53 protein-coding genes and 6 pseudogenes (2 of these 59 running past the window's edge) are annotated in these 55,425 nt (G+C 70.3%); 36 read left to right on the top strand and 23 right to left on the bottom strand.

All coding sequences use genetic code 11. The features are described from left to right. The 3 genes and pseudogenes from AB0E67_RS12175 to AB0E67_RS12165 all read left to right on the top strand — a co-directional run. Positions 1-536 carry the end of a hypothetical protein gene (locus AB0E67_RS12175; RefSeq protein WP_362024497.1) on the top strand. 748 nt of this gene lie to the left of the window's left edge, so 536 of the gene's 1,284 nt are visible here — the last part of the coding sequence; the start codon falls outside the window, past its left edge; the stop codon is at positions 534-536. Positions 537-653: 117 nt separating this feature from the next. Beyond that, a pseudogene (locus tag AB0E67_RS12170) lies at positions 654-853 on the top strand (site-specific integrase); the annotation flags it as partial. A gap of 41 nt (positions 854-894) precedes the next feature. Further along, positions 895-1,692: a methyltransferase domain-containing protein gene (locus AB0E67_RS12165; RefSeq protein ID WP_362024494.1), complete on the top strand. Its 798-nt coding sequence runs from the start codon at positions 895-897 to the stop codon at positions 1,690-1,692. A 39-nt stretch (positions 1,693-1,731) separates the two neighbouring features. Here the strand turns inward: AB0E67_RS12165 and AB0E67_RS12160 are convergent, their stop codons facing one another. Further along, positions 1,732-1,872 carry a hypothetical protein gene (locus AB0E67_RS12160; RefSeq protein WP_362024491.1) on the bottom strand — a complete coding sequence of 47 codons (141 nt, stop codon included), beginning with the start codon at positions 1,870-1,872 and terminating at the stop codon, positions 1,732-1,734. Between the two features lie 596 nt (positions 1,873-2,468). Further along, complete coding sequence (locus AB0E67_RS12155) at positions 2,469-2,828, bottom strand: hypothetical protein (RefSeq protein WP_362024669.1); 360 nt, start codon at positions 2,826-2,828, stop codon at positions 2,469-2,471. Positions 2,829-3,208: 380 nt separating this feature from the next. On the opposite strand from AB0E67_RS12155, the gene cpt reads away from it, so the two are divergent. Then, positions 3,209-3,742, top strand: a complete 534-nt coding sequence (gene cpt, locus AB0E67_RS12150; RefSeq protein ID WP_362024488.1) for a chloramphenicol phosphotransferase CPT — start codon at positions 3,209-3,211, stop codon at positions 3,740-3,742. A gap of 162 nt (positions 3,743-3,904) precedes the next feature. On the opposite strand, the pseudogene AB0E67_RS12145 reads toward cpt, so the two are convergent. The 6 genes and pseudogenes from AB0E67_RS12145 to AB0E67_RS12120 all read right to left on the bottom strand — a co-directional run. Continuing rightward, positions 3,905-4,363: pseudogene (locus AB0E67_RS12145) on the bottom strand (GNAT family protein); the annotation flags it as partial. Between the two features lie 150 nt (positions 4,364-4,513). After that, positions 4,514-4,756 (bottom strand): helix-turn-helix transcriptional regulator, encoded by a 243-nt coding sequence (locus AB0E67_RS12140; protein WP_362024485.1) that lies wholly within the window; start codon positions 4,754-4,756, stop codon positions 4,514-4,516. Beyond that, entirely contained in the window at positions 4,756-5,253 is a 498-nt protein-coding gene (locus AB0E67_RS12135; RefSeq protein ID WP_362024482.1) for a DUF2975 domain-containing protein, read from the bottom strand. Before AB0E67_RS12135 ends, AB0E67_RS12140 begins: the two co-directional genes overlap by 1 nt. A gap of 104 nt (positions 5,254-5,357) precedes the next feature. Continuing rightward, entirely contained in the window at positions 5,358-6,635 is a 1,278-nt protein-coding gene (locus tag AB0E67_RS12130; RefSeq protein WP_362024479.1) for an APC family permease, read from the bottom strand. Between the two features lie 399 nt (positions 6,636-7,034). Then, a complete protein-coding gene (locus AB0E67_RS12125; RefSeq protein WP_362024476.1) occupies positions 7,035-7,661 on the bottom strand; it encodes a sigma-70 family RNA polymerase sigma factor in 627 nt (208 codons plus the stop codon). A gap of 128 nt (positions 7,662-7,789) precedes the next feature. Then, positions 7,790-8,656 carry a hypothetical protein gene (locus AB0E67_RS12120; protein ID WP_362024473.1) on the bottom strand — a complete coding sequence of 289 codons (867 nt, stop codon included), beginning with the start codon at positions 8,654-8,656 and terminating at the stop codon, positions 7,790-7,792. 563 nt (positions 8,657-9,219) lie between these two features. On the opposite strand from AB0E67_RS12120, the gene AB0E67_RS12115 reads away from it, so the two are divergent. The 3 genes from AB0E67_RS12115 to AB0E67_RS12105 all read left to right on the top strand — a co-directional run bounded on the left by AB0E67_RS12115 (position 9,220) and on the right by AB0E67_RS12105 (position 11,805). Continuing rightward, the gene (locus AB0E67_RS12115) at positions 9,220-9,984 is read left to right on the top strand and encodes a DJ-1/PfpI family protein (RefSeq protein WP_362024470.1); all 765 of its coding nucleotides are present in this window, start codon (positions 9,220-9,222) and stop codon (positions 9,982-9,984) included. Between the two features lie 480 nt (positions 9,985-10,464). Then, a complete protein-coding gene (locus tag AB0E67_RS12110; RefSeq protein ID WP_362024467.1) occupies positions 10,465-10,971 on the top strand; it encodes a VOC family protein in 507 nt (168 codons plus the stop codon). A gap of 9 nt (positions 10,972-10,980) precedes the next feature. Then, positions 10,981-11,805 (top strand): GntR family transcriptional regulator, encoded by an 825-nt coding sequence (locus tag AB0E67_RS12105; RefSeq protein ID WP_362024465.1) that lies wholly within the window; start codon positions 10,981-10,983, stop codon positions 11,803-11,805. A gap of 260 nt (positions 11,806-12,065) precedes the next feature. Here the strand turns inward: AB0E67_RS12105 and AB0E67_RS12100 are convergent, their stop codons facing one another. Further along, positions 12,066-13,172 (bottom strand): NAD(P)-dependent oxidoreductase, encoded by a 1,107-nt coding sequence (locus tag AB0E67_RS12100; RefSeq protein ID WP_362024667.1) that lies wholly within the window; start codon positions 13,170-13,172, stop codon positions 12,066-12,068. Between AB0E67_RS12100 and AB0E67_RS12095 the strand changes: the two genes are divergently transcribed. From AB0E67_RS12095 to AB0E67_RS12085, 3 genes are all read left to right on the top strand, one after another. Continuing rightward, positions 13,171-13,509: a substrate-binding domain-containing protein gene (locus AB0E67_RS12095; protein WP_362024462.1), complete on the top strand. Its 339-nt coding sequence runs from the start codon at positions 13,171-13,173 to the stop codon at positions 13,507-13,509. The genes AB0E67_RS12100 and AB0E67_RS12095 overlap by 2 nt on opposite strands. Then, positions 13,502-14,074, top strand: coding sequence for a transcriptional regulator (locus tag AB0E67_RS12090; protein ID WP_362024460.1), 573 nt, complete (start codon positions 13,502-13,504; stop codon positions 14,072-14,074). The genes AB0E67_RS12095 and AB0E67_RS12090 overlap by 8 nt, the downstream gene beginning before the upstream one ends. A gap of 386 nt (positions 14,075-14,460) precedes the next feature. Next, positions 14,461-14,697, top strand: coding sequence for a chaplin (locus AB0E67_RS12085; RefSeq protein ID WP_362024458.1), 237 nt, complete (start codon positions 14,461-14,463; stop codon positions 14,695-14,697). A gap of 253 nt (positions 14,698-14,950) precedes the next feature. On the opposite strand, the gene AB0E67_RS12080 is transcribed toward AB0E67_RS12085, so the two are convergent. After that, positions 14,951-15,535: a hypothetical protein gene (locus AB0E67_RS12080; RefSeq protein ID WP_362024455.1), complete on the bottom strand. Its 585-nt coding sequence runs from the start codon at positions 15,533-15,535 to the stop codon at positions 14,951-14,953. A 51-nt stretch (positions 15,536-15,586) separates the two neighbouring features. Further along, positions 15,587-16,690, bottom strand: a complete 1,104-nt coding sequence (locus AB0E67_RS12075; RefSeq protein WP_362024452.1) for a UDP-N-acetylglucosamine 2-epimerase — start codon at positions 16,688-16,690, stop codon at positions 15,587-15,589. A gap of 210 nt (positions 16,691-16,900) precedes the next feature. Here AB0E67_RS12075 and AB0E67_RS12070 point away from each other — a divergent pair, with 210 nt between their 5' ends. After that, positions 16,901-17,689 (top strand): choice-of-anchor P family protein, encoded by a 789-nt coding sequence (locus AB0E67_RS12070; RefSeq protein ID WP_362024450.1) that lies wholly within the window; start codon positions 16,901-16,903, stop codon positions 17,687-17,689. Positions 17,690-17,813: 124 nt separating this feature from the next. On the opposite strand, the gene AB0E67_RS12065 is transcribed toward AB0E67_RS12070, so the two are convergent. Next, positions 17,814-17,954: a hypothetical protein gene (locus tag AB0E67_RS12065; protein ID WP_362024448.1), complete on the bottom strand. Its 141-nt coding sequence runs from the start codon at positions 17,952-17,954 to the stop codon at positions 17,814-17,816. On the opposite strand from AB0E67_RS12065, the pseudogene AB0E67_RS12060 reads away from it, so the two are divergent. Next, positions 17,947-18,108, top strand: a pseudogene (locus AB0E67_RS12060) (aldo/keto reductase); the annotation flags it as partial. The gene AB0E67_RS12065 and the pseudogene AB0E67_RS12060 sit on opposite strands and share 8 nt — an antisense overlap. Positions 18,109-18,377: 269 nt before the next feature. Here the strand turns inward: AB0E67_RS12060 and AB0E67_RS12055 are convergent. From AB0E67_RS12055 to AB0E67_RS12045, 3 genes are all read right to left on the bottom strand, one after another. After that, complete coding sequence (locus AB0E67_RS12055; protein ID WP_362024446.1) at positions 18,378-19,175, bottom strand: DUF5707 domain-containing protein; 798 nt, start codon at positions 19,173-19,175, stop codon at positions 18,378-18,380. A gap of 288 nt (positions 19,176-19,463) precedes the next feature. After that, positions 19,464-19,679: a DUF397 domain-containing protein gene (locus AB0E67_RS12050; RefSeq protein WP_362024443.1), complete on the bottom strand. Its 216-nt coding sequence runs from the start codon at positions 19,677-19,679 to the stop codon at positions 19,464-19,466. Continuing rightward, positions 19,676-20,512: a helix-turn-helix transcriptional regulator gene (locus AB0E67_RS12045; protein WP_362024440.1), complete on the bottom strand. Its 837-nt coding sequence runs from the start codon at positions 20,510-20,512 to the stop codon at positions 19,676-19,678. The genes AB0E67_RS12050 and AB0E67_RS12045 overlap by 4 nt, the downstream gene beginning before the upstream one ends. Positions 20,513-20,709: 197 nt before the next feature. Here AB0E67_RS12045 and AB0E67_RS12040 point away from each other — a divergent pair, with 197 nt between their 5' ends. The 5 genes and pseudogenes from AB0E67_RS12040 to AB0E67_RS12020 all read left to right on the top strand — a co-directional run bounded on the left by AB0E67_RS12040 (position 20,710) and on the right by AB0E67_RS12020 (position 23,259). Next, positions 20,710-20,901, top strand: coding sequence for a hypothetical protein (locus AB0E67_RS12040; RefSeq protein ID WP_362024664.1), 192 nt, complete (start codon positions 20,710-20,712; stop codon positions 20,899-20,901). A 344-nt stretch (positions 20,902-21,245) separates the two neighbouring features. Continuing rightward, on the top strand, positions 21,246-21,851 hold the full coding sequence (locus tag AB0E67_RS12035; RefSeq protein WP_362024437.1) for a hypothetical protein: 606 nt from the start codon (positions 21,246-21,248) through the stop codon (positions 21,849-21,851). A gap of 174 nt (positions 21,852-22,025) precedes the next feature. Then, entirely contained in the window at positions 22,026-22,376 is a 351-nt protein-coding gene (locus AB0E67_RS12030; protein WP_362024434.1) for a hypothetical protein, read from the top strand. 289 nt (positions 22,377-22,665) lie between these two features. Further along, positions 22,666-22,839: pseudogene (locus AB0E67_RS12025) on the top strand (IS5/IS1182 family transposase); the annotation flags it as partial. A 75-nt stretch (positions 22,840-22,914) separates the two neighbouring features. Then, entirely contained in the window at positions 22,915-23,259 is a 345-nt protein-coding gene (locus AB0E67_RS12020; RefSeq protein WP_362024673.1) for a hypothetical protein, read from the top strand. A 170-nt stretch (positions 23,260-23,429) separates the two neighbouring features. On the opposite strand, the gene AB0E67_RS12015 is transcribed toward AB0E67_RS12020, so the two are convergent. Both AB0E67_RS12015 and AB0E67_RS12010 read right to left on the bottom strand, forming a co-directional pair. After that, complete coding sequence (locus AB0E67_RS12015) at positions 23,430-24,047, bottom strand: hypothetical protein (protein ID WP_362024432.1); 618 nt, start codon at positions 24,045-24,047, stop codon at positions 23,430-23,432. Between the two features lie 567 nt (positions 24,048-24,614). Next, positions 24,615-24,779, bottom strand: a pseudogene (locus tag AB0E67_RS12010) (IS5/IS1182 family transposase); the annotation flags it as partial. Between the two features lie 99 nt (positions 24,780-24,878). On the opposite strand from AB0E67_RS12010, the gene AB0E67_RS12005 reads away from it, so the two are divergent. From AB0E67_RS12005 to AB0E67_RS11995, 3 genes and pseudogenes are all read left to right on the top strand, one after another. Beyond that, positions 24,879-25,865, top strand: coding sequence for a LysR family transcriptional regulator (locus tag AB0E67_RS12005; protein WP_362024430.1), 987 nt, complete (start codon positions 24,879-24,881; stop codon positions 25,863-25,865). A gap of 201 nt (positions 25,866-26,066) precedes the next feature. Next, positions 26,067-26,525, top strand: coding sequence for a universal stress protein (locus AB0E67_RS12000; protein WP_362024427.1), 459 nt, complete (start codon positions 26,067-26,069; stop codon positions 26,523-26,525). A 285-nt stretch (positions 26,526-26,810) separates the two neighbouring features. Next, positions 26,811-26,987 (top strand): annotated as a pseudogene (locus tag AB0E67_RS11995) (alcohol dehydrogenase catalytic domain-containing protein); the annotation flags it as partial. 46 nt (positions 26,988-27,033) lie between these two features. Here AB0E67_RS11995 and AB0E67_RS11990 read toward each other — a convergent pair. Continuing rightward, entirely contained in the window at positions 27,034-27,900 is an 867-nt protein-coding gene (locus tag AB0E67_RS11990; protein ID WP_362024424.1) for a TIGR03557 family F420-dependent LLM class oxidoreductase, read from the bottom strand. A gap of 268 nt (positions 27,901-28,168) precedes the next feature. On the opposite strand from AB0E67_RS11990, the gene AB0E67_RS11985 reads away from it, so the two are divergent. The 3 genes from AB0E67_RS11985 (at position 28,169) to AB0E67_RS11975 (ending at position 30,154) form a co-directional block, all read left to right on the top strand. Further along, complete coding sequence (locus AB0E67_RS11985) at positions 28,169-29,131, top strand: iron-containing redox enzyme family protein (protein ID WP_362024422.1); 963 nt, start codon at positions 28,169-28,171, stop codon at positions 29,129-29,131. A 125-nt stretch (positions 29,132-29,256) separates the two neighbouring features. Next, the gene (locus AB0E67_RS11980) at positions 29,257-29,937 is read left to right on the top strand and encodes a HemK2/MTQ2 family protein methyltransferase (protein WP_362024419.1); all 681 of its coding nucleotides are present in this window, start codon (positions 29,257-29,259) and stop codon (positions 29,935-29,937) included. After that, positions 29,921-30,154, top strand: coding sequence for a CDGSH iron-sulfur domain-containing protein (locus AB0E67_RS11975; protein ID WP_362024417.1), 234 nt, complete (start codon positions 29,921-29,923; stop codon positions 30,152-30,154). Before AB0E67_RS11980 ends, AB0E67_RS11975 begins: the two co-directional genes overlap by 17 nt. A gap of 86 nt (positions 30,155-30,240) precedes the next feature. Here AB0E67_RS11975 and AB0E67_RS11970 read toward each other — a convergent pair whose 3' ends face one another. Both AB0E67_RS11970 and AB0E67_RS11965 read right to left on the bottom strand, forming a co-directional pair. After that, positions 30,241-30,483, bottom strand: a complete 243-nt coding sequence (locus AB0E67_RS11970; RefSeq protein ID WP_362024415.1) for a hypothetical protein — start codon at positions 30,481-30,483, stop codon at positions 30,241-30,243. A 503-nt stretch (positions 30,484-30,986) separates the two neighbouring features. Next, positions 30,987-32,219: a neprosin family prolyl endopeptidase gene (locus tag AB0E67_RS11965; RefSeq protein ID WP_362024412.1), complete on the bottom strand. Its 1,233-nt coding sequence runs from the start codon at positions 32,217-32,219 to the stop codon at positions 30,987-30,989. Between the two features lie 524 nt (positions 32,220-32,743). Here AB0E67_RS11965 and AB0E67_RS11960 point away from each other — a divergent pair. From AB0E67_RS11960 to AB0E67_RS11925, 8 genes are all read left to right on the top strand, one after another. After that, the gene (locus AB0E67_RS11960) at positions 32,744-33,499 is read left to right on the top strand and encodes a peptidoglycan recognition family protein (RefSeq protein ID WP_362024410.1); all 756 of its coding nucleotides are present in this window, start codon (positions 32,744-32,746) and stop codon (positions 33,497-33,499) included. Positions 33,500-33,527: 28 nt separating this feature from the next. After that, entirely contained in the window at positions 33,528-37,100 is a 3,573-nt protein-coding gene (locus AB0E67_RS11955; protein ID WP_362024407.1) for a hypothetical protein, read from the top strand. Between the two features lie 10 nt (positions 37,101-37,110). Next, on the top strand, positions 37,111-40,872 hold the full coding sequence (locus AB0E67_RS11950; protein ID WP_362024404.1) for a hypothetical protein: 3,762 nt from the start codon (positions 37,111-37,113) through the stop codon (positions 40,870-40,872). A gap of 2 nt (positions 40,873-40,874) precedes the next feature. Further along, complete coding sequence (locus tag AB0E67_RS11945) at positions 40,875-41,861, top strand: hypothetical protein (protein WP_362024401.1); 987 nt, start codon at positions 40,875-40,877, stop codon at positions 41,859-41,861. Between the two features lie 17 nt (positions 41,862-41,878). Beyond that, positions 41,879-42,607, top strand: coding sequence for a hypothetical protein (locus AB0E67_RS11940; RefSeq protein ID WP_362024398.1), 729 nt, complete (start codon positions 41,879-41,881; stop codon positions 42,605-42,607). Further along, positions 42,601-43,629, top strand: a complete 1,029-nt coding sequence (locus AB0E67_RS11935; RefSeq protein WP_362024395.1) for an ATP-grasp domain-containing protein — start codon at positions 42,601-42,603, stop codon at positions 43,627-43,629. Before AB0E67_RS11940 ends, AB0E67_RS11935 begins: the two co-directional genes overlap by 7 nt. After that, a complete protein-coding gene (locus AB0E67_RS11930; protein ID WP_362024392.1) occupies positions 43,559-44,635 on the top strand; it encodes a ferritin-like protein in 1,077 nt (358 codons plus the stop codon). The genes AB0E67_RS11935 and AB0E67_RS11930 overlap by 71 nt, the downstream gene beginning before the upstream one ends. A 154-nt stretch (positions 44,636-44,789) precedes the next feature. Beyond that, positions 44,790-45,353, top strand: coding sequence for a GNAT family N-acetyltransferase (locus tag AB0E67_RS11925; protein ID WP_362024389.1), 564 nt, complete (start codon positions 44,790-44,792; stop codon positions 45,351-45,353). 89 nt (positions 45,354-45,442) lie between these two features. Here the strand turns inward: AB0E67_RS11925 and AB0E67_RS11920 are convergent, their stop codons facing one another. Next, positions 45,443-46,897, bottom strand: a complete 1,455-nt coding sequence (locus tag AB0E67_RS11920) for an amidase (protein WP_362024387.1) — start codon at positions 46,895-46,897, stop codon at positions 45,443-45,445. Between the two features lie 121 nt (positions 46,898-47,018). On the opposite strand from AB0E67_RS11920, the gene AB0E67_RS11915 reads away from it, so the two are divergent. After that, complete coding sequence (locus AB0E67_RS11915; RefSeq protein ID WP_362024384.1) at positions 47,019-47,735, top strand: TetR family transcriptional regulator C-terminal domain-containing protein; 717 nt, start codon at positions 47,019-47,021, stop codon at positions 47,733-47,735. 94 nt (positions 47,736-47,829) lie between these two features. Here the strand turns inward: AB0E67_RS11915 and AB0E67_RS11910 are convergent, their stop codons facing one another. Together AB0E67_RS11910 and AB0E67_RS11905 are read right to left on the bottom strand one after the other, a co-directional pair. Next, positions 47,830-49,467 (bottom strand): ABC-F family ATP-binding cassette domain-containing protein, encoded by a 1,638-nt coding sequence (locus AB0E67_RS11910; RefSeq protein ID WP_362024382.1) that lies wholly within the window; start codon positions 49,465-49,467, stop codon positions 47,830-47,832. 80 nt (positions 49,468-49,547) lie between these two features. Continuing rightward, the gene (locus AB0E67_RS11905; RefSeq protein ID WP_362024379.1) at positions 49,548-51,266 is read right to left on the bottom strand and encodes an ABC-F family ATP-binding cassette domain-containing protein; all 1,719 of its coding nucleotides are present in this window, start codon (positions 51,264-51,266) and stop codon (positions 49,548-49,550) included. Positions 51,267-51,695: 429 nt separating this feature from the next. On the opposite strand from AB0E67_RS11905, the gene AB0E67_RS11900 reads away from it, so the two are divergent. The 4 genes from AB0E67_RS11900 to AB0E67_RS11885 form a co-directional block, all read left to right on the top strand. Continuing rightward, entirely contained in the window at positions 51,696-52,322 is a 627-nt protein-coding gene (locus tag AB0E67_RS11900; RefSeq protein WP_362024377.1) for a DUF2975 domain-containing protein, read from the top strand. Next, complete coding sequence (locus AB0E67_RS11895; RefSeq protein ID WP_073783974.1) at positions 52,319-52,546, top strand: helix-turn-helix transcriptional regulator; 228 nt, start codon at positions 52,319-52,321, stop codon at positions 52,544-52,546. Before AB0E67_RS11900 ends, AB0E67_RS11895 begins: the two co-directional genes overlap by 4 nt. 302 nt (positions 52,547-52,848) lie before the next feature. Further along, the gene (locus AB0E67_RS11890; RefSeq protein WP_362024374.1) at positions 52,849-54,066 is read left to right on the top strand and encodes a PQQ-binding-like beta-propeller repeat protein; all 1,218 of its coding nucleotides are present in this window, start codon (positions 52,849-52,851) and stop codon (positions 54,064-54,066) included. A gap of 256 nt (positions 54,067-54,322) precedes the next feature. Continuing rightward, positions 54,323-55,425: the 5' portion of a hypothetical protein gene (locus AB0E67_RS11885; protein ID WP_362024371.1), read on the top strand. The gene runs 235 nt beyond the window's last position; the window shows 1,103 of its 1,338 coding nt (coding positions 1-1,103); the start codon lies at positions 54,323-54,325; its stop codon lies beyond the right edge, outside the window.

Genomic DNA, 55,425 nt, shown 5'->3' with positions numbered 1-55,425 from the left:
CGTCCGCCGTACCCGCCGTGCCGCGACAGCCGGGCCCGGGAGACCTCCCGCCCGTCGAAGAGAAGTCATTCGCCTACTACGCCCTGGCCCAGCTCGGCCGCATCGACGAGCGGCTCGCGCTTTCCGACACCGACTGCACAGCCCTGGTACCGCTCGCCGCCGAGTGGTTCAACCGGGGCGTGACCGTCGACTACCTCGTCCACGCCCTCACCAGCGGCCTTCCCTCTTGCATCCACTCGCCCATCGCCTTCACGCGCAAACGTCTCGAAACGAAGATCCCGCCCGCCCTGCCCTCCTCTCCGCTCAAGGACCCCAAAGCGCCCGGGGGTCCCAACGCCCCCACCCGCCACGCCCTGGTCGAATGCACGGAATGCGCAGTGCCCGGCCCGCCCGAGGCGCTCCCCGACGGCCTCTGTCGCACCTGCCGCCCCCACCACTCACCCATCACCGGGAACGACAGCACCACCACCGCCGACCCCGACGTCCAGGCCCACGTCGGCCGGATCCGGGCCGTTCTCAGGGACCGTGCGCGTTGAATCACGACGTCGTCGTGCGCCGGAGAGAGGGGAGCAGGATGGCAAAGAACGGGCGCTTCAAAGCGTCAACACGGCCTCTACGCTGCAGCTTCTGGTTCTTGCAGAGGAAACGCGCTTCTGATCAAAGGCCGTACGCGCGGACCGGTATTCGTCACCCACCGCAGGCCTGGCCCCGAGAAGGTCGTCAGTCGCGGGATGTTTGCCCGGACACTGGCCTGGTCCGGCTCTCCTACGGACAAGCCCGCGCCCCGCTGGACGCGCGCACGGCCATCGGAGGGGTATCAGGCACGGGCTGGGACCTGCACGAATACCCCCACGGCGCACCCCCGGAACCCAGGCCACCCGCTATCGTCACCGGATGCCTGAAGCTGCCGAGAAGTTCGAGACCGCCATGTCTGTCTGGAAGGATTGGCAGGAGGCTCCTTGGGGCCGCCTGCGCTACGCGATCGCCGAGGCGAACCTGGCCCGCCATTGCAGAGAACTGGCCGACGGACCGCTGCGCGTACTCGACTTGGCCGGTGGGGACGGCGGCGACGCCGTGCGCCTGGCTGCTCGCGGACACCACGTCACAATCGTCGACTACGCCCCGGCGATGCTCGCCGCGGCGGCCGAGCGGGCTGCTGCCGGTGGCCTGACGGATCTGATCACCTGCGTCGATGCCGACGTGAACGCACTGCCCGCCGACCTCGCCTGGGGGGAGTTCGACGTGGTGCTGTGCCACAACCTCCTCCAGTACGCGGACGATGTCCGCCATACGATTGCTGCGTCCCTGGCCCCGCTGCGGCCGGGCGGCCTGTTGTCGGTGATGGCGATCAACCGTCATTCGGCACCGTTGACCGTCGCCGTCCGCGAGATGGACCTCACCGCGGCGGTTGCCGCGCTGGACACCGACCAGGCTCGGACACGGATGTTCGACTCAGCGCTGACGCTACACACAGCCGAGGAGATCACCCGTCATCTGGCCGACCTGGGCTGCCAGGACGTGCACCATTACGGCATCCGCAACGTCTGCGACTACATCACCGACGACGCACGCAAGCACGACCCTGCGTTCTACAACGATCTCGAACGCCTCGAACTCGCCCTGACCGCCCGCCACCCCTACATGCACACCGCTCGTCTCTTCCAGCTGACCGCCCGGAAGGACGAGAAGTGACACCCGTGGCGGGCGCGACGGACCGCGCCCGCCACGGCACTACTCCTCGTCCCCGGCGTCCGGGGCACGCAGAGGCCGCAGTCCGCCGGGCACGTCGGCCAGGCGCAGGATGTGCAGGGGCTTCGTGATCCCGCCCGTAGTGGGCGATCGCGTCGCCGAGCGGGTTGGGGCGGCCAGCACGGAGACCCCGGCACCTCCACCGCGGCCAACCGAGCCGGATGGGCGGCAGCTCGGGCCGCGAGTGAGGGGGTGTCGAGTGCACCGGGCGCCCTGTGTCGGACACTGCTCGATCGTGGCGAACTCGCCTTGATGGATTGCCACTTCAACGGAGCCCCGGCAGCCCTGGGGCGATGGTCGGGCAGCCCCTCGAACTCTGACCCGAACCAGAGGGGACAGGGCCACCTCGATGTCAGATCGGATCAAAGCCTGGAATCGGTCATCAACTCATATGTATGACCAAATCGGACTCAAGCGTAGATCCAAATCTTCTGGAAAGCGTGGTTGCAAGCAGCGACACAAACGTTGACTCAAGCATCGGCGCAAGCATTGACGCAAACACCGATGCAACCATCGATGCAAACATGGATGCAAACATGGATACGAACTCTTCTGCAAACGCTGACGCGGACATCGACTCAAACATCGACTCAAACATTGGACTGACCGCGCGGATCACGCGGGCTGGGCGAGCTGACGGGGAGGAGGTGAGTGGGCGAGAAGACGGGCGAGCAGGCCGGTGCCAGGAAATGCCGCCCCACATCACGAAGTGGGCCGGTTCACGCCTGGCGTCCCTCGTCCACCGATTCCGTCGGCCTCACCGCCCGGTTGGGTCGGTTGCCCCACTGCCGGAACACCATCGAGGCCAGGATCGAGCCGATCACCAACGGCCCGGCGACCCAACGCATCACGGCCGACGGCCAGCTCCATGTCTCGCCGGTGAACCGGCCCACCGACGCGATGGCGAGTGACGCCCCCAGCAGCACGAATCCGAGTCCCCAAGTGCGGGTGGCCCAGACGGGCCCCCGAGCCAGTTCCGGGTACTGGTGGCGCCGATGCGTGGCGGAGCACCCCAGCCACACGCAGCCCAGGCCCATGGCCAGCATGAACACGTCCATGGCAGCCTCGAACAATTCCATCACGGTCGCAAGCCTCCGCCCCTCCACCACGTTGAGCAACTCCGAGTCGAGCAACTTCGAACACCGCAGCCGGAAGACCCGCCGCTGTGGTTCCCCCACCAGGATGGGCTTCCGGCCGGGCCCATGCGCCTGCCGGAACGGGCAGGGAATACGCCCCGCAGTATTCCGGGACCCGGCAACATGAGCGAGTGCGCGAATGCGCGAGTACGAGGCAGTGGGGCCGGCCCGTAGAACCCGTCTCCGGCCTGTGGGACCGGGGTGGGCCCCTCGCCGAACGCGGATCAGCCCTCCATGGAACACGGGTCGGCCCTCATGGACCTCGGTCCCGGCTTCCGGAAAACGGCTTCGACGCCGCGGGGGAGGGCTTCTAGTGTGACGTGGTGAGAACTCAGGTGATTATGTTGAACGGCGGGTCCAGTTCGGGTAAATCCGGGATCGCCCGGTGTCTGCAGTCCACCTTGCCGGATCCATGGCTCGCCCTCGGGGTGGACACCTTGATCGAGACGATGCCCGTCTCCATGCAGGCATCGCAGTCCGGCATCGACTTCGACACGGACGGCGGCGTGAGTACCGGAGCCGAGTTCCGGGCGCTGGAAGAGGCATGGATGGAAGGGGTCGCCGCGATGGCTCGTGCAGGCGCCCGGATCGTCGTCGACGATGTCTTTCTCGGCGGGGTGGAGTCCCAGCAGCGGTGGCGGAAGGCTCTCGGTGGACTGCACGTGCTGTGGGTCGGCGTCCGGTGCGAGAGCGCTGTCGCCGCAGCCCGCGAGATCGCCCGCGGAGACCGAATCTCCGGTATGGCCGAGTCGCAGGCGGGGAAGGTCCACCGGGACGTGTTCTACGACCTGGAGGTGGACACCACGCACACCGAGTCCCTGGAGTGCGCGCGGACCATCGCTGCCCAGGTCGTGTGATCACGGTCTCGGCGCCCCCGTCAGCGGCGAACAGCTCCCCGCGCACCACCGGGCCGTCGTCGGTGACCGTCAGCTTCGCGATCCGGCGGCCGAGCCCGTGCCGGCCTGTGGCGCGGAGGCGTCAGGAGTTCGTGTGTCTCCCACAGCCCCGGGCTTCGGCCCGCTGCCGTCGCTGAGCACGAGCATCGCGTGTTCGTGCTCGCCGTACCGCACGGTTCCGGTGTGCTGGAAGCCGTGCTTCTCCAGCAGCCGCACCGAGCCGGTGTTGTCGGCGAAGGGATCGGCATGGAGCGGGCGGGTCTTCTCCCGCTCCAGAAAGAGCGTCAGCGCCCGGGTGCCGATGCCTCGGCCCCAGTAACGCTGCCCGAACCAGTAGCCGATGAAGCGTCGGTGGTCATCCCACCAGGCGACGACGTTGCCCGCCGTCTCACCATCCACGGTGACGGTCTGCACGAAGACGCTCGGATCCCCGAGGACCTTCGTGGCCCAATGGGTCATGAACCTCTCCCGGCCCCGGGGCGCGAACCTCGAACGCCGGACAGCCTCCGCGTCGTGTTCGTACCGGAAGAACAACTCCAGATCGGCCTCTTCGACGTCCCTCAACCGCACATTTTTCGTCATGCTCGGTGAGTCTGGCACCCGGCGCTGACAACGGCGTCGGGTCCTTGATCGTCGATCGGTTCCCTCCGTTCTTCGTCGGCCGACCCCCGGTGCGTGCGGGAGCCGAGGACCCCGGCCACGGGGGCCCGCGACACCTCGCCCACGACGTGCTCAGTCGTTGTACTCGTCGCTGCCTTCGGTGCCCTCGTCGTCGGGAACCCAGCGCAGCACGTCGCCGGGTTGGCAGTCGAGTGTGCGGCAGATCGCGTCGAGCGTCGTGAACCGCACCGCCTTCGCGCGACCGTTCTTCAGCACGGCGATATTGGCCGGCGTGATGCCGACGGCGGCGGCGAACTCCCCGACCGACAGGTTGCGTTTGGCGAGTTGGACATCGAGGTCGACGATGATCGCCATCAGATCACCTCGGCGATCTCGGTCTGTAGATCCGTCGCCTTGCGCAGGAGGCCGCGCATGATGACGACCAGCATCGCGAACGCCGCTCCGACGCCGACCCCCGCGATCGCGGCGGCCAGGGCGCTGATGATGTCCATGTTGCCGTTGGGAGCGGGGATGTCGGCCAGGGCCAGGTGACCGGCCACCCCGATCGCCAGCAGTGTCGCCAGGGCCGAGGACCCGATGATGACGTCGACCCATCGGAAGGCCCGCGGTGTGAAGATCGCGTCCCGTCGGACCATGGCGAGCAGCATCCACACCGCGATGAGTGCGACCTGGACGCAGGCGATGCCGACGATCGCCACCGTCACGTAGGGCGCGGCGAATGGGGCGTAGGGCGGGAAGCGGTCCACTTCGTCGGCTGCCGTCGTCGGGACGACCACGATCTGGCCGAAGAGACCGAGCACGATCGCTGCGACGATACCGACCCGGAGCGCGACTATGAAGAGGCGATTCATGCATCGATTTTCGATAGATATCGATCGAAAGTCAATCGACTGCTTCTGGGCTTCCGTAGGTTCACGCCGCGCGTACGAGCGCTCACGACGATGACGGGTACGGCCTACGGTTGCGGCTTGCGCGCCGACATCGAGCGGCGCGCGGCGTAGACGAGCGCACCGGCCGCGAGCACCGCGGCGCCGGAGACGACCGAGGCCCACGGCAGTGCGAAGGCCAGGGCCAGGCAGCCGGCCAACCCGACGGCGGGGATCAGGAGGCGGGGGCGGCCTTCGTCGGGGGCGAGGGTCCAGGCGGAGGCGTTGGCGATGGCGTAGTAGACGAGCACGCCGAAGGAGGAGAACCCGATGGCCCCACGCACATCGGCGGTCGCGGCCACCACCGCCACCACGGCACCGACGAGGAGTTCGGCGCGGTGGGGCACCTTGAAGCGGGGATGGACGGCGGCCAGGGCGCGGGGCAGGTGACGGTCCCGGGCCATGGCCAGGGCCGTACGGGAGACGCCGAGGACGAGGGCGAGCAGGGAGCCGAGCGCGGCGACGGCGGCGCCGACGCGTACGACGGGCACGAGCCGGTCGGCGCCCGCGGCCCGCACGGCGTCCGACAGCGGAGCCGACGCCTCGGCCAGCCGCCCCGGGCCGAGCGTCGCCAGGACGGCGACGGCGACGACGGCGTACACCACCAGGGTGATGCCGAGCGCGAGCGGGATGGCCCGGGGGATGGTACGGGCGGGATCGCGGACCTCCTCCCCGAGTGTGGCGATACGGGCGTAGCCGGCGAATGCGAAGAAGAGCAGGCCCGCCGCCTGGAACACCCCGCCGACGGTTGCGTCCGAACCGATGTCCAGCCGGGCGGGGTCCGCGGTCCCGGAGGTGAGGGCGGCGACCACCACGGCCACGAGCACCGCCAGGACCAACGCGACGATCGCGCGGGTCAGGAGCGCGGATTTCCGTACCCCCGCGTAGTTCACGGCCGTCAGCGCCACCACGGCGGCCACCGCGACCGCGTGCGCCTGCCCGGGCCACACGTACGAGCCGGCCGTGAGCGCCATCGCCGCGCAGGAGGCGGTCTTGCCGACCACGAAGCCCCACCCTGCCAGGTAGCCCCAGAAGTCGCCGAGGCGCTCGCGACCGTAGACATAGGTGCCGCCCGAGGCCGGGTATCGGGCGGCCAGCCTCGCGGAGGACGTCGCGTTGCAGTAGGCGACCACGGCGGCCAGGGCCAGGCCGATCAGCAGCCCGGAGCCGGCCGCCCGTGCTGCCGGGGCGAGGGCGGCGAAGATCCCCGCACCGATCATCGACCCCAGGCCGATCACCACGGCGTCGGTCACGCCGAGCCGCCGCTGCAGTTCGTCCGGGACACCGGTGGTCGATGGCTTGTTCACGGGCGTACTCCTCGGCGGCAGGCCACACGGGGCATGGTTTCCGACACCGGCAGACGATAGAGGAGCTTCGGGCAGGCTCCCACGGCCGCGGGCCCTGCGCCGCCCGGCCTGTGCGGTGTGCGGTGTGCGGTGCGCCATGTGCCACATGGGTCAGGTGCCCGGACGGCTTTCCGGGCCTGCCTGACCGTCGGTTCGTCGCGCTCCGTCCGGCGCCCGTGGCCGGTTCGTTCGGCTTCGTCACGACGCTGACCCCCCGCCCCCACGCCTTTCGGCCCCGAGGTGTCCGTCGCCGTCGTGGCGCTACCGCTGATCGTCACCGGCGCGGGTATGGCGCTCACCGCGGGGCTCGTCGACGGACGGGCTCTCCAACTCGTCGACGTGCGCTCAGGGGTGTCGGTTTCAGTCCGTCTCGCGCGTCCCCTTCTGCGGTTCTCGTAAGAGGCCGACCAGGGTGGCGCGAGCGCGTGCCACCCTGGAGCGGACCGTGCCGATCGGGCAGCCGAGGGCCCGTGCCGCATCCGCGTACGGCAGGCCCAGCATCTGGGTCAGGACGAAGGCGTCCCGCCGCTCGGCAGGAACGGTGGCCAGGAGTTCGGCCAGCGCGACTCCGTCGTCGAAGCCGGGAGTGCGCGGCTGGCGGCGCTCCACCAGGCTCTGCCAGTCGTCCCGGTCGTAGAGCCGGGGTCGCGCGGCGGCGTGGCGGAAGCTGTCGACGACCGTGCGCCGGGCGATGGACAGCAGCCAGGTGCGCGCGGAGGAGCGGCCCTCGAAGCGGTGGAGGCTGCTCAACGCGCGCAGGAACGTCTCCTGAGTGAGGTCGTCGGCGCTCTGCGGTTCCGCACTGAGGTGGGCCACGTACCGCCAGACGTCTTGGTGCAGCATGCGGACGAACCGTTCCACCGCAGCGGTGTCGCCGTGAGCGGCGGCGATGGCGACACGGGTGATCTCCTCATCTGTTTCGGCGAGCGACCGGGCGGGCGTTCGTTCGGGTGCGGGCCGCACCCGGTGGGCGAGGGCAGGGGGCATCGTGACGTGTCCTTCGGGATGTCGGTTCCGGCGCGCGCGGGGCGCTGCCGGTAAGCGGTACGGCCTGCCGGGCGGCATGACCGATGCCCGAGGCGCGGCGTGAGACCCGCGCGTCGGGGTGCCGGCTGTCAGACGACAGCGATCCCGACAGGAGGTCCGCGCGTCTCGCGGGACGAGGCGAGGAGGAGGCGGCGAGGTCTGGTGGCGGTGTGCCGACGGTGTGGGCGCGGGGACGCCCCGCTGGGCGACGGCACCAGACAGAGGACGAGGCGCAGGGGCGCGGACAACCAGCCCGCGACGGCGCGCAGGGCGCGGAATGCGACGCGTTCGCCGTGCGCCAGCCACAGACCGCACAGCAGCGCGGCGAGGAGGTGGGCGGCCAGCATGCAGAGAGGTGCCGTGTCGGACATGTCGTGGACGGCGGACATCGCTTCCGACCCCGTGCCGTGTCCGTCCGGCATCATGCCGGCCGCCATGTGTCCGGTGTGCGGCGTGCCGTGCGGCATGCCGTGAGGCGTGGCGTGGCTGCCGGGCATCGCGTTGTGCGCCGCGTGCGTCATGGCCTCGGCAACACGGTGCTGGTGGTGGTGCTCAGGGACGGGGCCGTTCGTCGTCGACATCATCGAGGGGATCGACTGCGCCGAAGGCGTCGACTGCATCGAAGGCGTCGATGGCATGCGGCAGAGCAGATGGTCGGCCCATGTACGGAGCACGGAAACGCCCGGTGGCCGTGGCGCGGTCAGGGCCTGGCTCAGTGAGAAGGCCGCGTGGAGGCCGGCTTGGGCTGTCACCGTCGCCGCCGTCACCGTGGCCGTGCCACGCTCGCGTACGGCGAGGGCCCATGCCGCCGTACCGGTCACCGCGAACGCGACGACGAGCCCCGGCCCGGCGATCGGCGAGCCCGACATGAGGATGTGGCCCGTGGCAGCGAGCAGCACGCACGTGGCCGCGAAGATCGCGGCCCTGAGCGCTCGGCAGCACCGGCCCGTAGTCATGGCGGGGTCATCCTCGCACCTGCCGTCGGCCCTGTTGCGGGTCGGTGCGCGGATCGGAGGAGTGGCCCTCTTCGTCGCGTTGGTGTGGCGCGTGCCACAAAGAGGGGCGGGAACTGGTGCGGCGACGCGTACGACTTCTGACGGCAGGCCGAGACTTGCGGCGGGCCCACGCCCGCACCACGGCAATGGCGAGGAGGTGCGCATGGGCAGGGACGGGCCGGAGCGGCTCGGCTCGGGCGCGGGTGGTTCGAGGCCGAGCGGCCGGCCCAGTGACAGTGCGGTGGCCGGCTGCCGGGGAGCGGCCGTTCTCGAACACCACTGGCCGCCCCGGCCAGGGCGTTTCGGCTCGGGGTCGGCCGCGTCGTGCGCCCGCCCCGCCGTCCGCGACCACGCTCTCTTCGCGGCCACCGAAGTCAGCCCACCATGTCTCCGGACGACAACCACCATCTCCCTGGACCACAGACGTGCCGCGCCCCCGGATCACCTGCGTGCCGGGTCCCCGGATCACACAGGCGTGCCGCGCCCACACGGCGCGGCTCCCGCTTCTCTATGACAGGAGAGCCATGAACCGCAGAAACCTGCTCCGCGCCTCCACCGCCCTCGGTGCCGCCGGGGCCTCCGCAGCCGTGACGGGCATCGTCGCCACTGCGGCCTCGGCGGATCCGTCGACCGCTCGGACGGGCACCAGAACGCTCCGACCGGGCGCCGGGCCGCTGCGTGTGCACGTCGTCATGTTCGACGGTGTGGAGGAACTCGACTTCGCCGCCCCGTACGAGGTGTTCTCCGCCGCCGGGTTCTTCACCGACCGGGCGATCGACGTCCGTTACGTCAGCGCCACCGGCCCCGGCACGGTCCGGGCCTCGTACGGGACGGAGATCCGTGTCGAGCACGGCTGGTCGCCGCATCAGGCGGACATCCTGGTCGTGCCCGGTGGTGGCTACGCGCGCCGGGACAGCCCCGGGGTGTGGGCCGAGATCCGGCGCGGCACGCTGCCCAAGGCCTTGGTGGCGGCGGCACGGAGAGGGCTCACGATCAGTGCCGTGTGCACCGGCACGATGATCTTGGCGGCCACCGGCCTGACCCGCAACCGTCCCTGCACCACTCACCACAAGGCGCTGGCCGACCTGGAGAACCAGGGAGGCATGCTCAAGAACGCCCGTGTCGTGGACGACGGCGACCTGGTCACGGCAGGCGGCATCACCTCCGGGCTCGACCTCGCACTCTGGCTCGTACGCCGGGAACTCGGCGCGAATGTGGCGACCGAGGTCGAGGCGATGCTGGAGTACGAGGCACGGGGCACGGTCTGGGTGCCCGACAGGCGACGGTGAGCCACGTGGGATGTGCGGCGGGGCGCTGTGAGGCGCAGCGTTGTGAGGTGTGGGCTGTGTGAGGTGTGGGCTCTGAGGCAGGGTGCTGTGGCGGGTGCTCTGAGGTGGGGGCGGACTCCCTGTCCCCGCCTCCACTCCCCTCCCATGCGCCGCGACCGGGGCCGCGCCGGGGGCCGGGCCAGGGCCTCGGCGCGGCGGGTCCAAGCCGGTTCACCTGAGGCATGGCCACTCCGGCGATCGGATTGCAGTCCGCTCGCAGCGGCACAGGATTGGATCCACAATCCAGGTTTGGGATGACGCTGGACGGGATTCAATGGGCGTGCCTATGGTTTTGGGATCCAAAGACTTCAGAGGTTTCCATGTATCTCATGCTTTGCACGTGTTCCACATGCTCTGGAGGCTCTGCGTGCTTCGCGCGGCCACGTGCCCCACGTGCCCTGTGCGCGTCGCGTGTGCCATGTCTGCTTGGGGAGGAGTGAGATGAGCGGCGGACTGCCCGGCCTGGCCGGTGTCGATCACATCGGGTTCACGGTTCCCGACCTCGACGAGGCCAGGGCCTTTCTGGTCGACGTGCTCGGCTGCGAGTACATGTACTCGCTCGGCCCGTTCCGCGATGACGACGGGAACTGGATGGCGGACCACCTCGACGTCCACCCGCGCGCGGTCATGCGGCAGCTGCACTTCTTCCGGTGCGGTGGGCAGGCGATCTTCGAGGTCTTCGAGTACGCCGCGCCCGGACAGAACACGACCCTGCCGAGGAACAGCGACATCGGCGGCCACCATGTCGCCCTGTACGTCGACGATCTCGACGCCGCCGTCTCGTACCTCCGGAGCCGGGGGGTACGCGTCCTCGGCGAGCCGACGACCAGCAGTGGCCCCAGCGAGGGGCAGCGCTGGGTCTACTTCCTCGCCCCCTGGGGCATGCAGTTCGAGCTCGTCTCGTACCCGGGTGGCAAGGCCTTCGACCGGCAGCGAGCGGCCGGATAGGCTCCGGGCGTGCTGGGGGAGAACGTGCCGGGGAGGAAGACGAGCGCTCCGGAGCGGAAGGCCGCGCCGGAACGCGAGACCGCGTCGGCGCGCGAGATTGTTCCGATGCGCGGGATCGTGTCGGAACGCGATACCGCGTCGGGCGCACCGGACCGTGCCGGAGCAGTCGGACAAGGCGGTCGGGGCCCCTCGGCCGGGGCGACCAGTCAGCGGATCGCACACCATCTGCGCGAGGCGATCCTGAACGGCGAGATCGCGCCGGGGGAGCCGATCCGGCAGGAGAAGGTCGCCGAGCGCTTCGGCACCAGTCGGCCGCCGGTACGCGAGGCCCTGCGCATCCTGGAGGCCGAGGGCCTGACCGAGCACCGGCCGAACCGGGGCGCCAGGGTGCCCCGGCTGGGCAGCCACGAGGTGGGCGTGGTCTACCACATGCGCGAGCGACTGGAACCTCTCGCGCTGGCCGAAAGCCTTCCGCACCTGACGGAGGACGACTTCCGGGCCCTCGACGAGATCCAGCGGCGGATCGAGGCGGCCGACGATCTCCTCGAATTCCTCGCCCTGGACCGGGAGTTCCACCTCCGCAGTTATTCCGGCTGCCGTACCGACCACCTTTCCTCGGTCGTCGTCCGCCTGTGGAACTCCACCCAGCACCATCGCCGGATGTTCATGCGCCTCGGCGGCTCCGGCAGGCGATGGGTCGTCAACGCCGAGCACCGACTGCTGCTGGAGGCCATCGAGCGGCGCGCCCCGGTCGACGCCGGATGCGTCCTGGAGGGCCACATCCGGCGCACCCGCGTGGAACTCTCCCGGCATCCCGAGGTCTTCGACGGGTGAGGAGGCCACGGTTCTGTCCACGGCCGTGGCCCTCTCACCCATCCCGTCCCAGGCCCCCGAGGAGCGGCGTCGCGGGTGGCATCCGTGCGGTGGCGAGGATCAACGCGGCGTCGAGGGCGGCCGTGCCGCAGCAGCCCGCCCGACGACGGGCGGTGCCGCAGCAGCCCGCCCGACGACGGGTCGTGCCGCGGCAGGCCGTCTCACGCCATGCCGTCTCACGCCATGCCGTCTCACGCCATGTCGTCTCTCGACAGGCCGTCTCACGACAGGCCGTCGCGCACGTCGGTGCCGTCCGGTGTCAGTTCGAGACCGGCGGCCCGGGCGGCGAGCGGCAGCAGAACGGCGAAGTCCTCCTCCACACGTCCCTCGGCGACCGCTCCGGCGATGATCTGCCCGACCAACGCGGTCACCGGAACCGGCACCTGCATCGAGCGCGCGGCCCCGAGCCCCAGGTCGAAGTCCTTCTGGAGGAGGACGGGGGTGAAGGTCGGCGTCAGGTCGAGGTTGACGAACGCCGGAGTTTTGTACCGGGTGAAGACCGAACCCATCACCGAGTCGTTCAGGAAGGTCAGGAAGTCCGTGCGGCTGATGCCGCCCTTCTCCGCGAGGACGGTGACCTCGGCCATCGCCTGCGTGACGATGCCCAGGAACAGGTTGTGCGCGATCTTCACGAGCCGGGCGCGTTCCCCCTCACCGACATACGTCACCGAGTGGCCGATCGCCTCCAGCAGTTCCCTCGTCGAATCGAAGGCGTCGCGCGGTCCGGAGGCCACGATGGACAGCCGGCCCTTCGCGGCGACCTTGCTGTTGCCGCTGACCGGAGCGGCGACGAACGCCACTCCCTTGGCCGCGGACGCCTCGCGCAGGCGCTCCGAAGTGCCCGCGTCGACGGTGGAGCTGTCGACGACGACGCGCGGCACCCGCTCGCCGGTGAGCAGCCCGCCCTTGTCGAGCATCACGGACTCCAGCACGGCGGGGGTGGACACCATGGTGAACACCACGTCCCGGCCCGCGAGGTCGGTGATGTGGTCGACCACGGTGGCGCCCTGCCGCTCCAGCGGCTCCGCCTTGGACCTGGTCCGGTTCCAGACGGACACGTCGTAGCCCGCGGCCACGAGCCGGCCGGCCATCGACGTACCCATGCGACCCAGGCCGATCCAGCCGACGGTCATCTCGCTCATCAGTCTCTCCTTGCCTTCCGCACGGTTCGCGGCAGCTGCGTCAGTGCGCCATTCCGCGCCTGTGCTCCTTGTGTCGGCCGACCGGGGCGGCGGCGCGAGCGAGCTGTGGTGGGTGGGCCGGGCAGGGGAGGGGCGCGGCGGACAGGGACTCGCTCGGGAACCCGGCCCGGTGCCCCGGACCGGAATGCCTACGAGGCGTGGCGTAGCCCGGTCAGCACCGCTCGACTGCTATGACGCCCTGGGGCGGCACGGGCTGAACTGCCCCGGTGACATCTCGGTGATCGGCTTCAGCGACATGCCGTTCATCGACACGCCGCGCCCGCCGCTGACCTCGATCCACGTCCCCCACCACGAGATGGGCCGGACCCGGCCCGACGGGGGCTGTCGTGATCGACAACGACCCACCAGGCATGCTGGAGTTCCGGTAGCGGCCGACAGCGACGCAGACGAAATGCGGCCATCGCCGGGCCCGGCACACCGTGCCCGGCACGCACGACGGAGGAGGGGATGGCGAAGTGCCTGAGCGCACACGCGAGTTCGGGAAGTACGGTGCCCAGGGCGTCAAGGGCCACGAGTTGGTCGCCCGGCGGCTCGACGAACTCGCGGGCGGCATCACCACCCCCATCACCGCCAAGCGCGGCCTGATGGCACGCCTGCACTACCTGACGAGGTCGGCCCACGCCCGCGCGGCGGCCCGGGACGCCGGCCTGACCGTAACCGACCGCACCCTCAAGGCATGGCTGGACGGCAGGCGCAGCCCCTCGCGCAAGAACCTCGAAAGGATCGAGAGGGCCTACCGCACGGTGCGCCGCGCGAACGTGGCCCGGTACCTGCTCCGCCGCCTCAACGCTGAGGGACGCGGCACACGCGTCGAGATCCACCCCCTCAACCAGTCCCAGGTGCCGCGCCCGCGTCAGCGGTTCCTGGAGTTCCGTACGCTCAACATCCGCCACTGGGACCGGATCGTCGACGCGTGGGCCCGGGAGGACGATGCCGCGCTGGATGCCGCGTGGGTGGACCAGATCGTCGACCTGGGCTCGCAATGGGGACAGTACGAGTACTGCACCAGCATCGGTTTCGCCGCGTAGCGACTCGTCATGGCCTGTGACGGATCGTAACGACTCTGAACGGGGTGTGGGGTACGAGGTACGGAGTGCGAGGCGCGGGATCCAGGCATGCGCGGCGCGGGGCACAAAGGATGCGCGGCGCGGCGCGTGGGGCAAGGGTGCGGGGTCGAAGGGTACGGGGTGCGGTCGTGTTCACGGAGCGCCGCACGCCGACGGCCTTCCGCCATTCGCCGCGAGCGACGTGACGGACGTCTACCTGTTGCTGGTTCACTCGTTCGGCCCAGGACGTCCGTTGTGACGCGGGGTGTCGTTACCCGATCGGGTGATGTAGGCCCCTCCAGCGAGCTAATCCGAAGATGTTCGTGATGTGATCCATTTCGGTACTTTCGTCACCTGATTGGAGAAACATGCGCATTCGAACCGCTATGGCCGCCACTGCTATGGCCGCCTCGGCCGTTCTCGCCGGCGCCGGTGCCGCCGCTGCCGACGCCGGTGCAGGGGGCGCCGCCATCGGCTCCCCCGGCGTTCTCTCCGGCAACGTCCTCCAGATCCCGCTCCACGTCCCGATCAACGCCTGTGGGAACAGCGTCAACGTCATCGGTGTGCTGAACCCGACGTTCGGCAACACGTGCGTCAACTTCTAGTGCATGAGGGGTGCTGATGCCGCCGGGAGCGGCACTGGGACGGTGACCGTGTCAGTGCCCGCCCCGAACAGCACGGTGCCCGATGCCTGACGCATGGCGCAGGGTCCGCCCGGGATCACCCGGGCGGACCCACGTGTGTGCGGCGTTCGGAACCCTACGGCCCGCGTGCCGCCCGAGTTCCGTCCGAGTCCCGCCCGAGTTCTCGTTCGCACCGGGTAGCCGTCGGCGCGGGTCCTGGCGAGGAAGCCATTCATCAGGGGGCGGTTCGGCCACCGGCGACGCGTACGGCCTCATCGAAGTACGCGCGTTCACGCGACCCCTCAGGCGCTCCGAGAACCGCGAGCCCCCGGTCCGCGAACGGCCGGAACAGCCGTCCGTGCCGGAGCACCGTGTCAGGGCCCGGAGCGCCGGTGTCCTCGACCGTCGTGAGCGGCAGGGCGCGCGAAGCCCCCACGGTCATCGTCACCGCCCAGCGGGTGATGTCGTCCTCTCCGAGCGGGAGGGGCGCGAAGCGCACGCCGCTCACCTCGTCCCAGGCCACCCGGCGACGTGACCACGGTCGGAGGACCGCGACCCCGGATTCGTCGAAGCACACGGCGAACCGGCCCCGCAGCGCGAAATGCACCACGACCGGCAGCACCAGGCAGGCGGGGAAGAACCACCATGTCGGATGGTCCCCCAGAAAGCCGAGGGCCCCTGCGACGGTGACCAGAACCCAACTGATGGCCGTCTCGGCGCACAACCACTCGACGTGCAAAGGCCCTTCCAGCACACGTACCTTCACCGCTGCCGTCACGTTCGCACCCCGTCGCATTTTGCCGCCCGTGTCGTCGCTCATAGCGCGGTCAACGTAGCCAACGCGGCGCGCCGACGCCATGAGCACTCGTACTCAACCATGTTGACCCACGGCAAGTTGGGACATCGAAGCGACCGGCGGACGGCCCTCGCACTCCGAGGTCACCGGGTCACCGGGGCGCCGGCACCGGCATCGGCTCGGCGGGCCTCGCCCGAGCCGTACGCGAAGCTTCCGCACGAGGTATCCGACTGCCCGCAGCGACCGCCGATCAGTACCCGCCCCTACGACGAGATCCTGCGACCGCCCCGCATCGACTGCCTCGCAACTCGGCTCGACACGGCGGTGGTCGGCACGGAAGCGGTTGGTGCGGGAGCGGCTGGTGCGGGAGCGGCTGGTCCGGGGGCGGCTGGTGCGGGGAGCGGCTGGTCCGGCGTGCAGGTAGCGGCTGCGGACCGCGGTGACGATGTCGGCGCTTGCCTGTCCGGTGCCGTAGGGGGAGGGGAGCCGGGCCAGCCGTTCGGCACCGGCCTCGTCGTCGAGCAGTTCCCGAAGTACACGGGCGAGTTCGTGGCCGGGCTGGGCGAGGCGAGCGAAGCCGGCCTGGACGGCCTCGGGGCGCTCGGTGGAGTTGCGTACCACCACGAGCGGGCGTTTGAGCACGGTGCATTCCTCCTGGATCCCGCCGGAGTCCGACACCAGCAGGCGGCAGTGCTGGGCCAGGGCGAGGAAGGCGGCGTGGTCCAACGGCTCGATCCGGCGCAGTCGCGTGATGGACGTCCGCAGGCCGAACGCGTCGACGGCGGCCCGGGTCCGGGGGTGCAGCGGAAGCAGCACCGGCAGGTCCATTGCGGCGAGTTGGTCGAGGATCTGGGCGAGCCTCGCGGCGTCGTCGGTGTTCTCGGGGCGGTGGATGGTGGCGAGCACGTACCTGCCCGGGACGACGGCGTGCTCGGCCACGATCCAGCGGACTTCAGCCTCGGCAGGCAGGGATTCCAGGGTGGCCTCGACGACGGTGTTCCCCGTGATCACCACCCGGTGCGGTTCGATGCCCTCGCGCAGGAGGTGCGCGGCCGCGGTCGCGGTGGGCGCGCAGTGCAGGTCGGCGAGCGGGGCGATGAGGCGGCGGTTGGCCTCCTCGGGCGTCACCGCCTGACCGACGAAGCTTCTCCCGGACCGGGAATCCGTGGCCGAAACCACGGCCGGACAAGGGAGTTGACGCACCAACCCCAAGGCCCCGGCACCCGGCGCGACGACGCCTGCAGCATCGACCGGCCACCGCCGACGGCCCGTCCGGGGACGTTCCCGAAAGCCCTGAGAAGTACCTCTACGGCCGACGGGAGAACCGAGCCGTCCCCGGAACCATCACCCGGCAGCGAATTTCGCTGTCCGCTACGAAAGGCTCAACCCGTGAGAACCCGTACCCGTACCCGTACCCGTACCCGTACCCGTGCCCGTGCCCGCATCCATGTCCTGACGGGCAGCGCACTCGTCGCCGGAATCCTGTCCGCCGCAGCCCCGGCGTACGCCGCCCTCCCGGCTCCCGAGGCCGACGCCTACGTCGTTTCCTCGGAGGCCCTGAGCGGGGCCGTCGCCGTTTCGCCGACACCCCACTCGACCTACCCGTCGGGCGGAACGGAGACCCTCGTCGGCCTCGATCTGGGCGCGTTCACCACCACATCGGTGCTCACCGCGAAGACCGGCGGCAACCCGGCCGACGGCACCTCGTCGGCCTCCGCGGCGGTCGACAAGCTCGGGCTCGACCTCGGTGTCGCCCAGGCGTCCCTGACGGGTGTCGAGTCGACCTGCGAGGCGACCCCCACCGGCGCCAAGGGCAGCGGTCTGATCGCGGGCGGGTCGATCACCGTCCTCGGAATCCCGACCAACCTCCAGGCCAACGCCCCCGCCAACACCAAGATCAGCATCCCCGCCGTCGGTTCGATCGTCCTCAACGAGCAGACCACCGACGCCGACGGCGTGCTGAGCGTCAACGCCGTCCACATCACCCTGCTGCCGGCACTGAACGGTGCCAACCTGGTCATCGGCCACGCCGAGTGCGGCGGTGCGGAGCCCGCCGAAGCGGTTCCGATGATCGACCCGACCGTCGCCGGGGCCACGGGCGGCGTGGCCGTGGCGGGCGTCCTGGCCACGGTCTACCTGCGCCGCCGCAACGCCGCCGCCGACGGTTCGGCCGCCTGACGCGACCGTCCGACCGCACCGGGCCTCCGGCCCGGCTGCCCGGTCCCTCGGCCCACCGGACCGAGGGACCGGGCCCACGGGCCCGAGCCCGAGCGCGGGTCAGGGGCCGGGGCCGGGCCCCGGGTCATTCCATGAGGAGCTCCGAGGCCAGGTCCGACGCACGGCGGATGTCGTCGGCGAGGGCTTCGCGGTCGGACTCGTGGAGAAGCAGCTCGGCGGCCTCGGTCAGGCGGGTACGGGCCGTGGCCGGGTCGTCGGCCCGCAACGAGGAGCAACTCCGCCAGAATCCCGGTGCCGTCGGCTGGACACTCACACCGGACCAGATGGCGAAACTGGACGCGGCGAGCGGCAAGACGGCCCCCTACCCGTACTTCCCCTATCAGCGCGAGGAGGGCTTCGCCCGGCTCAACCCGCCTGTGGGCGGGTTCACCGGATGTCAGGGATCGAGTCCGGGGGAGCGCCGACCCACGGATGACGGTCGGTTTGCCGTGTCCGGGGCAGCCCCATTGTGCGCACCGCGCGGTGGGGCTGCCCCGGACCGGTACGCGGTCCGTGCGGGCCAGGCGGTCGGCCGGTCGGGCGGCGGCGAACCCTTCGGGCTTGATGCCTGTCGTGAAGGATCTGAACACGTTGGTGGTGGTGTTCAGCACCGGGCCCTTTGGTTTTCCCGCCACCGCGCGCTGCGGGACTACTTCACGTCGACGAAGTCACCGGGGGCGTTGACTGCGGGAGTCGAGGCCGTACCGGCGAAGCTCCAGCGCCAGTAGCCGTCCTGCACCGCCTTGACCGTGGTCTTCAGTGTGCCGGTTTTGGAGCTCTTCACCGTTTTGACGGTGGTGTATGTGCTGCTGTTCTTCTTTCGGAACTGGAGTTTGACCGACTGGGACGCGTAACCCGCGTACTTACGGGTGTCCCAGTTGGCCCGGTCCAGCTTGCCTGTGACCGTGATGGTCCTGCCCTTCTTCACGGGCTCCGGGGAGGCATCGGCCGTCAGCCGCGACAGCCGCTGGAACCTGACCGAGGAGAACGTGTCCTTCCCGGTGAAGCTCCCGTCCTTGCCCCATGCACCGGCGTAGACCCGCCAGTTCGTGGCGTTGGTGTTCCACAGGTATCCGGGATCGACCGTGATGGTGAGGGTGCAGGTCGAGGTTGTGGCGTTCGAGGCCTTGCACTTGGCCTTTGTCCCGTCCGGGTGGAACCCGAAGTCGTACAGGTTCGGGTTGTTGTCGCGGCCCCTCCAGATGTAGGAGAGAGCGTCCTCGACACCCGAGGAGTGGGACGCGGTGACGGAGACCGTCACCTTCTTGGTGGCGGTGGTACCGAGCACAATCGGCTTTCCGCTGTTCACAACGACCTTGCTGATCACCGGGGCGGCGTTTGCCCGCGTCAGCGCGAACGAAGGGCTGCTCGCCTGAGAGGCCGGCACGGTGAGGACGGACAGGGCCAAGGCGCCGGAGACAGCGGCAACAGTGGCACGAATACGCATGTGTTCCCCAAGTCTGGACTGTGGGTCTGCTGACCCGACAGACCAGACCTGGGGCGAACGTGAAAGGTTGTACACAAAGATGAAATCTTCGCGAAGATTGGTGATCAGCCCAGATCAGAGGCTGTCGCACGGCTGAGCGTTGTTTTCCGCGAGAACTACCGGGACGGATCCGACGGAGCCTCGGCCTGGACACGGACGGAAGGTGCGCCGCGACCAGAAGCCCCACCATGCGACGCGCGATGGTGCACACCTCAACTGGTGACCCGAGCGGGCCGTGCGGGCCGACGGTCAGTCGGCGGCGAACTCGCCGGACTTGATGCCCGCCACGAAGGACGTGAACGCGTCGGTGGTGGTGTTCAGCACCGGGCCGTTCGGGTTCTTGGAGTCGCGGACGGGGACGACGCCGCGGGTGGCGGCGAGGTTGGCGGCGACCTCCACGCAGTTGCCACCGTTGTTGCTGTACGAAGACTTGAACCAGTGGGGGGACTTGGTCGTGGTCGTCACGGGGTGCCCTTTCGTGCCTCGTTGATCATGAATACGGATTCCGCCTGGGACAGCGCCTCGGCCTGTAGCTGATGGTAGGCCGTCAGCAGGGGAAGTACGGAGGTCGTTTCACGCTCAAGGTGCCCCCGAATCTGGGATTCCGCGTATGCAATCACGGACATGTCCGACAGTGTCAGCAGGTTCATCGGGAGATCGAACGGCCGACGCTCTCCTATGTCGTACGGGACGACCTGGAGCACGGTGTTCGGCTGCTCGGCGAACTCCGCCAGCCGTTCCAACTGCGCGTCCATGACCTCATCGCCGCCGACCCGTCGACGGATGCAGCTCTCGTCCATCACCACCAGCATCATGGGCGGGCGGGGGCGTACCAGAGCCGCCTGCCGCTCCGCCAGGAACGAGACCCGTTCGGTCGCTTGCTCGGGACTGATCGTCCCACGCCGTACGGCGCTGTTCGCGAGGACCCTGGCGTACTCCGGCGTCTGTAACAGTCCGGGGATGATCCCGATTTCGTACAACCGGATCTCTACGGCGCGCCCTTCATGCCCCACGTACTGCGGGAAGCCCTCCAGCAGTGAACCGTGCCGGATCTCGCGCCACTGACGCTCGAACGTGTCGGCCGTGTCACCGGTTCCGAAGACACGGTCGGCGCTGCGCGAGAAGCGAAGAGTCGGCATCTTGCGACCAGTTTCAACGGCGGAGACATGCGTGCCGGAGTACCCCAGCTCCGCGCCCAGCTCCTCCTGCTTCCACCCGCGAGCCTCTCGCAAGCTGCGGATACGCGCGCCAAAAGCGGCCTCCGGACTGCTCTCGGGGTCCAACTTCTTTCGGTTCAACGGCCTTTCACCAGCTTTCCGTTCTTGCTCAACAAGTTGAAGCGTTCCAGACGCTAGGTCACGCTGGGACGCCTTGGTAGTGGAGTCACTACGGAGAGGAGTGGCCCGTGTCCGCGAAGAATGGCGCTTCGAACGAGCAGGACCCCCCATACGTCCCGGCCCCGGCTCCAACCCTGGCCCCGGTTCTCGGCACGCTCATGGTTGACCTATCACGGGACCGGGTCGGTGAGTTCCGCGGTGAGTGGTGCGGGAGGTGGTCCTTGCGGCCGGTCGGTGGCGGGGTGGAGTGGACCGTCGCTCCCGAGGACGTACGGCCGGCCGACCCGATACAGCGGCTGCGTGCCGAGCTCACCCGCGCCAACCGTCGCAGCCGTGGTGAGCTGCTGTGACGGGACCGTTCCCCCTCCGCAGCACACACGGGTGACGGCCGCACGACCGTCCGGCTCGGCACAACCGTCACCACGACTCCGCGGCTCACCCTCCGGTGGCTGCACGGCCAGTCCGCGCGGATCGCGAACGGACTGCACCCGGAACCGGGCACCCCATGGATTCCCCCATACGTGTTACGGCCCGCGCCCGCACCCAACCCGTCCCCCAACCTGCGCCCGCGCTCCGTGCGCGGATGGCCGCGTAACCCCGCTCTCACCCCACCCGCACATCCCGTACATCCCGTACCTCCCTCCCTCCCTCCCCATTGCCCTCGCCCGGCCTGCCGAAAAAGGGAAGCGCCCTCATGCCCCTCATGACGCCGTACATCGCGTCGCGCACCACCGAACAACCGGTGCGCGAAGCGGAGTTGACCATCGAGTTCGCCCGGGGTGGGCCCCGGCTCGCCTACCGCCACCCACGACCGGGGGACCGCGACCACCACGGCAATCTGTGGGTACGCATGGACCAAACCACCACCGGGCGCGTGCAGTACAACCGCATGCACGTCCACCGCCAACGCATCTGCATGGAAAACATGCTCTGCCAGATCTGCGGCAACCCCGCCGACCGGAACAGACAGGGATGGCTGTTCCTCGACTGGCACCGCCCCGACTCACCCCCGACCTGGCCCGAACGCTCCCTCACCTCCATGCCACCCCTGTGCACCGAACACGCGCACACCTCCATCCACCAATGCCCCTTCCTGCGCCGGACCGAGCACGCCGTACTGCGCGTACGCAAGCCCCGCCTCCACGGAGTGTCCGGCGCCCTCTACCAACTCACCGACACCGGATGGCACACCTCCGACAACGACGTCCTCGCCCCCTACGGCGAACCCCGCCTCCCCGGCATGCTCGCCTCCCGCCTCCACCGCGAACTACACGACGTCACCGTCGTCGCACTCCCGTAACCGCCCAGGCAGACCCCGGACCACCCCGCCCCCAGCACCACCACGGAGAAGAACCGACATGCTGCAATGCACCGCCCTCACCGACATTCCCGAAATACACGCCATCGTCGCCCTCACCACCATGCCCGGCGGACCCGACAACCCACCCGACACCGGCATGGACGGCCACGCACTGTGCGAACTCGGCGAACACGACGCACACACACCCAGCACGCCGCACGCCTCTGGGCAGTCGAACCAGCAGCCACACACGACCTGTGGCTCCTCTGGACCGACACCGACACCGACACCGACACCGACACCAACGCCAGTGCCAGCACCGGCCGACACCGCACGCACCACCTCGCCGAACTACCCCCATGCCCCGCCACCCTGCACAACCTCACCACCGGCTCCCGATGCCCATGCGCGCTGTACGACCACCACCCCGCCCCACACTCCTGGCACATCACCGACCCCCTCCGCGACCTGCTGGTGCAACAGGTCCTGGAGGGCGGACAGCGCACCCACGAGGAGACGGACTAGGGTCCTTTGTGAAAGTGGATCTCGTTCGTTGTTGATCACGTTCTGTGGGACGTGCTGATCGTGAGGCCGGGTCCACGACCTGTTCCGGCACTGGCAGCGGGACGGAACGTGGGCGAGAATCCTCACCCAGCTCCGGGCCGAGGCGGACGCCAAGGGCCTGATTGCCTGGGACGTGAACGTCGACTCCACTGTCTGCCGGGCCCGCCAGTACGCAGCCGGGGCGGCGAAAGGGAGGGATCTCCGGAAGGAACCGCCCGGCGGCGTCTTCGCCGAGCCGGCCGACCACGGCCTCGGGCGCTCCCGGGGCGGGCTGACCAGCAAGATCCACCTCGCAGTCGAGCAGGGGCAAAAACCCCTGTCGGTTGTAGTCACAGCCGGACAGCGGGGTGACTCACCGCAGTTCGGGCTGGTCCTGGGAGCGATCCGGGTCCCGAGGCTGGGGCTCGTCAGGCCACGCAAACGTTCCTTCCTGCCTCGCGACGGAGAATCGTGCGGTTCTTCGGGAACTCCTACGAAGCAGTCGGCGTCTCCAGTGATCATGAGGGAACGAGTTGAAGCGCTGAGTGGTACCGGGGTGGCCCTGGCCGGTGGATTCGTCGGGCTGCTGGGATGGGCCGCGGATGCCGAACTCCGGGCGCGCGCCGGATTCGAAGCAGGGCCGGACTGGAGCGTGCTGTACGCGGAGCTTCCGCTGACCGTTCTCGTCGGAGTCGTAGCCGCTTTGTCAGCGTGGTTGCTGCCCCGGCGATGGATAATCGGGCCGTCCATTGCCGGGTACGCAGGCCGCGTCGCGCTCGTTGCCATAGTGATGGCCGGATTCTGGCTGGCGGTCCAGGGCTGGTACGCAGGACTGCCCGAGCCGGTACCGGACCACAAGCCCTAGCTTAAGCTGAGGGCTGTGCCGTAATCCCTGGCGGGCGCACGACGACAGCTACGGCACCTCGCCGCGTCGCCGGAACGTCCGCGTACATCCAGTATGCGGACGTCCCTCCGCCTTGCGATGCACCGCATTCGACGCCGCGCGCTGATCCACCAGGGATTACGGGACAGCCCTCAGCCGTGCCGGGTGAAGACTTCGCGGACGCCGAGCAGGTCCGCTTCCTTCTCCTTCTCGTCCTCGTATGAACCGTCCTCGTCGCGGATCGCCACGACGGTCTCCGGGGTGAAGTCCTGGCCGAAGCGGTAGATGTCCAGGCAGTAGTCGAAGCCGGACTCGCCGAAGAGGTCCGCGTCCTCGCGGCGGCAGTACTCCGCCAGGCCGTCGGAAATGTGCCAGCGCGTGCCGTCGTACCAGAAGACACCGCCTGCGTGGTGAATCGTCCGGCCCGTCGCGGAGTCCGTGAGGTTCAGCGACTCGTAGTTCTCGGGACGGTCACGGACCAGGGCGACGAGGGATTCGGGGACGCCGTCGTAGAAGGACTCCTGGAGGGCGAAATCCTCCTCGGCGTACAGATTCAGGTCCGACTCGTGGTCGAACGTCAGCAGCAGCACGCGGCCGTCCTCCGCGAAGTACCAGACCGCGGACTGGCCGCCGCCGTCGTTCCAGGCCAGACGGCGTGCGCCGGTCACCGTCACCGGTTCGACCTCGGCGAGGTCGTCCATGATGGCCGCGCGGCGCCGCACTTCCGGGAGGGGTGTCGCTGCCAGGGCATCCCACATCGCGTTACTCATTCCCGCAGGGTATCCACGGCCTACGACAAGGCCGTCACCAACTACATCGCCGCCATCCTCATCTGGTCAGCAGGGTGATCCGGAAGAAACGCCCTGAGGGCTGTCCCGTAATCCCTGGTGTATCAGCGCGCGGCGTCGGATGCGGTGCACCGCAAGGCGGAGGGACGTCCGCATACTGGATGTATGCGGACGTTCCGGCAATGCGGTGAGGTGCCGCAGCTGTCGTCGTGCGCCCGCCAGGGCCCGGTATGTGGAACGAGCGGAGCGACCGGGCTTTGTCAAAGGGCGCTGCCATGTGCGGTATCCGTCACCAGCGCCCGACGTGCGGCGCGTTCCGGCTGTCATGCGTCCGCGCTCGCGCCCTCGGGGGCGGCCCTCACTCGGTTGCGAAGGGTGGGCCACGTCGTGGATGAAGCTGCTGGTGCGGTCAGTGGCCGCTGCCTGCGCTGAGCCGTTCAAGCACAAGTCGGATAGCCGGGTCGCGTCGCCGTGGCCCGGCTGCCCGACGTACGAGCTGGTGCGTGATGGCGGCTGAGCATGCGGTGGTCTGCCGGAAGGCTGTTGTTCAGGCTGTCGTGGCGCGGTCAGCCGCCTCGCCGGGGTGGTCACGGCGGAGCCCGGGGCAGCCGTCGTCCAGGAGCACCTCCACGTCGGAGAAGTGCCGGAGGCAGGCGTCGGGACGAACGCACACCGCCCGCCACGTCCGGCAACCGGTCGACGGACCTGGACACCGAACAGCAGCCCCGGCGCCGAGTGCGGCAGATCGTGCCGCAGGTGGATCGGCGACCACACCCTCAGCCACTGTCACGCGCCGGCTCGTAAGGTGAACCGGTGGACACCGAGGCATTGCGTTCGTTCGTCCGGGCGGCCGAGCTCGGACAGTTCCGGCATGCGGCCGATGAGCTGGGCGTGACACAGCAGGCGGTTTCCAAACGGATCGCCGCGCTGGAGCGCGAGCTGGAAGTCCGTCTGTTCGCACGTACCCCCCGTGGGGTCGAGCTGACGCTCGACGGTCAGGCGTTTCTCCCCCACGCGCGGAGCATCGTCACGGGTGTCGACCGCGCCGTCACCGCGGTCAGGCCGGGCTCCCGGGCCCTGCGGATCGACGTTCTCGGCCTGCGAAGCGCGCAGGCCGTTGTGCTGCACGACTACTGGCGGTCGCATCCCGAAACCGAGCTCGACGTGGTGACCCTCAGGGTCGACGACCCGCGCGTGGCGGTCGCCGCCGTCGAAGCGGGCGATATCGATGCCTCGTTCCGTACCGTCACCGACCCGGCCGCACTGCCGCCCGACGTGCAGATGATCCACGCGTTCGACTCCCCGCTGGAACTCCTCGTCGGCCCGAGACATCCGCTCGCCTCCGCCCGCAGACTGACACCACCGCAGCTGCGTGAGCACCGGATCTGGGTGCCGGGCATCGCACCCCGAAGCGAATGGGCGGAGTTCTACGAACAGCTCGCCACCGACTTCGACCTGCGCATCGACGCGGCAGGCCCGCACTTCGGAGACGAAGTGCTCCTGGACACCCTCGCGGACTCGTCGGACGTGGCCACCCTCGTCGGGTCACGCGACCGGTACATCTGGCCGACGAACCACGACCTACGCCGCATCCCTGTCGTGAATCCGACCCTCGCATACCCGCTCTCGCTCATCCTCCCCAGAACGAATCCGCATCCAGAACTCCGTCGGATCATCGCCCACCTCGGAACCCTGCCGAGGCTTGCCGAGGCGGTCTGGCTCCCGTCCTGGGCGACGACGCCACGGCGCGTCGACAGCGAGATCGCGAATGCTCACGGGGTCCAACCCCGACAGGGGTGACTCGACCTGCTGCCGACGGCGGCCTCCACCAGCGCCTTGTGAGTCCTGTCCAGGTCGCGGCCGCGAGGCGCTGCCCGGCCCCCGTCCGGCTCCGTCGGACTGGGCATACGGTGCGGCCGGCATCAGGCTGGAGGACGAGACAGGTGGCGGCGGACCGCAGACCCGCGCGGTTCTCCCACACCGTCGAGTCGAGGAGGAACCGTGGCTGACCAGCGCGAGCAGGCGGACCGCATCGTGGTCGGCGTGGACGGCTCGGACTCATCGAAGCAGGCCCTTCGCTGGGCCGTGCGTCAGGCGGAGCTCACTCACGCCGTGGTGGAGGCGGTGACCGCATGGGACTTCCCGCAGTTCCACGGTGCCCTCGGCTGGCTGCCCCCGTCGAGCAGCGATGAAGCGGCTCTGGAGGGCCGGGCACGCAGAGAACTTCTGGAGGCCGTCGAGGAAGTCACGGGATCGCGGCCCCCGGTGGAAGTACGTGCCGAAGTGCGCTACGGCACCCCCGCCGGCGTGCTGATCGACGCCTCCCGAGGTGCGTCCATGCTGGTGGTCGGCAGCCGGGGACTCGGGGGCTTCTCAGGGCTGCTGCTGGGCTCGGTGGCCCAGCACTGCACTCAGCACGCGCGCTGCCCGGTCGTCGTGATCCGCGACGGTGGGGAGTGAGCCCGGTGGTCGTGGGCCGGTCCTCGGCGCGGCTGTGTCGTGCAGAAGGTCCGTCTGCGCCGAGCAGCCCCCTGTTTTCACTGGAAAGCATTGCTTCCAGAGCGGCTGCGTCGCGACCCGACACGATTTCCGTAAACGTGGGAGCCGCCGCCACGAGGCCGGCCATTGCTCGCCCGGGGGGGTGAGAGCCGATTCGGTCCGGCTCGGCCGCCGCTTCGATGACGGCGGTGCACCGCAGGAGGGACGGAGCAGTTGTGAAGGCGTTCGTGATGAAGGAAATCGGGCGTGTGGGCTTCATGGAGAAGCCGATTCCGCAGCCGGGTCCGGGCGACGCCGTCGTGCGGACGACCCGGGCCACTCATCTGCACCTCCGATTCCCATACCGTCCAAGGGGGCATCGGCCCTCGGGAGAACCTGACGCTGGGACATGAAGCGGTGGGTGTCGTGGACGCTGTGGGGAGCGAGGTGAAGGAATTCCGACCCGGCGACCGTGTGCTGGTCGGCGCCATCACTCCCGACTGCGTGGCGGGTCCTGGAGCCCGTGCTCACGGCCTGGGACAGGGACCTCGTCCCGTTGGAGGAGTACCCGGCCGGTTCGGCGGGACCCCTTCCGCATCGGCGGTAGGGAGACGGCCGACGGCGTGCAGGGTGCCTGACACCTGACGGCCCGCGCGCCGGTGGCGCGTACCGGCCCGCTTCGCTCCGAGGCCCGCACGACAGCGGGACAGCCGTGACCGAACCGCCGCGGCTTCCCCGTGCCGCCGAACCGGTCGAACACCGTCAGCAGCTCCCGTTCGGGTTCCGTGGCGATGACGAGGTCGGCGAGGCGGCCCGCGATTTCGCAGGACCGCCGTCCCGAGACGGCGACGCCGATGGGGACACGTGTGGCGGGAAGGTCCCAGATCTTGGCCCGGTCCACCGCGAAGTGGGCCCCGCGACGGCTCACGTACCCGCCGTCGAACAGCGCCGCGATGATCTCCACAGCCTCTTCGAGCATCTCCAGCCGCACCCGTGGCGAAGGCCATCCCGCACCGACCACGTGTTCGTTGAGGTTCTCGCCGGAACCCAGGCCGAGCCGGAACCGCCCTTCGGAAAGGTCCTGCAGGGTCGCCGCCTTCTGCGCCACGACCGCGGGGTGGTACCGGGTGGTCGGGCAGGTCACATACGTCATCAGCGGGATGGTCGATGTCGCCTGCGCCGCCGCGCCGAGCACGCTCCAGGCGTACGGAGCGTGGCCCTGGGAGTCCAGCCAGGGAAAGTAGTGGTCGGAGGCGACCGAGAAGTCGAACCCGGCCCGTTCGGCCCCCACCACGTCCTCGACGAGAGTCCGGGGCCCGGCTTGTTCGGTCATCATCGTGTATCCGAATTGCGCCATATCGGACAGATCTCCGATATCTGGGCTCCGAAACCCGTGCGAAGGGTATTCCTGGTGGAGGAGGACGGTCCCCTCCTCGGCAGCGCTGCGGTCGCGCTCGTGGTGGACGTGCGGGAGACCGTACATGGAGCGAGTATCGAAACAGTGGAACCGAGCGTCGATGGACCGTGCGTCGAGCGATGGCCGCGAGCGGACATGAGCGGTCCGCTCCGCGCCCCGTCCCTTTGCGGTCGCGCGGCGCGCCAACGGCTCGGAAAGGGGGCAAGGCATGGCCGGTGACCGTCGTGGGCCCGTGCTTCCCCGGCACCGTGGCCCGCTGTCCGCCGCGTTGATCGGCGCACTGGGGGACAGGTGTGCGCTGCCCGACACGGCGGCGGTGAGCCGGGCCGACCCCTACGGCGGCGATCTCCAACTGGCGCTGTACGCCTGCTACGAATTGCATTACCGAGGCTTCGCCGGGGTCGATCCCGACCGGGAGTGGGATCCCCCGCTTCTCGCGCTCCGCGCAGCCTTGGAGCACCGCTTCCTGGCCGCTCTGCGCCGTGACACGGGTGCGCGGCGGTCGCTGGACGAACTCCTGTCCGGCCTGCTGACCGAACCCGTCGACGGTGGCGGCGTATCGGAGTTCCTTGAGGAGCGGGGCACGCTGGACCACCTGCGTGAGTACGTGAAACAGCGTTCCCTCTACCACCTCAAAGAGGCGGACCCGCACGCGTGGGTGCTGCCACGGCTCAGTGGTCGCGCCAAGGCCGGCATGGCCGCGGTCGAGTACGACGAATTCGGCGGCGGCAGGGCGGAGCGTGTGCACGCCAGGCTGTTCGCCGACCTCATGGCGGATCTCGGCCTTGAGACGCGCTACGGCCACTATGTGGACACCGGCTGTGCCGAGATGCTCGCGCTGGTGAACGCCATGTCGTTCTTCGGGCTGCACCGACGCCTGCGCGGGGCTCTGGTGGGCCACTTCGCCGCCGTGGAGATCACTTCGTCGCCGTCCTCCCGGCGCCTGGCGCACGCCATGGAGCGCACCGGTGCCGGGCCGTCCGCGGAGTTCTTCTACAGCGAGCACGTGGAAGCCGATGCCGTGCACGAACAGGTCGTCCGGCGGGACGTGATCGGTGGACTCCTCGACACGGAACCCGAGTTGGAGCCGGACGTCGCGTTCGGCATCGCCGCGACCTCGCACCTGGAGGACCGTCTCGGCGCACGGCTCCTCGCTGCCTGGGGCGCATGAAAGACGGAACGCCACCGCGCTCTCACGGTGCGTCCCGGAGCGGTTCCGCGGTCGCTCCGAACGGCGGCCGACGTCATCCGGAGAGACCATGGAAGCGGTTCGGTTTCTCCCACAGGAGCAGGCGCATGGCTGACGGGCTCGTGGACTCTTCAATGCCCCTTCTGGTGAAGCCACCGGGGGTCTACGCGCCTCAACGCGACACACGCTTGCTGATGGCGGCACTCGACCAGGAGCGCGTCAGGCCCGGGGCAGCAGTGTTGGACATCGGAACGGGGAGCGGGGTTCTGGCCATCCGGGCCGCGCAACTGGGCGGGAAGGTGACGGCTGTCGACATCACACGCCGGGCGGTCCTCACCGCGCGCCTCAACGCGCTTCTTCATCTCTGCCGCATCACCGTGCGCCGCAGTGATCTGACCTCCGCCGTCCGCGCGCGCACCTTCGACCTCGTGCTGTGCAACCCGCCCTACGTGCCCGCTCCCGCGGCGGAGATCCCACGACGTGGCGCCGCCCGTTCCTGGGACGCGGGGACGGACGGCCGGGCGGTGGTCGACCGGGTCTGCGAGGCCGCGCCCGCGATGCTGCGCCGGGGCGGGGTACTTCTGATGGTGCACTCCGGACTGTGCGATCCCTGCACCACACTCGAGCGTCTCGACCGCGTGGGGCTGAAAGCGACTGTCAGTAACCGTGTGCACATACCTCTCGGACCCGTCCTGCTCTCCAGAGAGAGCTGGCTGCGTGAGCGGGAGCTGTTGGAAGGCGAGAGGAAGACCGAGGAATTGGTGGTCATCCGTGCCGAACGAACCTGATGCCGTACGCCGTGTCACCGTGACGGAACGAGGCCCCCTGCTGGTGGAGGGGCCGGTGCAAGTCACGGGCCCCGACGGAGTCACGCACGTCTCGAACCGCTTCGTCGTCGCGATCTGTACGTGCCGGCGCAGCCGCATTCCCCCTTGGTGCGACACCAGCCACCGTCGCCGCTGCGGCGGCACCGCTGGGCCCCGTGGCTCCCGCAGTGCCGAGTAGCCGTCTCGCGGCTCCTGCCGTGCCGGGTAGCCGCTTGCCGCTGGGCCATGCGGTTGCCGCGGGGGTGTTCGAGGAACAGAGTGGTTTCAGGCTGCTTCGGCGGGGTGGGCGGCGTTGGTCGGGACGACGTGCGAGAGCCCATGGGAAGCGAGCGGCTTCCGGAACGGTTTCCAGATCGCCGGGTCGGCCAGGTTGGTGAACAGCCCCTGGCAGGTGTTCGTTTCCCCGGTCACCAGTCCGTACACGACAGCCTTGTCGGAGCCGGATGCGTTCGGATCGAACAGCGGCCCGCCGCTGCCAGGGCATTCACTCAGCTGTGTAACAGCCATGGGCGGTCGCCTCCGGGGCGGGCCCGATGGCGGCGCGTCCCGGCACGCGCACGGCGCCGACGGGCCGGACCGTGGTCGACGGGCCAGACCGGCGCCGACGGGCCAGACCAGGGTCGACAGGTCAGACCGAGTTGTCGTGATCCGCACTTGGGCCCGAACTGCTCGACGACCCGGCCGCCTTGGTGCTCGCCGGGCGCTCCACCGATGGCCTCGTGGTCGCCGGGGCGGTGGCGAGCCGCAGTGACCGAGCGGCCGGCTGCGGGGCGGGCCGAGCAGCCGCTTCACCGCCGACCGAACTCCGTGACGTTCAGGCGCTGTTGCAGGCCCCGTCGTCAAGGTTCCGCTTGCCGGCTGTGCGGTTTGACGCAGGCCCAGGCCCTGGTGGACTCCCATTCCGTACGGCGCACGACCTGCACGAGGGAGCAGCCGGGTACGTGCCCCGTGGCCCACCAGGGCCATTCGGCATCGACGTCCGCGTCGCCCGGCGGCCCGGAGACCGCGGCTCAGCAGTTGAGTCCGCCCGGGCCACCGAAGAAGAGGTAACTGCCCCACGACGAACCGGAGTGGTTCGTCACTTCGAGGCCGTAGCAGTTCTCGGAGGTGGGCTCAGGCGCCAGGTCGGCCGACTCCGCTCCCGTGGGCAGGGCGGTGATGATGTCGTGCTGGTAGGCGGCGTGGCCGTAGCCCGCGGGCGGCTTCTCCCCCGAGCCCATGGAGGGGAACGCCGTCCCGGCCCCGCCCACCTCGCCGCCGAAACCGGCGCTGGCCGCCTTGTTCGCCAGCATGCCGGAGCCGAACAGGGTGGCCGGGTAGTAGCCGATCCAGTCGTCGCCGATGCTGAACCACCATGCGCCGCCGGTCAGGAAGAAGCCCATGCGGTACTGCACGGGCGCACCCGGCTGGGAAGCCGTGAGCGCCGCACCGAGGACGTGCGAGGCGCCCGTCCGGTACACCCACGTTCCGGCATGCCAGTCGTTGTAGCAGACGGAGGTGTAGCCGTCCGGCGTGTAGAACACGAACAGCCGCGGTTTGTTGTCGAAGGGCGGGCCCAGCCGGTAGCCACACTCCACGGATTGGAAGGGGCTTGAGCTGGTGCCCGACGTGTACCACTGCTGCGATGCCGAGGACTCGACGCCGAACACCAGCGGCGCCCACACGTTGACCCCGCTGGAGCCGCCGTGGTTGTCGCGTCTGTCGTACGCGTTGCCCCAGATCTTCCCGAACGGGTGTGCCACACCCTCCTCGTCGCGCCTTACTTGCAGACCACCGCGCAGAAAGTCCTCCAGTGTGCGGAACCTGACGAGCCGTTCAAGGGTGAGCCGCAGTATGGGGACGGTGCCCTCCGGGCACAGCATCTGATTGCCGTAGATGTCCCGACGGTCGGGCCTCAACTGCGGTGGCGGCGACTGCGGCGGCTCGGTGACGAAAGCCGGGGGATCCGCATACGCCTGGGGTTCGGGCGGCGGATCGGGCGTCGGCAGCGGCTTGCTCCCGGTTCTCGCCAAGCCCGGCTGCCGTTCGGTCGGTACGCAGTCGACGATGTCGCCGTCGGGTCCCGCGAAGGAGTGCACCGCGTCCATTCCGGCGTTCCGCTCGATCAGATAGCGGCGCGCTTCCTCGAATGCCTCGGCGTCCCGCATCGCGGTGTCAGGACGGGATCGGTACGCTTCGAATTCGGCGGTGTACAGCGAATCGACGAATTCGGAGAAAGCGGGGAGAGCTGTACGAACAGTCATGGCGGCACGTCCTGTTCGGCGTATCGGCCCGCGCCTCGTGCGGTGCTCGTTCCTGCGCCCTGCACCTGCCGGTTCACCGGTCCACCAGGCGCACGGCGCCTGTACGCCCAGCGTACTGCGCGGCCCGATGCCGGGCATCTCCCAACGGCGCGAACACGACGACGGCGATCAAGAACATGGCGAAACGGCAGGGGAATTTCGTGATCTACAACTGTTTCGCGACGAGGCCACCGTTCGTCATCGTCTGATCCCGGGACGTGGCGGACGCCGTCCCGCATCGCAAGCGGCCCGATTTGAGGCATGCCGCAACGTGTATGAGGATGGAATCAGACAGCCTCATCCGGAACGGAATCGCCTGACAGGATCGAATAGTTGTCCGGTCACTGATCTCCGCGCCGTCGGCACGAAGACCATCTCTTCCTTCCCCGTGAGCCGGGTCCGTCCGTCAGCCGATCCCGTGGCCGAGTGACGAGCGCCCGAAACGCGCGCAGGGCCGAACCGGGCCCTCAGCCTCGGAGGCGGAAATGACGAGCAAAACGGTGCAATTGGTCTGCCCGACCTGTGGAGAGGTCACGACGCATGCCCTGGAGACGGATGGCGAGGTGACATCGGCCGGCCTGCGCATGCACATGAACCTGTCCGGCACAAGGCGGCCCAGTGTGGGCTACAAGAACAGTCCGCATCGTTCCGGGGGGAGCGCGATGGTCCCCCAGGGCATCGTCGTCCACTACACCGCCGGCAGTTACGACGGAGCCGTCAGCTGGTTCCAGGACCCGGTGTCCCGGGTCTCGGCGCACTTCGTCGTCGCCAGGGACGGGCGCCGGGTCCAGATGGTTCCGCTGCCCGACCCCGATACCGTCGGCCCCCGGGACGGCAAGTACCAGGCCTGGCACTGCAAGGGTGGGAACAGCGTCTACTTCGGCATCGAGCACGAGTACGGCTACCCCGGCGCCACCGGTCCCGCCGACTGGACCGAGGAGATGCTGGACTCCTCCGCGGAGCTGTCCGCGTATCTGTGCGACCTCTACGACATTCCGATCGAGGTGCCGCTCGACCCGGGCACCCGCGGCTGGTTCAAGGGGCTCGGCGGTCACTACAACGTGCCGGGGAACGACCACACCGACCCGGGCCCGTACTTCCCGTGGGACTACTACATCGATCGCGTGCGGGACCATTCCCGCCGTCTGCTGGAGGCCCCGCCCTCATTCGCCTTCGCACCGTCCGGAACACAGGCGACGGGAGCGTCGGCACCCGCGTCGCCTGCGTACCAGACCCTGTAGCGACCGCGTCGGCACGAGGTGACGCCCCATGCGAAACGCCACAGTGACGGCGCTCGCCGCCTGTTCCCCCGCACCGGGCCGACTCGACGTCTTCGTCGGCGACGACGGCGGCGGCGTGTGGCACAGGACCTTCGACGGAGAGTGGGGCGCGTGGCACTCGCTCGGCCGCCCCTGGACGTCCCCCGGTACGCCGACGGGCTCCGGCTGGCTGACCGCGACGCGGTCCGGACCGGGCCGGATCGAACTCCTCGCACTCTGCGGCGGGCGCGAGGTGCAGCACAGGAGCCTCGCGGAGGACGGCTGGACGCCGTGGACGTCGCGCGGCCCGCTGACCCCGAACCCCGCAGCGTGCGGGTACGCGGTGGCGGCGACCGGACCCGACGACCTGCACGTGCTCTTCCCCGACGGTGACCGGGAGATCACGCACTGGCGGTTGAACGGCGCAAGGACCGTGCTCCACGCCGGGCCGTACGCCTCCGGCCCGCTCGAGGCCGTCTCCGTCGCGCCCGGTCGGTTCGACCTGCTCGTTGCGGACGCGCAGCGGCGACTCATCCTGCGGCGGCGTTACTCCGACGGCTGGTCGGCCGACTGGGACGAGTTCGCCCCCTTCCCCGAGGACGGGCCGGTGCCGCTCCGCTTCGCCGCGACCAACCACAGCCTCTTCGCGGCCGGCGCCACGGGGCTGTGGCACAGCACGTGGACGGAGCCGTCGGACTGGGAGGACCTGGGCGGGGACCTGACGGCCGGCGCCGACGGCACCACGCACCTGGCCGCGGTCTCCGAAGACGCCGGGCGGACCGACGTGTTCGCCGTGTGGGCCGGCACCGCGCTGGTGCACCGGTGGTTCGACCGCGACTGGTCGGCATGGGAGCTGATCGACATCTGGGCCGACCCGCAGGGCTACCACGCGCTGCGCCCCCAGGACCTCGTCGCGCTGACCGTCCGGGGCACCGGGCTGCGGGAACGGGCCCGCTCCGACGGGGTGGTGGAGGTCTTCGCCGAACACGCGGGCGCCCGGCTGATCGTGGAGCTCCCGCCGCAGCACATCACCGAGACGGTGGAGGACTCCGGACCGAACAGCCAGGCGCGCATCGCGGGGCCGTCATGTCTCGCGTTCGCCCTCGGGCAGGAGGTCGTGCCGCTCACCGTCGACGGCGTACTGAGCGCGATGGCGCGCCTGCCCCTGGTCACCGCGCCGGAGACCGCAGGGCAGGAAGGCACCCGGCTCGAACTGCCCTGGCGTCTGCTGCTCGGGCTGCCGACCGGCGCCCGATGCGCACACCACGCCCTGCCCGTCGCAGGCGAGGACGGCACCACCGAACTGTGGCACAGCCGGATACGGGTCCCCGACAGCGCCGAGCCCCTGCAGGTGAAACCCGTCAAGGCCCTCGCGGACGAGCCGGGCCTGGCGACCCCGCTGGGACACCACGTGGCGACGATCGCCGCGCTCGGGGTCCAGTACCCGGATCAGTACGTGGCGGTCGACCGGCTGATCCTGAGCGCCTACGGCGCCTGGTTCTCCGCCTCGGCCTCGTGGCCGACGCTGGACTGGGCCCACCAGTCCGCCATGGGACGGGACTACTACGTCCGGGTTCTCACCCGCGGTGCTCTCTTCCCGTTCGGGCACCGCGCCGCGTACGTCGAGATGACGGAGCGACGGTTCGAGTCGTCGCCGTCCGTCGTGGCGGCGCTGCGCAAGAAGCGCGTCCTGATCGTGACCGAGCCGACGCGCCGCTACGGCGTCGGCCAGGGCGGCGCGCACGAGCGGGCGTTCCCGTTCCAGGAGATCTCCGTCGAGCCACGGCAGCTGACGGAGCTGGACGAGCCGACATGGCTGCCCAAGGCGTTCTGGCCCACCCGGTCCGGGGCGACCGTCGAGTTCACCGTACGGGCGCGGGCGGACCGGGAGGTCGTCGACTTCCAGCTGCCGATGCTGTTCGTGTCGGACACGGCGACCGGCACGTCCAACGCCTCGGCCCTCGACGCGGAGTACGCGCGCGGGCCGCGGTCGGGAATCCAGCGCGACACCGGGCGCCCCACGCGGGACGTCGGGCGCAGGATCGCCCTCGCCATGGAGTCGGCGACCCGCCCTCTCGAGGGCGCGGTGCAGGAGGTGCGGTCGATGTCCTTCGGCGGCGTCGGCACGGCCCTGGCAGCGAACGGGGTCGGCTTCCACCCCCGGGTGACCCGGATGGAGGTGGCCCTGCCGGCGGTACGCCAGTTGCTCGGTTCCACGCCGACGGTGCCGGCCGAGTTCTCGAAGGCCTTCCTGCAGACCGCTGCGGGTGACCGGCCGCCCGACGTGATGCTCGCCCTGCTGCAGCCGAAGGTGCTCGACTTCGCCGCGGCGGGCGCGCGCACAGGGATGGTGGCGGCCCCGAACATGGCCGTCACCGAGATCGCGCGCAAGGCCGGTCCGATCGCCGGCGGCCCCTTCCCACCGCGGCCGCAGGACCTGTTCACCGAGGACTCCAAACTCTTCGGGGTGGTCCCGCTCCGCCGCATCGTCTCCGTCATCACCTCGCGCCCGGAGATCACGTGGTCCGACGTGGTCGGCGCGCCGTCCGCGAAGCTGACGTGGCGGGAGAAACTGTCGACGGCCGTGGAGCCCTTCCATCCGAAGACCCCCACGTCGTCGGTGTTCCTGGAAGTGGTCTCGAACCTCGTCGGCGACCGGCCCGACCTGCGGACGACGGGCGAGGTCACGGACTTCACCCTGGAGATCCCCGAACGCAGCGCCGCCCTGGTCGTCCTCACCTTCAACAAGGTGCGTTTCACCGCCAACTCCGGCGAGCGTCCCGCACTCACCTTCGACCTGGCGGACGCCCGGCTCGCGGGGAAGCTGAACTTCGTCAGGACGCTGGCGGAGAAGATCCCGCAGGCCGGGCGCGGTGGGCCGCGTATCGAGATGTCGGCGGTACGGATCAAGGCGACGTACGCGATCGCCGTACCCACGCTCGGCATGGGGGTCTTCACCCTCCAGAACCTCGCCATCGACATCGGCCTCACCCTGTCACTGGAGAACAGGCCCATCGAGATCGACTTCTCCTTCGCCACGCGGGAACGGCCGTTCCTGGTGACGGTCTCCGGGTTCGGCGGCGGCGGATACCTGGAGCTCGGCGTGAGCGCCGGGGAGTCCGAGGGAGGGCTGCAACGCTTCGTCGGCGGCATCGAGTTCGGTGCCAGCGTCGCCATGAACTTCGGCGTCGCGGCCGGCGAGGTACACGTCTTCGGCGGCGTCGTCTTCGTCAAGAAGGGCGGCGACATCGAGATCACCGGCTACCTGCGGATCGGCGGCAGCGTGTCGGTGCTGGGACTGATCAGGGTGTCGGTGGAGCTGATGCTCAGCCTCACCTACAGCGTGGAGCGCAACGAGCTGCACGGCGCCGCCCGACTCGTCATCAGCGTGGACCTCACCTTCTGGTCCACCTCCGTGACGCTCGAATGCCACAAGAGTTTCAAGGGCCCCAGCCTCGCGCCCGCTCCGGAGCAGGCCCTGTCGGACTCGTCCGCGGCACCGCAGGCCTCGTCCGTCGAGGCCGCGCTGGGACCCCAGGGCCAGTCGTTCCCGTGGCAGACGTACTGCCGGGCCTTCGCGTGAGGAGTGACCCATGCCGGTGACCGATGCGCAGCGACAGTTCGTCTGGACCCCGATCCCGGCCGGGCGGGCCGGGCCGGTGTCCGGTCACTCCGCTCCGATGGCGCTGCTGTCCGTGCTGCTGACACCCCGGCTGCTCGGGCCGGACGGGAACAGGAAGCTGTCGGACTTCGGGATGCAGACCTGGCCGCAGCGGCTGTCCGCGGTGCGGTTCGACGTCTTCCGCGGCACACAGCTCGTCACCTCCTACCGGGTCCCCCATGTCACGCCCGAGGAGAAGGAGGTCGCGTTCTCGACGACGCAGCAATTGTCCGCGTGGCAGGCGCTGTTCACGGGCGAAACGCCGGTGCGCCCGTACCGGACGACCTCCTACGCCGGACGGGACGTCCGAGAGTTCCCCGCCTCCGAGGCCGCCACGGAGGTGCGCGACGCGTACACGGCCACGGCCGGCACGCATCTGGAGTACGACGGCAGGGTCCCGGAGGCCGACCTTGAGCTGCGGGAGGCGCTGGGCCGGGTCGCGGCGATGTGGCAGACGGCTCTCGGCCCGCTGGACGGCGCGACGGCGGACCCGTCCGCACACCGGTCGGCGATCGCCGAGGCGTACGCCTTCTACCGCCGTGACGAGGCCTCCTTCACGGTGCCGACACCCGCGGAGGAGGCCGTGCACGACTTCCACGACATCGTCGCCCGGCTCGCCGACCACCCGATGCTGCTGCGCGCGCTCGGGCTGCTGATCGACCTGGCGGTCCCGGCCGCCCAGCTGGCCGAGGGAGACGTCAAGGAACTGCGGGTCGTCCCGCGATGGCCGAACCCCGACAGCTCCCCGCCGACCGGCTGGACCGGTGCCGCGCAGGACGACCTGTCGCCGAAGACCGCCTACGTCCTGGACGGGAACCGCTTCGTCGCCGCGTCGCTGACGCGACCGGGGGCCACCGAGTACGAGCGGGGCATGCTGCCCCTGGCCGGTGCCGGCGTGGCGCCGTCCGCCAATCCGCGGTACGAGGTGATGCCCTTCGACGTGGACGGGGCCGCCCTGCGGATGGTCGGCGCCGCCCAGTCGGACCGCGCCCGGGCGCCGTCGGAGGACTCGGCCGACGTCGGCGCGCTGCCCGCCCTGCACTCGATGGGCTTCGCCCTCGTCGAGCGGGACCGCGAGGCGGAGCATCGCAAGCAACTGCAGCGGGCGCAGCAACGGGCTACGTCCGACGGCCTCACCACCCTGCCGCTGACAGCGGATTCGTTGCTGGGCGGCTATCGGATGGACATCTACGACGTGACGACCGAGCAGTGGTACTCGCTGTGCCGGAGGCGGGTGCGCTACATGATCGGCGGGGTGCCGATCGGTCAGGAGTCGTCCGGCGACGGCCGCCGTGGCCTGCTGGAGGAGGGGTACGTGCGTCCCGACTCCGCGGTCACCGGGGCCGGAGCGCAGGACGCGCTGTACATCCACCAGGCCGTGGCGAGATGGGACGGTTGGAGTCAGGTGACGGAACGGCCCGAGCGGGTCGTCGACACGGGCGACGCGATGGCCGCGCCGACCGACCCTCCGCCCTTCGAGGCGGTCGTCGAGTGCGACCCGGGGTCGTTGCCGCGCCTGCGGTTCGGCCGTGAGTACCGGCTACGGGTCCGGATCGCCGACCTCGCCGGTGGCGGACCGCGCTCCGAGGAGGCCGGGCCCGAGGAGGAGCAGTCGGAGATCTTCACGTACCACCGCTTCGAGCCGTTGCTGCCACCGGAGCTGGTGCCGACCCGTGCGCTGGCCGACGGCGAGACCCTGAACCGGATGGTGATCCGCAGCGACCGCGGCCAGTCGGTGAGCGACTACGCGGCCGCGCACGGGCATCGCGCCTTCGATCTGCGCCACCTTCTGGCCCCCAAGTGCTCGCTGGAACTGGCCATCCAGCACGACCGTACGTTCGACGCGGCTCTCGGCCCCGACGTGCCGGCCGCGAAGGTGAAGGAGATCTTCGAGGTCGCCAAGCGGGCCGATCGCGAGGTGTCCCACATCCCTGGGGCACAAGTCGTGGGAGCCGAAGCCGCCTCCGGCATCGCCGCTCCGTACGTCGTCCTCCCCGAGACGGGCGTCGTCCTGCCGTGGCTGCCCGACCCGGCCGGCTCGCACATCGCCCTGAACCCCCGGCCCCGGCCCGTCGACCCGGACACGGGGAAGGAAGGTACGGTCCTCGGGGACAAGAGGACCGCGGTCTGGAAGGGCACGTGGCCGACGTACGATCCGATCGCCCTGCGTCTGGTGGACGCCCCTTCGGGCTGCACCATCACCCGGTCCCCGGACCAGCGCGTCTTCACGGTCGCGCTCGGGCCGGCCGAAGAGGTGACCTTCGACATCCCGTCGTGTCCGGGGGACCGAGGCGTCCAGCTGTTCGGCATCGTCGCCTGGCTGGGCATCGACCCCAGCAATCCGAGCACGCCGGAGTTCCAGCACATCACCCAGGGCCACAATCGCCTCGTCACACCTCCGCGGACCGTCACCCTCGTCCATGCCGTGCAACGGCCGCGGTCGGACCCCACCGGGTGGCTGACCGCCGATCGTAACGCCGGGGACACCAGCACCGTCCTGCTCACCGGCGATCTGAAGATCCACATCGCCAGTACCGGGCGGCTCGACCTGCGCGCCGAGTGGACCGACCACGAGGATCTTCCGCCGGCGAAGCCGGGGCCGCAGAAGCGGACGGCGTTCGTCGGCTCGTACGACGTCAAGCGGGCCCCGCAGCACGAGGCGTTCCCCACGATCTGCCAGGAGTTCGGCGACACCCGCCGTCGGCACGTCACGTACGACGTGACCGGGGTCTCGCGCTTCCAGGACTGCTTCGCCCGCGCCACGGCCGAGGATCCCGAGGCATGCCTCGCCGACGGAGCCCTGGGCGTGACCGATGTACCGAGCTCGGCCCGCCCACCCGCGCCGAAGCTCCTGTACACCGTGCCGACCTTCCGCTGGACCCAGACGAACGACGGGCAACGGTCGCTCACCCGATGGCGCCACGGCGGCGGGCTGCGTGTCCTCCTCGAACGGCCCTGGTACGCCTCCGGGGCCGATGAGGCCCTGGCCGTCCTCACCTGGCCCGGCCCCGCGGCCCCCGACGACGTGCTGAAGTACATCAGCATCGCGGGGCGCGATCCGATCTGGGACACCGGTGCCCCGCCGGCGATCCTGACCGAGGCCCATGTCAACGCCCCGCAGGCCGGCGACCGAGCAGAGCTGCCGGAACTGCAGCGCTCGGTGGACCTGATCGCGTACTCCGCCCAGTTCGACGAGCAGGCAGACCGCTGGTTCGCCGACATCGACCTGTCTCCGCTCGTCACGTCCTCCTACTTCCCGTTCGTACGGCTGGCACTGGCCCGCTACCAGTCCCACACCGTCGCAGGGGTCCCGTCGCTGTCGCCCTCGGTCCAGACGGAGCCCGTGCAACTCCCGCCCCACCGCCGCCTTGTCGTCACACGGACGCCGGGCCACGGCACCGTGGTCGTCGACGGCCTCGGCCCCTCCGGCCCCCGGCCGAACACGGTCCGCACCGAACTGCAGGTACGGGACGCCGCCGGGCGCGGCAGCGCGGGCTGGACCACGGTCTTTGGCACCTCCGGCGCCCTGGGACAGGTGCGCGACCTGGACCTCCCCGACACCGGCGATCGACCCCAACGCGTCGTCGTCCAGGAATTCGAGACGCATCCCCCTACCACGAGCGAGGCGGGATCAGCGGTCGAGGGGACAGGACGGCTGGTCTACGCCGACATCGTTCCGCTCGGAGTGTGGTGACAATGGCTGAGCCGATATTCCAGATGCTGCCGGAGGCGGGCCCGCTCCGGCTCGCCTCCGACACCACCGGCGCCCCGGTGGCCTTCCACGTAGGCGCGCAGGCGTCGGGCATGTTCCTTCGCCTCATTGCCGTGGGGCCGGACTGCGAGCCGCCCGGTGAGGCGGCCCCGACCATCGAACTCCGCACCGGGGCGGGTGAGTTCGCCGAGGTACCGCGCTCCCCGGAAGAGATATCGATCCAGGACGAGACGCTGTTCGAGGTGGGCACCGCGACCTGGAGCCGCGAACCGCGGGACGTGTTCCTGGTGAGACTGGACATCTCCAAGTCGGCCGACCGCCCCTGGCACGTGCGGATCACGAACAACGCGCCGATGGAGCTCTCCTTCGTGTGGGTGGTGTCGGATCTCGAAGAGGACACCCTTCAGCCGCGGATATCCATGGATCGGTCCCACGAACGGAGGGCTCCATCGGGAGTTTCGATGGAGGACATCAGGGTCGACATCGGCAACGTCGGCCCCGGCCGCCTGAACCTGACCAACGCGGCGGGCACCGACATGGGGGTCGGCTTCACCCTGGACGAGGTGACGCCGACCATCCCACCGAACGGATGCGGGCACCTCGTCATCAAGGTCGCCCCCATTGCGCACGTGCCGTTCGGCGGCCCGGCGAGCCTCTCCACCGACTTCGTCCTGAAGTGCAACGCCCGCGACAAGGAGGAGAAGACCCTCCACCTCACACGCTCCGAGAAGACCGAGAAGGAGAGCAAGGACAGCAAGGAGATGAAGGACAAGGACGGCAAGGAGGGCAAGGACAAGGAGCACAAGGACACGCCGCAGGAGATCATGATGGTGCCGGACCGCTTCCCCCGGCCGGTCGGCCCGGTCCCGGCCTGGGCGAGTACGGACTCCTCGCACGTCCACTTCATCCCGCCGGAGCTGCGCCCCGACCTGTCGACCAGCGCCCTGGCCCACGAGGACCAGGGACCCTAGACGGCGGGGGTGTCGGCATGTGGCTGGTGCTGTGCGACCCCGAGGACCAGGCGGCGCGCTGGGTGCGCACGGGGCTGAGGGAACGCGGTCCGGACCCGGTCGAGCTCGTCGATTCCGAGATGCTGACGCGCTCGGTGCGGTCCGCGCACTGCATCGAGGAGGGTCGGGCGAGCTTCGAGACGACCCTTCCCGACGGTCGCACCCTCGCGAGCGACGACATCGACGGCGTGCTCAACCGGCTCACGTACGCGCCCGTTGAGCATCTCGTCTTCGCCTCGGCGGTCGACACCTGCTACGCCATGGCGGAGATGAGCGCGCTCGTGCTGAGCTGGCTCCAGTGCCTCGCCCCCGTCACCGTCAATCGCCCCAGCCCCCTGGGCCTGTCCGGCGCCTGGCGGTCCCCCGCCGAGTGGAGCGTGCTCGCGGCCGGGGCGGGGCTGCCGGTGGCACCGCTGCGGCTGTCCGGTGAGAGCCCGACGGCGGCCGGAAAGGCGGCGGCCCGCACCGTGGTGGTGCTCGGCGAGCACGTCTTCGGCGGCGAGGCGGTCCCCGACCTCGTCCCGGCGTGCCGGCGGCTCGCGCGGGCGGCCGGTGCCGATCTCATGGGTGTCGGCCTGGAGCTCGACGACCGGCACGGCGCGCGTTTCGCCGGGGCGACGCTCCTGCCCGATCTGCGGATCGCGGGCCCCGCTCTCGTCGCCCGCCTGCACGCGTACCTGACCCGGCTACCGGGGAGGCCGTGGTGATCGTCGTCTGCGGCATTGCCAGCGAGCCGCCGGTCGCACTGGTGACCGACGCGCTGCGCCGCCAGGGTCTGCCGTACGCCGTGCTGCACCAACGCCGCTTCATGGACACTTCCCTCGACATCGAGGTCGAGGGGACCAAGGTGCTCGGCCGGCTGCGGTGCGACGGCCGGACCGTCCCGTGCTCCACCGTGACCGGCATCTACACACGGCTGATGGACTGGCGGCTGCTGCCCGGGATGCCCGAGGTCGGCCCGGAGACCCTCAGGCACTGCCAGACGTGGCACGAGACCCTCGGCAGCTGGATCGAGATCGCGCCGGGATGCGTGATGAACCGCTCCTCCGCGACGGCGACGAACGGGTCCAAGCCCTACCAGGCCCAGCTGATCCGCCAAGCCGGCTTCCGGGTCCCGGAGACCCTGGTCACCGACGACCCGGCCCTCGCCCTGGCCTTCCGGGCCCGCCACGGCCGGGTTGTCTACAAGTCGATCAGCGCGGTGCGGTCGATCGTGCACCTCCTGGACGACGAGGCCGTCGACCGGCTGCCGCTCATCCGGTCGTGCCCCGTGCAGTTCCAGCGCTACGTACCCGGCGTCGACGTCCGGGTGCACATGGTGGCCGACGAGCCGCTCGCCACCCGCATCGACAGCGACCGGGTGGACTACCGCTACGCCGGCCGATACGGCGGCCGGGTCGAACTCACCCCGTGGGACCTGCCCGAGGACCTGGCACGGCGGTGCACGGACCTCGTCACCCGGCTCGGTCTGGCGCTCGCCGGGATCGACCTGGTCCTCGCCGACGACGGCGACGTCTACTGCTTCGAGGTCAACCCGAGTCCGGCCTTCAGCTACTACGAGGACCACACCGGTCAGCCCATCTCACAGGCGATAGCCCACGCCCTCGGGCGCGGGCTGTCCACGCCCGCTCACAACCACTTGCCCGAGGAGGTCTGTGATGAGCACCTATCTCAATGCGAAGAGCAATCGGATCGTCGAGTTGATGGACCGCTCCGCCGAACAGCGTGACGCCGACTGGCTGAGGGAGGCGACCCAGCAGGCGATTCTCCTGGAACTCGCCACCCTCCCCCCATACCTGTGCGGCCTGTGGTCGATCGACGACACGGGCGGCGACGAGCGCGTTCCCGACGCCCTGCGTGTCGTCGTCTTCGACGAGATGTCCCACCTGGGACTCGCCGGCAACCTGCTCACCACGATCGGCGGCACACCCCGCCTGGCCGACGAGACGTCGGTGCCGGCGTATCCGGGCCCGCTGCCCGGGGGCGTACGGCCCGGACTCACCGTCAGTCTCGGCGGACTGACAAAGGCGTCGCTGGAGATGTACGCGCAGATCGAGGAACCGGACGACCCGGTCGTGAACGCAGGCGTCGCGGCGCACACATCGATCGGAGCCTTCTACACGGCGATCCTGGACGCCTTCCGCGCCCATCCCGAGCTGATCCGAGGACTTCGGCAGCTGACCAGGAACATGGAGCACCACGGTTCGGGCAACAGCCTGGTGGCCCTCACCACGCTCGGCGCCGTCGAGTCGGCGATCGGGGTCATCAAGGAACAGGGCGAGGGCACTTCGGCATCGCCCGAGAACCCCCATCCCGGGGAGCGCGGCGAACTCGCCCATTTCTACGTCTTCCGCGAGATCTACCACGGCCGCGAACTGGTGAAGGTGTCGGACGCCCCGGAGCGGTGGGCCTTCGAGGGACCGGAGATTCCGATGCCCCGCACCCTGCCCATGGGCATCGTGCCGAGCGGGGGCTGGCCACGGGAGGGCCCCGCCGCGGCGGACGCCGGGACGACGGAGCTCCTTGACACCTTCAACCACTCCTACAGCGCCATGCTGCGCCTCCTGGAACAGGCCTGGCAACAGGACGTTGCCGCCCAGGCGAAGGAGTTGCTCAACGATGCGGTGTCCCGCATGTTCACGCTTCAGGAACCCGCACAGAGCCTGATGCGCAGACCGCTTCCCGACGGAAGCGGACAGACCTACGGACCGGAGTTCCGCTACGTCGCTCCCTGAGGGCTTTTCCGTCATTCGTGGTGGATCAGCGTGCCCGGACAGCGTGTGAATGCGGTCGAATTCCTGGACGAGCGCAAGGAAGCAGCGCTTCAGCTCCAGGGCTGTGTGTCGAAAGCGGTTCTCGGCGAGGGGGATCTCCGCCTACGGTGGCGCGATGTTCCAGGTGCGAGAGATGAACGAAGCCGACATCGACGCCGTCTCCGCGATACGGGTACGGGGCTGGCAGCACGCGTACGCGGGCATCGTTCCCCGCACCTCTCTGGACGCGATGACGGTGGAGGACGACGCCGAACAGCGGCGGAAATGGTTCGCCCATCAGCGGCGGCGGTCGACGGACCTCGTCGCGGTCGACGCCGTCGGCGTACCCGTGGGGTGGATCTGCTTCGGTCCGTACCGGGGGCGGCCGTCCGCCGCGGGGCAGGAGGAGACGAGCGGGTGGGAGGAGGCGGCCGGCGAGATCTACGCCCTCTACGTCCGCCCCGATCTGATCGGTCAGGGAGTCGGCCGGGCCCTGCTCACCGAGACCCATGCGCGTATGGGTCTCGGCGAGCAGGGCCCGGGATTCCGGACCGTGGTCCTGTGGGTCCTGGAGGACAACCGACGGGCCCGCCGCTTCTACGAACGATCCGGCTACCGGGCCGACGGCGGGATCCAGGACGATGCGTACGACGACGTCACGCTCACCGAACTCCGTTACCGTCACACGCCCCGCCGGTAGACCGGCAGGGCCCGCCGACCGGCCCGTGGAGCGATTCGCCGGTCGGCGGGGCCCGCCGACCGGGACCACTCACCGGCCCAAGCGGCACGTCAATCGGCGTGAGCACTCCGAAGCGGCACGTCGAGCGGCGTGAGCACTCCGAGCCGGCCCTCGATCTCCTGGGCGGCGGCCAGGCACAGGTCCTCCCGGAACGCGCGCCCGACGATCTGGACGCCGGACGGCAGGCCGTCGTCCACCCCGGTCGGTACGGCCACCGCGGGCACGCCCACGAAGCTGGTCACCGTGCACAGGCGCATGCCCGTGCGGACCCGTTCGTGTCCCGCCGCGTCGCGTGACTCGAGCCCCGGTTCGACGGGCGGCTCGGTGAACACCGGCCCGAGCAGCAACGGGTACGTGTCGAGGAACTCCGCCCACGACCGGCGGATGCCCAGCCAGGTGCCCATCAGTTTCATGAACTCCGCGGCGGTCGCGGGCGGAGTCCGCTCCATCGCCATCGCGATGTACCGGTCTCCGCCCGCCCCGAGCAGCGTGCGTACCACGGGCCAGGTGGGGGCGAACTCGGTCACGGTGATCCGGCCGTACACCTCAAGTGCCTCGTCCAGCCTCGGAACGTCCGCCACCTCCCGCACGTCGTATCCGGCGTCCCGCAACGCGTCGGCCGCGGTCATGACGGCCGCGTGCACCGTGGGGTGGACGCCGCGACCACCGGGGTCGGCGACGACCGCGACCTTCACCGGACCCGGCAGCGGCTCGCCCCGGACCGGTACGGGTACGGCGCGCGGGTCGCGTGGATCGGTTCCGGCCAGCACTTCGTACGCCAGCCGCAGGTCGGCGATCCGGCGGGCCAGCGGGCCGTCGGTCACCAGCATCTGCGAGGCCGGTCCGGGGTCGTCCGGTCCGAGGACACGATGGTCGGCGGGGAACCGTCCGGCGGTGGGCTTCAGCCCCGCGACACCGCAGAACGAGGCGGGGATCCGTATCGAACCGCCGGAGTCGTTGCCGAGTCCGACCGCGGCCATGCCGGTGGCGACGGCCGCCCCGTCGCCGCCGCTGGTGCCGCCGGGCGTACGGCTCGGGTCCCACGGGTTGACGGTGTCGCCGAACAGTTCGCTGCGGGTGTGCATCCCGGCCAGGATCATGGTCGGCATGTTGCTGTGCCCGATGGGTACGGCTCCGGCAGCCCGGAGCCGGGCCACCGGGGGCGCGTCGGTCGCCGCCACCAGATCACGGAACCGCGCCGTCCCGAAGGTGGTGGGCACGCCCTCGACGGCGAGGCACTCCTTCACCGTGAACGGCACACCCGCCAGGGGGCCGGGATCCTCGCCCGCGGCCCGCTTCCGATCGGTCCCCGCCGCGGCTTCACGGGCGCGGTCGGCCATCGTTTGCGTGACCGCGTTGATCCGCGGGTTGACGTCGGAGATGCGTTCCAGATGGCTGTCGACCAGTTCGACGGCCGATACGTTCCCGCTCCGGACGGCTTCCGCCTGCGCCGTGGCCGACAACTTCCATAGGGCGTCCCGCACGATCCCTGTCCTTCCCCTCATGTCCTTCGCGTCCTTCGCGTCCTTCGCAGGTCGAAGCACCCGTGCCGGAACCATAGCCCAGAAGCGATACGATCGTATCGAAAAAAGAAACGCACGGATCGAGAGTCAGGAGCGCCCGGCCATGCCCAAGCAGGTGGATTACGAGAGCAGACGCCGTCGGATCGCCGACGCCGTCTGCCGTCTCGCCGATGAACACGGGCCGGAGGGGGTGTCCATGCGCGATGTCGCGGCTCGTGCGGAGGTCTCACTGGGGGCCGTTCAGCGCTGCTTCCGGACCAAGGAGGAGATGCTCCTGTTCGCCGTCGAACACGTCGGTGAGCGTCTGACCGAGCGCGTACGGGCCCGTCTGGTCCGTGGCCCGGCCCAGTCGGCCGCCACCGCCCTGGGCCACACGGCCGGCGAGGTCGCCCTGTTGCGCGAGGAACACCGCGCCGAGGCACGGGTCTGGCTCGCGTTCGTCGCACAGGCCGCCGTCAGCGAGCCGCTCGCCGGCAAGCTCAGGACCAGTTACGCGGATCTCCAGGGTGTTTTCGCCCGCCTCATCGCGGAGGCCGCCGAGAGCGCCGGCCCGGGCACCCGGAACGGCCCCGGCACCGGGGACGGTTCGGTCACGGGGAAGGGGGCCGCTGCCGGGAACGATCCGGCCGACGCAGTCCCCGTGGCGCCCGATCCGCGGCGCGAGGCCCGGTCGCTGCTCGCGCTCACGGACGGCCTGACCAGCCATGTGCTCATCGGACACCTGAGCCCGGCGGAGGCCCAGGACGTCCTGCACGCGCATCTGGCCCTCCTCTGGGAACGCCTCGGCGTGACGACCCCCGTTTCCGGAAAGGCCGGTTGATCCGTGCCCCGTGCTCACCGCGCCGCGCTCTCACCTGGGCGTCCACCGTGCCGGGCACTCACCGCGCGCCGGGCGGTCACGGCGCCGGGCGCGTTCACCGTGCCGGGCGCAGCCGGAATTCGCGGCCCTGCCAGCGCCTTCGCAGCCAGCGGTCGTGACTGGCCAGCACGATCGCCCCGGGCCCGGTGCCCAGGGCGTCCTCCAACTCGTCGCACAGGCGCGGGGACAGGTGGTTCGTGGGCTCGTCGAGCAGCAGCAGTTGCGGAGGACTCGCCACCAGCAGTGCCAGCGCGAGCCGCCGCCGCTGGCCGACCGACAGTTGCCCGACCGGTTTCTCCAGGTCCGGCTCGTGCATCAGCCCCAATGAGACCAGCGGGACCTCCTCCGCCCGTTCGGCGCCGAGCGAGAGCGCGTAGGTGTCGCGCACGGTGCGGTCGGGCCGTGCGAACACGGTGTCCTGGGACAGCAGTCCCACGGACAGCCCCGGTCGCCGTCGCACTCCGTCCCCGCCCCCGGTCGCGAGCCGACCGGCGAGTACGGACAGGAGCGTCGACTTCCCCGCCCCGTTGCCGCCGGTGACGAGGAGGCGTTCGGTCGCCGACACGTCCAGCCGGGCGACCTCCAGCCGACCCGGCAGGCGCACGTCGCGCAGGCTCACGAGATCGCCGGGGGCGTCGTCGTCCGTCGGCCCCTGGGCGAGCGCGGTGACGTGGAACCGCAGCGGTCGCGGCGGCTCACCGACCTGCCCGCGCTCCAACTCCTCCAGCCTGCGGGCGGCGTTGCGCACCCGCCGCGAGATTTGGCCCTGCACCCGATCGCCCCGAAGGCCGTACATCATCTTCTCGTTGTCCCGCCGCTCCCGGTTCGGGGCGACGAGGCGGGCGGTCACCCGCGTCGACCGGCGCAGTGCCGCCAGTTCCTCCTGTTCTTCCGCGTACCGCCGCTCCCAGCGTTGCCGCTCGGCGTGCTTCTCCGTCTGGAAGGCGCTGTAGTTGCCGCCGTACCGCACGGGGCCGTCCACCGCCGGGTCGAGGTCGATCAGATCCGTGCACACGGCGTCGAGGAAGGCCCGGTCGTGGCTGGCCACCATCACGACCCCGGGCAGTTCGCGCACCCGCGCCTCCAGGAACGCGGCGGCGCCGTCGTCGAGATGGTTGGTCGGCTCGTCGAGCAGCAGCGCGGAGGGACGGCGGACCAGCAGGGCGGCCAGCGCCAGGCGACTGCGCTGCCCGCCCGAGAGGGTGCCGAGGGTCCGGTCGTGGTCGAGTGCGGCGAGGCCGAGCCCGTCGAGCGTGATCGCGGCACGCCGGTCGGCGTCCCAGGACTCGCGTTCCCGGGCCTGTTCCAGCCGTCGGCCGTAGGCGTCGAGCAGTTCGTCGTGGCCGGGGGAGTCCTCCGGGACGTGCGCGAGCAGATCGGCGAGGCGGTCGAGCTCGGCCAGGTCGGCGCGGGCCTCGCACAGGGCGTCGTCCAGCACGTCGGCGACCGTCGACGCGGCGTCGAAGGGCATCTCCTGGTGCAGGAAGCCCAGGTCGGCCGGGCGCGTGATGCTCCCGGCGTCGGGCTCGTCGACCCCGGCGAGCAGACGCAGCAGCGTCGACTTTCCGGCACCGTTCTCCCCGATCAGGCCGATCCGGCGGCCGGGGGAGGCGGTGAGAGACACCCCGTCGAGGACGCGCCTGTCCCCGAGCGTACGGGCGATGTCGTGGGCGAGCAGGGCGGGTTGAGACATGGTGATCCACCTGACGTGGTTGGTGTTCGGCCCGCCGGGGGACACCCCTCGGACGCGGGCCCGGCCGACACGTCAGCGGCTCACACCTCGGGCGCCCCCGTCTCCCTCAGCTCGCCGTCGGCCAGCCGCAGCCAACGGTTCACCCCGATCCGTGCGAGGAAGTGTTCGTCGTGGCTGACCACCATGAACGCTCCCCGGTAGGAGCACAGCGCGCTCTCCAGTTGGCCCGCGCTGACCAGGTCGAGGTTGTTCGTCGGCTCGTCCAGGAGCAGCAGTTGCGGGGCCGGTTCGGCGCACAGGACGCAGGCCAGGGTGGCCCGCAGCCGCTCGCCGCCGGACAGCGCACCCACGGGCAGATGGGCGCGGGAACCCCGGAAGAGGAAGCGCGCGAGCAGGTTCATCCGCTCCGCCTCCGACCGGTGCGGGGCGAACGCGGCGAAGTTCTCGGCGACGCTGCGGTCGAGGTCCAACAGGTCCAGCCGTTGCGAGAGGTAGGCGACCCGGCCGTCGGCCCGCTTGATCTGTCCGCCGACCAGCTCGTCGCCCCGTCCGTCGTCCGGCTTTCCGGCCGTTCCCCCGCCCGCTCCCTCGCTCGCGCCGTCGGTCATTCCTTCGGCCGGCTCCAGATCACCGTTGACCAGACGCAGCAGTGTGGTCTTGCCGGCACCGTTGGGGCCGGTCAGTGCGATGCGTTCGGGGCCGCGGATGGTCAGGTCGATGCCCGCACCGGTGAACAGGGGGCGTTCGCCGTGCTGGACCCGCATCCGCTCGCCCAGGAAGAGGGTGCGTCCGGCGGGCACGTCGGTGTCCGGCAGATCCAGGGTGATCCGCTGCTCGTCGCGCAGGGCGCGCCCCGCCTCGTCCAGCCGGGCCTTGGCCTCGCCGACCCGGGAGGCGTGCATCTGACCCGACCGGCCCGCGGACTCCTGGGCGCTCCGCTTCAGTCCCCCGGCGACGATGCGCGGCAGACCCGCGTTCTTGAGGTTGCGGGCGGCGTTGCTGGCGCGGCGTTCGGCGCGCTCGCGGGCCTGCTGCATCTCCCGCTTCTCCCGCTTCAACTCCTGTTCCGCGTTGCGGACGTTCTTCTCGGCGACCTCCTGCTCGGCCTGCACGGCGGCTTCGTACTCGGTGAAGTTGCCTCCGTAGAAGCGCAGTTGGCCGCTCTCCAGTTCCGCGATGCGTTCCATGCGGTCGAGCAGTGCCCGGTCGTGGCTGACCACCAGGAGACAGCCGGACCAGTCGCCCAGCACGTCGTAGAGCTTGTGCCGGGCGTCGAGGTCGAGGTTGTTGGTCGGTTCGTCGAGCAGCAGTACGTCGGGCTGCTTCAGGAGCTGGGCCGCCAGGCCGAGCGAGACGATCTGGCCGCCGCTGAGCGTGCTCAGGCTCCGGTCGAGGGCGAGACCGTCGAGGCCGAGCCGGTCCAGCTGGGCGCGGGTGCGCTCCTCGATGTCCCAGTCGTCACCGATGGTCGCGAAGTGTTCCTCGCTCACGTCCCCGGACTCCACGGCGTCCAGGGCCCGGATCACCGCGGCGACGCCCAGGACCTCGGCCACCGTGAGGTCCCCGGTCAGGGGGAGGGTCTGCGGAAGGTAACCGAGCGTGCCGACCGCCGAGACGGAACCGGAGCCCGGCCGCAGCTCACCGGCGATGAGCTTGAGAAGGGTGCTCTTGCCGGAGCCGTTGGGCGCGACCAGGCCCGTCCGGCCGCCGCCCAGGGCGAAGGACAGGTCCTGGAAGACGGGGGTGCCGTCGGCCCAGGCGAAGGACAGGTGGGAGCAGATGATGGAGGCGTCTGACATGGGGAGACCTCAAAGGGAATACGGGCACACAGAGGGTGGTGCCCGGGACACGGACAGAGGGAACGACGGAACGGGCCACGACGGTGACGCGATGCCTCTGGGCATCGGCCGGTGGCCTGTCGGAGCGGGATCTCACCCCGAGATGTCGTCGTCCCCTGCCATGTCTGGTCTCCTCGATACACGAACAACGTCGCCACGAGTCTAACAGCGGCGGCGTCGCGACGGCTTCTGGTTTTTCGCGGGCCGCCGCGACGGCCGGGGCCCGCAGGTCGAGGCCCGTGGCCGGGCGGGCCGCGCCGGGCGGGTCGTGTCAGGCAGGCCGCCGTCGTGTCCGATGTCTGTGCGCCCGGGGTCGCTCGTGCGTCCGGGGTGCCTGTGCCCGAGGTGCCACCACTGGTTTATCGTTATTCGATAATAATGATAAACGATATGGAGGTGCTGTTCGTGGGCACGAAGTCGTGGTGGAGCCGGGGTGACCAGCGGGCGCTGGAGCTGGGCTGCGCGCTGGCGCTGGGCCTGGTCGGCCTGTTCGGTGTGCTCATACCGCTTCTCGGGGTGGTCGGCGTCCTCGACCCGATCACGTACCGGGAAGTGCGGCTCGAAGAGCGGGCACCGGCCCCGCACGTGACGCCGGGCGGTGACGGGCCGTCCGTCATCGGCACCGATCAGGCCGAACTCGTCTTCGCCCACCCCGACCTCGGGCAGCGGCTGTTGCTCGCGCTGCCCGAGATCGTCGGCAGTGTGCTGCTGATCGTGATACTCGGCCTGCTACTCCGAATGGCCCGGAGCCTGCGCGGCGGCGAGGAGTTCACCACGCGGAACGTCCGCAGGCTCCACGCCATCGCGGTCACGGTGTTCCTCATGAGCGTCCTCGCGCCGCTGCTCGACGCCGTCACGACCGGCCTGCTCCTGCGGGGCACCGGGTCCGAGGACCTGGTTCCGTTCTCCGTCACCTACTCCTTCCCGTACCTGCTGCTCGCGCTCCTGATCGCCGCCGTCGCCGAGGTCTTCCGGCGGGGCGCCCGGCTGCGTGCCGACACGGAGGGGCTGGTGTGACGGGCCCGGCGCCGGAGCACGGCATCGAGGTCCACCTGGACCGGCTGCTGGCCGAGCGCGGGATGACGCTGACCCAGCTGGCGGCCCGGGTCGGGGTGTCGGTCGTCAATCTCTCCGTACTGAAGAACGACCGCGCCAAGGCGATCCGCTTCAGCACGCTCACCGCACTCTGCCGCGAGCTGCGCTGCCAGCCGGGCGACCTGCTCGGTTACCGGGACGAGTGACGGCCCGTCCCGTCGTACGGAGCGCCGGGCGCGGCACTAGCTGGATGCCGTGCGTCCGGCACCGTACATCCGGGGCCGGGCCCGGCATCCGGGCGTCGTACATCCGGGCCCGCAGGCCGGCGGCGCCCCGGCGCTCGCTCCCTCGTTCTCGTTCGTTTCGCCGTGACGAACGAGTCACAGGGCTGTCCCGGTCGCGTCCCGTCCGCTCAAATGGCCGAAATGCGATGGCTACTCTGATCCGGCTCCGGGTGCCACATCAGGCACACCGGACAGGGACTTCGCAGGAGACGGGGAACGAGACCATGAGCCGAGACAACGTGTCACGCCGCCGGGTGATGAGCCTCGCGGGCAAGGGCCTGGGACTGGCGCTGCTCGGGGCGGGTGCGTGGGGATGCGGACCGGAGGACGAATCCGCCGGCGGTGGTGCCACGCGGGAACCCGGAGAGGGCGGGAACAAGGACACCTTCACCACCCCTCCGGCGGGCACCGGCCCCCGGGCCCTCTGGCAGGCCCCGGCGGCCAACGACAGCCTGGCCGGAGATGACGCGCTCGCCGTGGTGGGCGACCTGGTCATCGTGTCCGGCGACCCCCTGGTGGCACGTGATCTGGCCACCGGCAAGGAAGTGTGGTCCCGCAAGGGCGTCACCACCCCCGGAGCCGCGCTGCTCCTGGGCTCCGGCACGCTCTACCTCGCCAGCGCCGAGTACGACGGGAACGTCGTCGGCCTGGATCCCGCCAGGGGCAAGGAGACCTGGCGCAGCCGCCTGGGCAGCCAGTACGCGCAGCCGCGGCCGATCGCCGTGGACGACGACCACGTCTACGTCACCGGGGGCATCCTGGACAAGGACTTCAGGACGCCGGACAACGTGGTCGCCGCGATCGACACCTCGTCCGGCAAGGTCGCCTGGCGCGAGCAGCGCGACCACGGCACGGAGGAGACCGGCATCACCGCCGTGGCAGTCGGCGGCCGACTCGTCTACACCGACTTCCGTGAGAACCTCACCGTCCGGGACACCAGGACCGGACGGCAGATCTGGACGAAGAAGATCGGGCGGTCCAACAACCGCAAGTTCGCCGTCCACGACGACCTGGTCATCGTCGCCGACGGGCGCCGGCTGCGCGCCTTCGAGCTGGCCGACGGCAAGGAACGCTGGTCGCTCGCCTCCGAGGAGTTCAGCCGGTTCAACGACCCGGCGGTCGTGGACGGCGTTCTCTACGCCTCCGACAGCACCCACGGCCTGTGGGCGGCCGACCCCGCGACGGGGAAGAAGATCTGGCACAACACCGACCTCCTGGACGTCGCCTACCCCTGGCAGTTCGCCAAGGTCGGCGGCACCCTCTACGGGGCGACCGAGTTCGACGAGGACGGCGGCATCCACGCCTTCGACGCCGCGAGCGGAAAACTGCGCTGGACGTACAACGACGGCAGCGGCGACATTCAGAAGTGGTACCTGACGGCCCGGGGCAAGCGGCTGGTGGCCCTGCACGCGAAGAAGCTGACCGCCCTGCCGGCCGTGTGACACCACCGCGCGGAACGGTCCCGGACCACCGGCGGTTCCGGGACCTCCGTCGGCGGCCCGGGGCCGGGAGGGCACTTGGTTCCATGAACCGTTCCCGGCCCTCCGCCCGGCCCGCCGAGCGGGTGCGGGGAGTCGGTGCGGCGGTATAGCGGGTCTATAGCCGGGGAATCCACGCTGGGAGGAGACCGCACCGGGGCCGTCGGATGGCTGCTGCGGGCGGCGGCCTCTTCTCCCCCTCTACGCACCGGAGTTGGCCGTGGACTCCAAGAACAGCACGCCGGACGTGACCGACCGGCTGGAGCGGAGCCCCGGTGACCCGCGCGACCGTCGACATCAGCTGTCGGCGGCCCGAGCCCCGGCCCGCGACCGCGCGGGGGGCCGGTGCCGCGCGTCGCGGAAGGCACCGGCACCGGCCGCGCCGCCACCGACCGCGAGCGCCCGCTTCACGGGCCGGCCGCGTGTCCCACAGCGTCCGGCGGACACGGTCGGTGCCTTCGCGGACCTGCTCGTCTGCGACGCCCTGACGACGGTTGCCGCGCGCTCGCCGCATCTGCCGCCCGCCGAGAGCGGCGTACGGTCCGCTGCGGTGCGGCACCTGGTGCCCAGGCTGCTCCGAGGAGTCTCGCACCGGCTGTCGTCACTGCTCGGCGTGGACGGCTGCCCCGAAGAAGGCCCCTGCGCCGTCTTCCGGAAGGCGGCACGCGACCTGCCGGGCATCACCCTCGCCCACATGGCCACGCGGGCCACCGGCCCGGCGAGGATCGTTCCCCGGCTGCCCGTGCTGGCCGATCACGCGTGGCTGCCGGCCCTGGAACGGCCCGCGGCACCGTCCGGCGACCGGGACGACGTGCTCACCCGCCTCCTGAGCCCCGGCAGGCCGCTGCCGCGCCTGGACCTCGCCCGGCTCGGCACCGTCACCGGCGCGGCGGACGGCCTCACCGCCGTACTCCCAGCCATCCATCACGCGCTGGCGCGGCACCCCGCCACGGCACCCGAACTCCCCTCCCTCACCGGATCGTTGACGGACGAACTGCGCCGGCTGGCCGATCTGGCCCGATCCCTCCCGCCGTCCGGGCCCGGGCAGGTGCACGACCACGGGTACGAGTACAGGACGGGCGCGCCTGCCGCCGACCGGCGCGCCCACGTGCTCGCCGACCGCTGGACGCACCTGCTGGCGGCCGCCGCCTGCCTGGGCCTCTGGCGGACGGCCCGACAGGTTCCGCAACCCGGATTCACCGCCGATCCGGTCTGGGTGACCGCGGCCCTGCACCGGCTCGCCGACCGGCTGGGGCTCGGCCCGTCCCCGCTGTCCGCGCGGGTCCGGTACCGGCTCCACGGCGAACTCGTCCACCGGTGCGA

The sequence above is a fragment of the Streptomyces sp. NPDC032161 genome (assembly GCF_040636995.1).
Classification (GTDB): domain Bacteria; phylum Actinomycetota; class Actinomycetes; order Streptomycetales; family Streptomycetaceae; genus Streptomyces.
The sequence above is the reverse complement of the archived record's forward strand: the minus strand, read 5'-3'. Positions and strand labels throughout refer to the sequence as shown.

What these genes read in the sequence shown, in the direction of transcription:
- AB0E67_RS12020 (WP_362024673.1), top strand. Translation starts at nt 22,915, where the DNA reads ATGAGGGAACGAGTTGAAGCGCTGAGTGGTACCGGGGTGGCCCTGGCC.
- AB0E67_RS11965 (WP_362024412.1), bottom strand. Translation starts at nt 32,219, where the DNA reads ATGACTGTTCGTACAGCTCTCCCCGCTTTCTCCGAATTCGTCGATTCG.
- AB0E67_RS12095 (WP_362024462.1), top strand. Translation starts at nt 13,171, where the DNA reads ATGCCTACGAGGCGTGGCGTAGCCCGGTCAGCACCGCTCGACTGCTAT.
- AB0E67_RS11970 (WP_362024415.1), bottom strand. Translation starts at nt 30,483, where the DNA reads ATGGCTGTTACACAGCTGAGTGAATGCCCTGGCAGCGGCGGGCCGCTG.
- AB0E67_RS12085 (WP_362024458.1), top strand. Translation starts at nt 14,461, where the DNA reads ATGCGCATTCGAACCGCTATGGCCGCCACTGCTATGGCCGCCTCGGCC.
- AB0E67_RS11915 (WP_362024384.1), top strand. Translation starts at nt 47,019, where the DNA reads ATGCCCAAGCAGGTGGATTACGAGAGCAGACGCCGTCGGATCGCCGAC.
- AB0E67_RS12120 (WP_362024473.1), bottom strand. Translation starts at nt 8,656, where the DNA reads ATGACTACGGGCCGGTGCTGCCGAGCGCTCAGGGCCGCGATCTTCGCG.
- AB0E67_RS11900 (WP_362024377.1), top strand. Translation starts at nt 51,696, where the DNA reads ATGGAGGTGCTGTTCGTGGGCACGAAGTCGTGGTGGAGCCGGGGTGAC.
- AB0E67_RS11945 (WP_362024401.1), top strand. Translation starts at nt 40,875, where the DNA reads ATGGCTGAGCCGATATTCCAGATGCTGCCGGAGGCGGGCCCGCTCCGG.
- AB0E67_RS11985 (WP_362024422.1), top strand. Translation starts at nt 28,169, where the DNA reads ATGGCCGGTGACCGTCGTGGGCCCGTGCTTCCCCGGCACCGTGGCCCG.
- AB0E67_RS12080 (WP_362024455.1), bottom strand. Translation starts at nt 15,535, where the DNA reads ATGAGCGACGACACGGGCGGCAAAATGCGACGGGGTGCGAACGTGACG.
- AB0E67_RS11920 (WP_362024387.1), bottom strand. Translation starts at nt 46,897, where the DNA reads ATGAGGGGAAGGACAGGGATCGTGCGGGACGCCCTATGGAAGTTGTCG.
- AB0E67_RS11890 (WP_362024374.1), top strand. Translation starts at nt 52,849, where the DNA reads ATGAGCCGAGACAACGTGTCACGCCGCCGGGTGATGAGCCTCGCGGGC.
- AB0E67_RS12040 (WP_362024664.1), top strand. Translation starts at nt 20,710, where the DNA reads ATGGTTGACCTATCACGGGACCGGGTCGGTGAGTTCCGCGGTGAGTGG.
- AB0E67_RS12140 (WP_362024485.1), bottom strand. Translation starts at nt 4,756, where the DNA reads ATGGCGATCATCGTCGACCTCGATGTCCAACTCGCCAAACGCAACCTG.
- AB0E67_RS11990 (WP_362024424.1), bottom strand. Translation starts at nt 27,900, where the DNA reads ATGGCGCAATTCGGATACACGATGATGACCGAACAAGCCGGGCCCCGG.
- AB0E67_RS12115 (WP_362024470.1), top strand. Translation starts at nt 9,220, where the DNA reads ATGAACCGCAGAAACCTGCTCCGCGCCTCCACCGCCCTCGGTGCCGCC.
- AB0E67_RS12165 (WP_362024494.1), top strand. Translation starts at nt 895, where the DNA reads ATGCCTGAAGCTGCCGAGAAGTTCGAGACCGCCATGTCTGTCTGGAAG.
- AB0E67_RS12110 (WP_362024467.1), top strand. Translation starts at nt 10,465, where the DNA reads ATGAGCGGCGGACTGCCCGGCCTGGCCGGTGTCGATCACATCGGGTTC.
- AB0E67_RS12015 (WP_362024432.1), bottom strand. Translation starts at nt 24,047, where the DNA reads ATGAGTAACGCGATGTGGGATGCCCTGGCAGCGACACCCCTCCCGGAA.
- AB0E67_RS11960 (WP_362024410.1), top strand. Translation starts at nt 32,744, where the DNA reads ATGACGAGCAAAACGGTGCAATTGGTCTGCCCGACCTGTGGAGAGGTC.
- AB0E67_RS12055 (WP_362024446.1), bottom strand. Translation starts at nt 19,175, where the DNA reads ATGCGTATTCGTGCCACTGTTGCCGCTGTCTCCGGCGCCTTGGCCCTG.
- AB0E67_RS11905 (WP_362024379.1), bottom strand. Translation starts at nt 51,266, where the DNA reads ATGTCAGACGCCTCCATCATCTGCTCCCACCTGTCCTTCGCCTGGGCC.
- AB0E67_RS12135 (WP_362024482.1), bottom strand. Translation starts at nt 5,253, where the DNA reads ATGAATCGCCTCTTCATAGTCGCGCTCCGGGTCGGTATCGTCGCAGCG.
- AB0E67_RS11950 (WP_362024404.1), top strand. Translation starts at nt 37,111, where the DNA reads ATGCCGGTGACCGATGCGCAGCGACAGTTCGTCTGGACCCCGATCCCG.
- AB0E67_RS11925 (WP_362024389.1), top strand. Translation starts at nt 44,790, where the DNA reads ATGTTCCAGGTGCGAGAGATGAACGAAGCCGACATCGACGCCGTCTCC.
- AB0E67_RS12035 (WP_362024437.1), top strand. Translation starts at nt 21,246, where the DNA reads ATGCCCCTCATGACGCCGTACATCGCGTCGCGCACCACCGAACAACCG.
- AB0E67_RS11955 (WP_362024407.1), top strand. Translation starts at nt 33,528, where the DNA reads ATGCGAAACGCCACAGTGACGGCGCTCGCCGCCTGTTCCCCCGCACCG.
- AB0E67_RS11980 (WP_362024419.1), top strand. Translation starts at nt 29,257, where the DNA reads ATGGCTGACGGGCTCGTGGACTCTTCAATGCCCCTTCTGGTGAAGCCA.
- AB0E67_RS12155 (WP_362024669.1), bottom strand. Translation starts at nt 2,828, where the DNA reads ATGGAATTGTTCGAGGCTGCCATGGACGTGTTCATGCTGGCCATGGGC.
- AB0E67_RS11930 (WP_362024392.1), top strand. Translation starts at nt 43,559, where the DNA reads ATGAGCACCTATCTCAATGCGAAGAGCAATCGGATCGTCGAGTTGATG.
- AB0E67_RS11910 (WP_362024382.1), bottom strand. Translation starts at nt 49,467, where the DNA reads ATGTCTCAACCCGCCCTGCTCGCCCACGACATCGCCCGTACGCTCGGG.
- AB0E67_RS12125 (WP_362024476.1), bottom strand. Translation starts at nt 7,661, where the DNA reads ATGCCCCCTGCCCTCGCCCACCGGGTGCGGCCCGCACCCGAACGAACG.
- AB0E67_RS11940 (WP_362024398.1), top strand. Translation starts at nt 41,879, where the DNA reads ATGTGGCTGGTGCTGTGCGACCCCGAGGACCAGGCGGCGCGCTGGGTG.